47 protein-coding genes (1 of these 47 cut by a window edge) are annotated in these 47,311 nt (G+C 64.5%); 32 read left to right on the top strand and 15 right to left on the bottom strand.

The annotated features are described in order from the left end of the window. The 4 genes from ACFC2Y_RS07435 to ACFC2Y_RS07420 all read right to left on the bottom strand — a co-directional run. Positions 1 to 1,336, bottom strand: partial view of an FMN-binding glutamate synthase family protein gene (locus ACFC2Y_RS07435; protein ID WP_375174413.1) — the 5' portion only. Its footprint begins 170 nt before the window's first position; 1,336 of the gene's 1,506 nt are visible here — the first part of the coding sequence; it begins with the start codon at positions 1,334 to 1,336; the stop codon falls past the left edge of the window. A gap of 420 nt (positions 1,337 to 1,756) precedes the next feature. Continuing rightward, positions 1,757 to 2,578 (bottom strand): 3-deoxy-8-phosphooctulonate synthase, encoded by an 822-nt coding sequence (kdsA, locus tag ACFC2Y_RS07430; RefSeq protein WP_375173886.1) that lies wholly within the window; start codon positions 2,576 to 2,578, stop codon positions 1,757 to 1,759. Further along, positions 2,575 to 3,366, bottom strand: coding sequence for a 3-deoxy-manno-octulosonate cytidylyltransferase (locus ACFC2Y_RS07425; RefSeq protein ID WP_375173887.1), 792 nt, complete (start codon positions 3,364 to 3,366; stop codon positions 2,575 to 2,577). Before ACFC2Y_RS07425 ends, kdsA begins: the two co-directional genes overlap by 4 nt. Then, complete coding sequence (locus ACFC2Y_RS07420) at positions 3,363 to 4,313, bottom strand: SIS domain-containing protein (protein WP_375173888.1); 951 nt, start codon at positions 4,311 to 4,313, stop codon at positions 3,363 to 3,365. Before ACFC2Y_RS07420 ends, ACFC2Y_RS07425 begins: the two co-directional genes overlap by 4 nt. Positions 4,314 to 4,524: 211 nt before the next feature. Here ACFC2Y_RS07420 and ACFC2Y_RS07415 point away from each other — a divergent pair, with 211 nt between their 5' ends. Together ACFC2Y_RS07415 and ACFC2Y_RS07410 are read left to right on the top strand one after the other, a co-directional pair. Beyond that, positions 4,525 to 5,268: a VPLPA-CTERM sorting domain-containing protein gene (locus tag ACFC2Y_RS07415; protein WP_375173889.1), complete on the top strand. Its 744-nt coding sequence runs from the start codon at positions 4,525 to 4,527 to the stop codon at positions 5,266 to 5,268. Positions 5,269 to 5,528: 260 nt separating this feature from the next. Next, positions 5,529 to 6,017, top strand: a complete 489-nt coding sequence (locus tag ACFC2Y_RS07410) for a fasciclin domain-containing protein (protein WP_375173890.1) — start codon at positions 5,529 to 5,531, stop codon at positions 6,015 to 6,017. Between the two features lie 280 nt (positions 6,018 to 6,297). Here ACFC2Y_RS07410 and clpB read toward each other — a convergent pair whose 3' ends face one another. Then, positions 6,298 to 8,916 carry an ATP-dependent chaperone ClpB gene (gene clpB / locus ACFC2Y_RS07405; RefSeq protein WP_375173891.1) on the bottom strand — a complete coding sequence of 873 codons (2,619 nt, stop codon included), beginning with the start codon at positions 8,914 to 8,916 and terminating at the stop codon, positions 6,298 to 6,300. A gap of 201 nt (positions 8,917 to 9,117) precedes the next feature. Here clpB and ACFC2Y_RS07400 point away from each other — a divergent pair, with 201 nt between their 5' ends. The 19 genes from ACFC2Y_RS07400 to ACFC2Y_RS07310 all read left to right on the top strand — a co-directional run bounded on the left by ACFC2Y_RS07400 (position 9,118) and on the right by ACFC2Y_RS07310 (position 24,361). Continuing rightward, positions 9,118 to 9,420 (top strand): hypothetical protein, encoded by a 303-nt coding sequence (locus tag ACFC2Y_RS07400; protein WP_375173892.1) that lies wholly within the window; start codon positions 9,118 to 9,120, stop codon positions 9,418 to 9,420. A 215-nt stretch (positions 9,421 to 9,635) separates the two neighbouring features. Continuing rightward, positions 9,636 to 10,361 (top strand): orotidine-5'-phosphate decarboxylase, encoded by a 726-nt coding sequence (gene pyrF / locus ACFC2Y_RS07395; protein WP_375173893.1) that lies wholly within the window; start codon positions 9,636 to 9,638, stop codon positions 10,359 to 10,361. Between the two features lie 306 nt (positions 10,362 to 10,667). Beyond that, on the top strand, positions 10,668 to 12,185 hold the full coding sequence (gene ffh, locus ACFC2Y_RS07390) for a signal recognition particle protein (protein WP_375173894.1): 1,518 nt from the start codon (positions 10,668 to 10,670) through the stop codon (positions 12,183 to 12,185). Continuing rightward, positions 12,182 to 12,736 carry a GNAT family N-acetyltransferase gene (locus tag ACFC2Y_RS07385; RefSeq protein WP_375173895.1) on the top strand — a complete coding sequence of 185 codons (555 nt, stop codon included), beginning with the start codon at positions 12,182 to 12,184 and terminating at the stop codon, positions 12,734 to 12,736. Before ffh ends, ACFC2Y_RS07385 begins: the two co-directional genes overlap by 4 nt. Then, positions 12,733 to 13,275: a GNAT family N-acetyltransferase gene (locus ACFC2Y_RS07380; RefSeq protein ID WP_375173896.1), complete on the top strand. Its 543-nt coding sequence runs from the start codon at positions 12,733 to 12,735 to the stop codon at positions 13,273 to 13,275. The genes ACFC2Y_RS07385 and ACFC2Y_RS07380 overlap by 4 nt, the downstream gene beginning before the upstream one ends. Then, positions 13,272 to 13,832 carry a GNAT family N-acetyltransferase gene (locus ACFC2Y_RS07375; RefSeq protein ID WP_375173897.1) on the top strand — a complete coding sequence of 187 codons (561 nt, stop codon included), beginning with the start codon at positions 13,272 to 13,274 and terminating at the stop codon, positions 13,830 to 13,832. Before ACFC2Y_RS07380 ends, ACFC2Y_RS07375 begins: the two co-directional genes overlap by 4 nt. Before the next feature lie 126 nt (positions 13,833 to 13,958). Next, on the top strand, positions 13,959 to 14,483 hold the full coding sequence (locus ACFC2Y_RS07370) for a GNAT family N-acetyltransferase (protein ID WP_375173898.1): 525 nt from the start codon (positions 13,959 to 13,961) through the stop codon (positions 14,481 to 14,483). A gap of 1 nt (position 14,484) precedes the next feature. Beyond that, on the top strand, positions 14,485 to 15,090 hold the full coding sequence (locus ACFC2Y_RS07365; protein WP_375173899.1) for a GNAT family N-acetyltransferase: 606 nt from the start codon (positions 14,485 to 14,487) through the stop codon (positions 15,088 to 15,090). Between the two features lie 83 nt (positions 15,091 to 15,173). After that, the gene (locus ACFC2Y_RS07360; protein WP_375173900.1) at positions 15,174 to 15,473 is read left to right on the top strand and encodes a chorismate mutase; all 300 of its coding nucleotides are present in this window, start codon (positions 15,174 to 15,176) and stop codon (positions 15,471 to 15,473) included. Positions 15,474 to 15,527: 54 nt separating this feature from the next. Then, positions 15,528 to 15,917, top strand: a complete 390-nt coding sequence (gene rpsP, locus ACFC2Y_RS07355) for a 30S ribosomal protein S16 (protein ID WP_375173901.1) — start codon at positions 15,528 to 15,530, stop codon at positions 15,915 to 15,917. 47 nt (positions 15,918 to 15,964) lie between these two features. Continuing rightward, positions 15,965 to 16,099 (top strand): hypothetical protein, encoded by a 135-nt coding sequence (locus tag ACFC2Y_RS07350; RefSeq protein WP_375173902.1) that lies wholly within the window; start codon positions 15,965 to 15,967, stop codon positions 16,097 to 16,099. Positions 16,100 to 16,107: 8 nt separating this feature from the next. Further along, the gene (gene rimM / locus ACFC2Y_RS07345; RefSeq protein ID WP_375173903.1) at positions 16,108 to 16,608 is read left to right on the top strand and encodes a ribosome maturation factor RimM; all 501 of its coding nucleotides are present in this window, start codon (positions 16,108 to 16,110) and stop codon (positions 16,606 to 16,608) included. Between the two features lie 4 nt (positions 16,609 to 16,612). Then, entirely contained in the window at positions 16,613 to 17,401 is a 789-nt protein-coding gene (gene trmD / locus ACFC2Y_RS07340) for a tRNA (guanosine(37)-N1)-methyltransferase TrmD (RefSeq protein WP_375173904.1), read from the top strand. 272 nt (positions 17,402 to 17,673) lie between these two features. Further along, positions 17,674 to 18,057 carry a 50S ribosomal protein L19 gene (rplS, locus tag ACFC2Y_RS07335; RefSeq protein ID WP_375173905.1) on the top strand — a complete coding sequence of 128 codons (384 nt, stop codon included), beginning with the start codon at positions 17,674 to 17,676 and terminating at the stop codon, positions 18,055 to 18,057. 11 nt (positions 18,058 to 18,068) lie between these two features. Then, a complete protein-coding gene (rpmE, locus tag ACFC2Y_RS07330; RefSeq protein ID WP_375173906.1) occupies positions 18,069 to 18,290 on the top strand; it encodes a 50S ribosomal protein L31 in 222 nt (73 codons plus the stop codon). A 190-nt stretch (positions 18,291 to 18,480) separates the two neighbouring features. Next, positions 18,481 to 20,601: a GumC family protein gene (locus tag ACFC2Y_RS07325; RefSeq protein WP_375173907.1), complete on the top strand. Its 2,121-nt coding sequence runs from the start codon at positions 18,481 to 18,483 to the stop codon at positions 20,599 to 20,601. 102 nt (positions 20,602 to 20,703) lie between these two features. Then, on the top strand, positions 20,704 to 22,455 hold the full coding sequence (locus tag ACFC2Y_RS07320; protein ID WP_375173908.1) for a DUF2793 domain-containing protein: 1,752 nt from the start codon (positions 20,704 to 20,706) through the stop codon (positions 22,453 to 22,455). A 167-nt stretch (positions 22,456 to 22,622) separates the two neighbouring features. Beyond that, positions 22,623 to 22,817, top strand: coding sequence for a hypothetical protein (locus ACFC2Y_RS07315; protein WP_375173909.1), 195 nt, complete (start codon positions 22,623 to 22,625; stop codon positions 22,815 to 22,817). A gap of 197 nt (positions 22,818 to 23,014) precedes the next feature. Next, on the top strand, positions 23,015 to 24,361 hold the full coding sequence (locus tag ACFC2Y_RS07310; protein ID WP_375174414.1) for a polysaccharide biosynthesis/export family protein: 1,347 nt from the start codon (positions 23,015 to 23,017) through the stop codon (positions 24,359 to 24,361). A gap of 12 nt (positions 24,362 to 24,373) precedes the next feature. On the opposite strand, the gene ACFC2Y_RS07305 is transcribed toward ACFC2Y_RS07310, so the two are convergent. From ACFC2Y_RS07305 to ACFC2Y_RS07295, 3 genes are all read right to left on the bottom strand, one after another. Then, the gene (locus ACFC2Y_RS07305; RefSeq protein ID WP_375173910.1) at positions 24,374 to 25,372 is read right to left on the bottom strand and encodes a hypothetical protein; all 999 of its coding nucleotides are present in this window, start codon (positions 25,370 to 25,372) and stop codon (positions 24,374 to 24,376) included. Beyond that, a complete protein-coding gene (locus ACFC2Y_RS07300; RefSeq protein WP_375173911.1) occupies positions 25,365 to 27,614 on the bottom strand; it encodes a glycoside hydrolase family 99-like domain-containing protein in 2,250 nt (749 codons plus the stop codon). The genes ACFC2Y_RS07305 and ACFC2Y_RS07300 overlap by 8 nt, the downstream gene beginning before the upstream one ends. A gap of 76 nt (positions 27,615 to 27,690) precedes the next feature. Continuing rightward, a complete protein-coding gene (locus tag ACFC2Y_RS07295) occupies positions 27,691 to 28,458 on the bottom strand; it encodes an ABC transporter permease (protein ID WP_375173912.1) in 768 nt (255 codons plus the stop codon). A 228-nt stretch (positions 28,459 to 28,686) separates the two neighbouring features. Between ACFC2Y_RS07295 and ACFC2Y_RS07290 the strand changes: the two genes are divergently transcribed. The 5 genes from ACFC2Y_RS07290 to ACFC2Y_RS07270 all read left to right on the top strand — a co-directional run bounded on the left by ACFC2Y_RS07290 (position 28,687) and on the right by ACFC2Y_RS07270 (position 34,389). Then, the gene (locus ACFC2Y_RS07290; protein ID WP_375173913.1) at positions 28,687 to 29,796 is read left to right on the top strand and encodes a sugar transporter; all 1,110 of its coding nucleotides are present in this window, start codon (positions 28,687 to 28,689) and stop codon (positions 29,794 to 29,796) included. Further along, positions 29,796 to 30,473 (top strand): ABC transporter ATP-binding protein, encoded by a 678-nt coding sequence (locus ACFC2Y_RS07285; RefSeq protein WP_375173914.1) that lies wholly within the window; start codon positions 29,796 to 29,798, stop codon positions 30,471 to 30,473. The genes ACFC2Y_RS07290 and ACFC2Y_RS07285 overlap by 1 nt, the downstream gene beginning before the upstream one ends. A 3-nt stretch (positions 30,474 to 30,476) precedes the next feature. Continuing rightward, complete coding sequence (locus ACFC2Y_RS07280; protein ID WP_375173915.1) at positions 30,477 to 31,367, top strand: glycosyltransferase; 891 nt, start codon at positions 30,477 to 30,479, stop codon at positions 31,365 to 31,367. Between the two features lie 90 nt (positions 31,368 to 31,457). Then, on the top strand, positions 31,458 to 32,942 hold the full coding sequence (locus ACFC2Y_RS07275) for a calcium-binding protein (RefSeq protein ID WP_375173916.1): 1,485 nt from the start codon (positions 31,458 to 31,460) through the stop codon (positions 32,940 to 32,942). A gap of 70 nt (positions 32,943 to 33,012) precedes the next feature. Beyond that, positions 33,013 to 34,389, top strand: coding sequence for a nidogen-like domain-containing protein (locus tag ACFC2Y_RS07270; protein WP_375173917.1), 1,377 nt, complete (start codon positions 33,013 to 33,015; stop codon positions 34,387 to 34,389). A gap of 6 nt (positions 34,390 to 34,395) precedes the next feature. On the opposite strand, the gene ACFC2Y_RS07265 is transcribed toward ACFC2Y_RS07270, so the two are convergent. Further along, complete coding sequence (locus ACFC2Y_RS07265) at positions 34,396 to 35,181, bottom strand: metallophosphoesterase (RefSeq protein ID WP_375173918.1); 786 nt, start codon at positions 35,179 to 35,181, stop codon at positions 34,396 to 34,398. 18 nt (positions 35,182 to 35,199) lie between these two features. After that, on the bottom strand, positions 35,200 to 36,540 hold the full coding sequence (glmM, locus tag ACFC2Y_RS07260) for a phosphoglucosamine mutase (protein ID WP_375173919.1): 1,341 nt from the start codon (positions 36,538 to 36,540) through the stop codon (positions 35,200 to 35,202). Between the two features lie 247 nt (positions 36,541 to 36,787). Between glmM and ACFC2Y_RS07255 the strand changes: the two genes are divergently transcribed. Then, positions 36,788 to 38,911 (top strand): YjbH domain-containing protein, encoded by a 2,124-nt coding sequence (locus ACFC2Y_RS07255; RefSeq protein WP_375173920.1) that lies wholly within the window; start codon positions 36,788 to 36,790, stop codon positions 38,909 to 38,911. After that, complete coding sequence (locus tag ACFC2Y_RS07250; protein WP_375173921.1) at positions 38,908 to 39,573, top strand: YjbF family lipoprotein; 666 nt, start codon at positions 38,908 to 38,910, stop codon at positions 39,571 to 39,573. The genes ACFC2Y_RS07255 and ACFC2Y_RS07250 overlap by 4 nt, the downstream gene beginning before the upstream one ends. A 16-nt stretch (positions 39,574 to 39,589) precedes the next feature. On the opposite strand, the gene ACFC2Y_RS07245 is transcribed toward ACFC2Y_RS07250, so the two are convergent. Beyond that, on the bottom strand, positions 39,590 to 40,045 hold the full coding sequence (locus ACFC2Y_RS07245; RefSeq protein WP_375173922.1) for a Fur family transcriptional regulator: 456 nt from the start codon (positions 40,043 to 40,045) through the stop codon (positions 39,590 to 39,592). A gap of 120 nt (positions 40,046 to 40,165) precedes the next feature. Here ACFC2Y_RS07245 and ACFC2Y_RS07240 point away from each other — a divergent pair, with 120 nt between their 5' ends. Genes ACFC2Y_RS07240 through ACFC2Y_RS07225 form a run of 4 tightly spaced genes read left to right on the top strand, consistent with a single transcriptional unit; the run spans position 40,166 to position 43,597 of the window. Beyond that, on the top strand, positions 40,166 to 41,062 hold the full coding sequence (locus tag ACFC2Y_RS07240; protein ID WP_375173923.1) for a metal ABC transporter substrate-binding protein: 897 nt from the start codon (positions 40,166 to 40,168) through the stop codon (positions 41,060 to 41,062). Next, complete coding sequence (locus ACFC2Y_RS07235; protein ID WP_375173924.1) at positions 41,059 to 41,916, top strand: manganese/iron ABC transporter ATP-binding protein; 858 nt, start codon at positions 41,059 to 41,061, stop codon at positions 41,914 to 41,916. The genes ACFC2Y_RS07240 and ACFC2Y_RS07235 overlap by 4 nt, the downstream gene beginning before the upstream one ends. Next, complete coding sequence (locus ACFC2Y_RS07230) at positions 41,913 to 42,767, top strand: metal ABC transporter permease (protein ID WP_375173925.1); 855 nt, start codon at positions 41,913 to 41,915, stop codon at positions 42,765 to 42,767. The genes ACFC2Y_RS07235 and ACFC2Y_RS07230 overlap by 4 nt, the downstream gene beginning before the upstream one ends. Next, complete coding sequence (locus ACFC2Y_RS07225) at positions 42,767 to 43,597, top strand: metal ABC transporter permease (protein ID WP_375173926.1); 831 nt, start codon at positions 42,767 to 42,769, stop codon at positions 43,595 to 43,597. Before ACFC2Y_RS07230 ends, ACFC2Y_RS07225 begins: the two co-directional genes overlap by 1 nt. A gap of 120 nt (positions 43,598 to 43,717) precedes the next feature. Here ACFC2Y_RS07225 and msrB read toward each other — a convergent pair whose 3' ends face one another. The 4 genes from msrB to ACFC2Y_RS07205 all read right to left on the bottom strand — a co-directional run bounded on the left by msrB (position 43,718) and on the right by ACFC2Y_RS07205 (position 46,908). After that, positions 43,718 to 44,182 (bottom strand): peptide-methionine (R)-S-oxide reductase MsrB, encoded by a 465-nt coding sequence (gene msrB, locus ACFC2Y_RS07220; RefSeq protein ID WP_375173927.1) that lies wholly within the window; start codon positions 44,180 to 44,182, stop codon positions 43,718 to 43,720. A 66-nt stretch (positions 44,183 to 44,248) separates the two neighbouring features. Further along, complete coding sequence (locus tag ACFC2Y_RS07215) at positions 44,249 to 44,800, bottom strand: fasciclin domain-containing protein (protein ID WP_375173928.1); 552 nt, start codon at positions 44,798 to 44,800, stop codon at positions 44,249 to 44,251. A gap of 541 nt (positions 44,801 to 45,341) precedes the next feature. Next, positions 45,342 to 45,761, bottom strand: coding sequence for a hypothetical protein (locus tag ACFC2Y_RS07210; RefSeq protein WP_375173929.1), 420 nt, complete (start codon positions 45,759 to 45,761; stop codon positions 45,342 to 45,344). Continuing rightward, positions 45,748 to 46,908, bottom strand: coding sequence for a hypothetical protein (locus tag ACFC2Y_RS07205; RefSeq protein WP_375186419.1), 1,161 nt, complete (start codon positions 46,906 to 46,908; stop codon positions 45,748 to 45,750). The genes ACFC2Y_RS07210 and ACFC2Y_RS07205 overlap by 14 nt, the downstream gene beginning before the upstream one ends. Between the last annotated feature and the right edge of the window lie 403 nt (positions 46,909 to 47,311).

The following is a 47,311-nucleotide window of genomic DNA, read 5'->3' as shown; positions in this document are numbered from 1 at the left end:
GGGCGTAATTGGCGACGCGCTTGTACTTCTGTTCCACCACAAGGCCGCGCTGCAGATGTTTCTGATGCGTGGTGATCCCGGTCGGGCAGGTGTTCTTGTTGCACTTGAGCGCCTGGATACAACCCAACGAGAACATGAAGCCCCGGGCCGAGGTGACGAAATCCGCCCCCGCGCAGATCGCCCAGGCCACGTCCGACGGGTTGACCAGCTTGCCGCTGGCGATAATGCGGATGCGGTCATGCAGGCCGAACCGGTCGCGCATGTCCACCATCCGCAGCAGCGCCTCGCGCAGGGGCATGCCGACAAGGTCGATCAGGGGCATCGGCGCGGCCCCCGTGCCGCCCTCGCCGCCGTCGACGGTGATGAAGTCCGGCGCATGGATCGCGCCGCGCTCCAGGATCTGGCGGAACAGACCCTCGTAGGCGTCGGAGGAGCCCATCACCGTCTTGAAGCCGACCGGCTTGCCGGTGACACGGCGGATGTGCGCGATCTGGTCCAGCAGCTCGCCAAAGTTTCGGATATCGGGGTGGCGATTGGGCGAGATCGAATCCTGCCCCACGGCAATGCCCCGGATCGCCGCGATCTCCGCATTCACCTTTTCGCCGGGCAGGATGCCGCCCTTGCCGGGCTTCGCCCCCTGCGCCATCTTCAGTTCGAACATCTTGACCTCGGGCCGGGCCGCCATCTCGCGCAGCTTGTCATCGCTGAGGTTGCCGTGTTCGTCGCGCAGCCCGTATTTCGCGGTGCCGATCTGAAAGACGATGTCGCAGCCCCCGGTCAGGTGATAGGGCGACAGCCCCCCTTCCCCGGTGTTCAGCCAGATATTCGCCTCTTTCGCGCCGCGGCTCAGCGCCTCGACTGCGGGACGGGAAATCGCGCCGTAGGACATGCCGGAGATATTGTAGATCGACGGCGCGTCATAGGGCTGCTTGCAATACGGACCGATGGTCAGCGGCTTCGTCGCCGCAGCCTGATCATCCAGCGGCGGGAAGGAGGCGTTGACGAAGATCGACGTGCCCGGGATCGACAGGTTGCGGGTGGAGCCGAACGCGACAGTGTTCCCCTGCCCGGCGGAGGAATGATAGATCCAGTCCCGCTGCGCGCGGTTGAAGGGCATCTCCTCGCGGTCCATTGCGAAGAAGTACTGGCGGAAGAACTCGCCCAGTGTGCTGAACAGATACCGGAACCGGCCGATGACCGGATAATTCCGCCGGATCGCATCCTGGGTCTGCATCCGGTCCAGAACGAACATCACGATCGCCGTCGCCGCGACCACCCCGATGACCAGCAGGAAAAGCAGCGCCAAATATTCCAGAGCCGAGCCGACAAATCCCATTACATGTTCCTTTGGCGTGATGTGTTGCATGCCGTGCTGGGCGCAGATTGGCGCTAACGCATCAACGCGGCAAGCCACCGCGCGAAGGAAGAGAGAAGATGTGATGAAAGAGATTCAGGCGGGCGAGTCGTGCCCGTCGGCTCGTCGGGTTCTGGCCGCTGACGGCCACGGGGCAGAGATTTTGATACGCGGTGGTCAGGCGCACCCGCCCCGGTCTTCTTCCGGTCGAAAATACTTTTGGAGAGCCGCATCCATTGACCGGGGCAACGAACCCAACTGCCGCGCCGAACATCCGATCAGTTCACCCGCCCGGCGGCACCGCCGGGCAGCGGTCGTCTACCCGCGGACGCCCCCTGCCCTAATGCAATGACCTCAACCAGAGGGCCCAGGAAGGAAACGAAAGGCCGGGCTCCGCCCCCCTCACAACCCCTTGGTCAGATCGTCGATCGCCGCCAGCCCCTTCAGCAGCCGCGCCAGATCCTCGACCGGCACCATGTTCGGCCCGTCGGAGGGGGCGTTGTCCGGGTCCTCATGCGTCTCGATAAACACCGCCGCCGTGCCCACGGCCATGGCCGCGCGGGCCAGCGGTTCGACAAACTCGCGCTGCCCGCCCGAGGATCCGCCCATACCACCCGGCAGTTGCACGGAATGGGTGGCGTCGAAGACGACCGGATAGCCGGTCTGCGCCATGATCGGCAGCGACCGCAAATCCGACACCAGCATGTTGTAGCCGAAGGACGCCCCACGCTCGCAGAGCATGATGTTCTCATTTCCGGTGGAGGCGACCTTGGCCGCGACATTCTCCATATCCCAGGGGGCGAGGAACTGACCCTTCTTGATATTGATCGCCTTGCCGGTCTCTCCGGCGGCGAGCAGCAGGTCGGTCTGGCGCGACAGGAAGGCGGGGATCTGCAGGATATCCACGACCTCCGCCGCCGGAGCGCAGTGGCCGGGCTCATGCACGTCGGTCAGCACCGGGCAGCCGAACTCGCGGGCAATATCCCCCAGGATCTGCAGCCCCTTTTCCATCCCCAGCCCGCGCTTGCCGGAAAGCGACGAGCGGTTGGCCTTGTCATACGACGCCTTGAAGACCCAGGGCCGGTTCGCGGCCTCGGCGGCGGCGGCGATCTTCTCGGCCAGCATGCGGGCGTGATCCCGGCTCTCCATCTGGCAGGGGCCCGCGATCAGCATGTAGGGATTGGCGTTGGAGACCTCGATCCCCCCGATCTTGACCGTCTTCATGCGATGCCCTCCTTCTTCAGGACAGATTCAATCCGTGCCACGTCCACGGGGTTGTTCAGTTCCCAGAACACGCGCCCCCGGCCCTCGACCGCGACGCAGTCCACCGGCCAGCCGTTTTCCAGGAACCGCAACTGCTCCAACCCCTCGGCCTTTTCCAGCGGCCCCTCGGGCCAGGCGGCATAGGCGCTCAGCGCCGAAGGGCGGTAGGCGTAACAGCCGACGTGATGCCAGACCTGCGGCGGCGCCTCCAGCGACCCGACATAAGGCAGCACTTCCTTGGAGAAGTAGATCGCCGTGCCATCCGCCCGCATCACCGCCGTGGTGCCGCCGACGCGGCCCTCTTTCCGGTCGGTGACGAAATTCTCTAGCGTCTCCGCATCGGTCAGCAGGACGGGGGTCGCCATCTGCGCCGCGGGCTTCGCTTTCATATGCGCCACGAGGTCCGATACGAACCAGGCCGGGGTCAGCGGCGCGTCGCCCTGCAGGTTGACCACGATCTCCGGCACCTCCGGCAACTGCGCCACGCCCTCGGCGCAGCGCTCCGTCCCGTTGCTCGCGTCGGAGGAGGTCATGATGACCTCCGCCCCAAAGGCCTCCGACGCCGCGCGGATGCGGCCATCGTCGGTCAGCACATAGACCGCGTCGATGCCCTCGACGGCCCGGGCGGCCTCCCAGCTGCGCTGGATCAGGCTCTTCTTTTCTCCGGTCGCGCCGGTCAGTTCGACCAGCGGCTTGCCGGGATAGCGGGTGGAGGCATAGCGGGCGGGAATGAAGACGACGGTTTTCATGCGGCCCCCAGGCGCAGAGCGTCATGGATGTGGACCAGCCCTTCCAGCTGCCCCTCCCCGTCCACCGCGAAGAGCGCGGAAATCCGGTTGTCGTTCATGATGCCCAGCGCATCGACCAGCAGGATATCGGCGGAGATGCTGCGCGGGCTGCCCGTCGCCACCTCTCCGGCCTTGCGCTCCAGCAGGCCCTTGAGGTTCCGCCGCAGGTCGCCATCGGTGATGACCCCGGTCAGCCTGCCCGCCTCGGCCACGGCCACGACGCCGAACCCCTTGGCCGACATCTCCAACAGGGTGTCGCCCATCTCGGTCTCCGGCGCGACCACCGGCAGAGCTTCGCCCCGATGCATCACCGCCCGCACCGTCAGAAGCTGCGCGCCCAGGGTGCCGCCGGGATGGAAGGTCTGGAAATCGGCCTGTTTGAACCCCCGCTCCTCCATCAGCGCCACGGCCAGGGCATCCCCCAGCGCCATGGTCATCGTGGTGGAGGTCGTGGGCGCCATGCCGATCGAACAGGCCTCCGGCGCATTGGAGAGCAGCAGCAAGTGATCGGCCTGTTTCGCCAGGGTGCTGTCCGGTTTCTTGGTGATCCCGATCAGCGGAATGTCAAAGCGGCGGGTGTGGGCGATGATATCGGCCAGCTCCTTCGTCTCGCCGGAGTTGGAGATCAGGATGCAGGCGTCAGCGCGGGTGATCATGCCCAGATCGCCATGGCTCGCCTCGCCCGGGTGGACGAACTGCGCCGGCGTGCCGGTGGAGGCAAAGGTGGCGGCGATCTTGGCCGCGACATGGCCCGACTTGCCCATGCCGGAAACGACAACCCGGCCCGGCACCTGCAGAAGGGCGGCCACCACCGCCTCGAACTCCTGCGTCAGTTCGGAGGCCAGCTGTGCAAGCGCGGCGCTCTCCGAGGTCAGAACCGCGCGGGCGGTGTCTAGCGCTGATGTCATGGGCGGGCCTTTGCGAAACTGCTCTTGCCCGGGTGATAGCGCCGTTGCCGGGCACTGTCCAACGCTGTGCACAGGTCGCGGACGTCTCTGATTTGGCCTCTATTCAGCAAAAATATCAAGAATTGCGCCTGAACCCGAAACAATTGAACCGGCTCTTACGTGTCTTGATGACAGGCGCACATCGCCTGTCCTTGAAACAGGGAGTATTGTTATGACTTTTAGAAACCCAATCACGGCACGCATTGCGGCCGCCAGCGTTCTGGCCCTCGCCGCCGGGGCCGCCCATGCGGGGCACCTGACCTACTACGAGGTCACGCTGAACCAATTGAACAGTTCTGGCGTCACCGGGTCGGGTAGTTTTACCTATGACGACACGGCCAAGACCCTCTCCGTGCAGCTGAACGCGACCGGGCTTTATGAATTCGGGCCGCATCCGCAGCACATCCACGGCATTCCCGGCGGCGATTCCGTGTCGCCTCCGGTCGAAGATGCCGATGGCGACGGCTTCGCCGACATCGACGAAGACAAGGACCAGTTCATCGAACTGGCCGAGGCGGCCGAATTCTACGGGCCGGTCATGGTGTCGCTGACCAACGAGGACGGATCCCTGGTGGAAACGCCGGACGGCGTCCTCAACTATTCGCGCGTCTTCGATCTGACGGATCCAAACATCTATGCCAACGGGTTCGATATCGACGACCTCGGGCCCGACATGCTCGAAAACCGGGAAATCGTGCTGCATGGCGGCTATGTCTGGGGCATGGCCCAGGGCGTCTTCGGCGAGGGCACAGAGGGCGAGGTCGACGGGACCATTGGTTACAAAGCGGTGCTGCCCGTCGCGACGGGCGAGATTGTCCGCAGCCAGATGCCAGCCGTTCCCCTCCCCGCCTCTCTGCCGCTGCTTGTGGCAGGTTTCGGGGCGCTCGGCTTCGCGGCGCGGCGGCGCCGCGGCTGACGGCCGTGCTCTGACCGCGACACGATCACGGATCGGCCCCCGCGCGGGGCCGATCCGACCGCAAAACCGCGCCGGATGACGACACTTCATCGTCCTCCGTTCACGAATGTCTGATTGGATTTTCAGGCAAGGCGTGGCTTGTGCCGAAAACCCCTCCGGTCAAGGGCATCACAAGCATTTGTGACGGTGATCCGGACGACCGGGACCCTCCGTATGAGGATCAATGCCAACGACGGCATTGCTCAATCGGAGGATTTTTGATGCTACGCAGAACGCTTCTCACCCTGTCCACCGCCGCCCTCATCGCCGGTCCCGCATTTGCCGACTCGCACTCGATGAAAAAGGACATCGTCGATACAGCGGCCGAGGCGGGATCCTTCTCGACCCTTCTGGCCGCAGCCGAGGCAGCGGGCCTCGTCGACACGCTTAAAGGCGAGGGTCCGCTGACCGTCTTCGCCCCGACCGACGACGCCTTTGCCGCGCTGCCCGAAGGCACGGTCGAGTCGCTGCTCGAGCCGGAGAACAAGGACAAGCTGACCGCGATCCTGACCTATCACGTCGTCTCCGGCGCGGTGATGTCCGGTGACCTGAGCGACGGCATGTCCGCCGCCACGGTCGAGGGCAGCGAAATCACCGTCTCGCTCGGCGATGCGGTGAAGATCAACGACGCCACCGTGGTGACGCCGGACATCGAAGCCTCGAACGGTGTGATCCACGTGATCGACAGCGTCCTGATGCCGCCGATGTAAGGCCCGCCACTCACGGACCGGAACGGCCCGCCGGAGCGATCTTGCGGGCCGTTTTGTGTGTGGGTGGGGGACCGTGGGCGGCACCATGAGCAGGAGGCCCTCGGATCAAGTCCGAGGGTGACGATCATAGCTCTTTCAGGCGCACCACCAAAAAACCGTCATCCTCCGGCTCGACCGGAAGATCTCCCCCCACCAGACGCCCCCCCCAGCCACACCACCCGCGCAAAAGAAAACCGCCCCCGAGGTCTGACCCCGGGGGCGGTTCTCAGTTCAGCCCGGCTCAATGTACCACGGCATCATCCGGCTTGCCCCGGTCGGTCGTCCCGACCCGGTCCCCGATGATCAGACCGTCGGCCCCGGCACTCACCGGCACGGTGTCGCCGTCCTTGACGTCTCCGCCCAGCAGCGCCTCGGCCAGCGGGTCCTGCACCGCCTTCTGGATCACCCGCTTCAGCGGACGCGCCCCGAAGACCGGATCATAACCCTCATCGGCCAGCCACTGCTTCGCCGCGTCGTCCAGCTCCAGCCGGATGTTGCGCCCCGCCAACCGCTTGAGCAGCCGCTGCAGCTGGATCTCGACAATGCCACCCATGTCGCCGCGTCCCAGCCGGTCGAAGACGATGATCTCGTCCAGACGGTTCAGGAACTCCGGCCGGAAGTGCGCCTTCACCGCGTCCATCACGTCGCGCTTGGCCTCCGCCGCATCCGCGCCGTCGGGCAGTTGGCTCAGCGCCTGCGCGCCGAGGTTCGACGTCAGGATGATCAGCGTCTGCTTGAAATCCACGGTGCGGCCCTGACCATCGGTCAGCACGCCGTCATCAAGGACCTGCAACAGCACGTTGAAGACATCCGGATGCGCCTTTTCCACCTCGTCGAATAGCACGACCTGATAAGGCCTGCGCCGCACGGCTTCGGTCAGCACACCGCCTTCGTCATACCCGACATATCCCGGAGGGGCGCCGATCAGACGGGCGACGGAGTGTTTCTCCATGAACTCCGACATATCAATCCGCACCATCGCAGAGTCGTCGTCAAAGAGGAACTCCGCCACGGCCTTGGTCAGCTCCGTCTTGCCCACGCCGGTCGGCCCGAGGAAGAGGAACGAGCCAAGCGGCCGGTTCTCGTCGTTCAGCCCGGCCCGCGCCCGGCGCACGGCGTTGGCAACGGCACGGACAGCCGCGTTCTGGCCGATGACCCGCTTGTGCAGCCCGTCTTCCATGCGCAGCAGCTTCTCGCGTTCGCCTTCCAGCATCTTGGTCGTCGGGATGCCGGTCCAGCGTTCGACCACCTGGGCGATCTGCTCCGGACGGACGGCCTCTTCGACCATGACGCCCTCGGCTTCCTGCTGTTCGGCCTCGCCCAGCTGTTTCTCAAGCTGCGGGATGATCCCATAAGATAGCTCGCCCGCGCGCGCGAGGTCGCCGTTCCGCTTGGCAATCTCCAGATCGGCCCGCGCCCGGTCCAGCTTCTCCTTCAGGTCCCGCGCCTCGCCCAGCTTATCACGCTCGGCCTGCCACTTGGCGGTCATCTCGGCGGATTTCTCCTGCAGGTCGGCCAGCGCCAGCTCCTGCCGCTCCAGCCGCGCCTTGGAGGCCTCGTCATCCTCCAGCTTCAGCGCCTCGACCTCGATCTGCATTTGCAGAATCTGCCGGTCCAGCTGGTCCAGCTCCTCGGGTTTGCTGTCCACCTCCATCCGGAGACGGCTCGCCGCCTCGTCCACAAGGTCAATCGCCTTGTCGGGCAGGAAGCGGTCAGTGATATAGCGGTTCGACAGGGTCGCCGCCGCCACCAGGGCCGAGTCGCTGATCCGCACACCATGGTGCAGTTCGTACTTCTCCTTGATGCCCCGCAGGATGGAGATCGTGTCCTCCACCGTCGGCTCCTCGACCATCACGGGCTGGAACCGGCGGGCAAGCGCAGCGTCCTTCTCCACATACTTGCGGTATTCATCCAGCGTTGTCGCGCCGATACAGTGCAGCTCCCCCCGCGCCAGCGCCGGCTTGATCAGGTTCGCCGCATCCATCGCGCCGTCCGTCTTCCCGGCACCGACCAGCGTGTGCATCTCGTCGATGAAGAGGATGATCTCGCCGGCAGCCGACTCGATCTCCTTCAGGACGGATTTCAACCGCTCCTCGAACTCACCGCGATATTTCGCACCGGCGATCAGCGCGCCCATGTCCAGCGCCAGAAGCTTCTTGTTCTTCAGGCTCTCGGGCACATCGCCGTTGATGATGCGCAAGGCCATGCCCTCGGCAATCGCCGTTTTACCGACGCCCGGTTCCCCGATCAGCACGGGGTTGTTCTTGGTCCGGCGGCTCAGCACCTGCATCGAGCGGCGGATCTCGTCATCCCGCCCGATGATCGGGTCGATCTTGCCTTCCTCGGCGGCCTTGGTCAGGTCGCGGGCGTATTTCTCCAGCGCCTCGAAGGTCTCCTCGGCATTGGCGCTGTCCGCCGTCCGCCCCTTGCGCACGTCGTTGATCGCCTCGTTCAGCTTCTGGGCAGTGACGCCCCCGGCCTCTAGCGCCTCGCGGGCGCTCGACTTGACCAGCGCAAGCGCGGTCAGCAGGCGTTCCACCGGGACAAAGCTGTCCTTCGCCTTCTCCGCCACCTTCTCGGCCTCGGAAATCACGCGGACAGTACTGTTGTCCATATAGACCTGATCGCCCCCGCCGGTGACGACAGGGATCTTGGCCAGCGCCGTATCGACGGCGGTCTTCACGGCCTTCGCATCCCCGCCCGCCTTGGCGATGAGGTTGGAGGCCAGTCCTTCGGGATCATCCAGAAGCGCCTTGAGGATGTGCTCGGGCACGAGGCGCTGGTGGTTTTCGCGGATCGCGATGGTCTGGGCGGCCTGAATGAAACCGCGCGACCGTTCCGTGAACTTGCTCAAGTCCATGGTCATCTCCTTTTTGAAGCGTTCCCTCCGGCCGCACCCTTACTAGGCATGCCGCCACAGAACCTTGATCTGAATGTGGGGCAGGCGAAGGGCCCGTTCAAGGCGATGTGAAGCGATTTCAGGGAACTTTTGCCGATCATCTCGGGTTTTTACGTCAATCAGACCCCATATGAGGGATATCGCAGCAGGAAGGAGGGTCCGATGATGACCACCCAGATCCACACTGTCACTTATAACGCAGCCATGCGCGCCTTCGAGGCCCGCGTGTCCATTGCCGAGGGCGGCGAGGTCTTCACCTACCCCTGCTCTCTCCGCGCCCCGATGGACATGGACAGCACGCTGGCGGCGCGGCAACTGGTCGAAATCGCCAAACGGCGTCACGGCCGCGCCAACCGCCCGACCGTGTCCCGCCGCGCCGATCCCGGTTTCGCCGCCCATGTCCCGTCGGAGATCGCGACCGCCACCGACGCGCTCTGGCTCCGCATGCTGGGCCACGCGGCCTGAGGTCCCTCCCCCGCTGCCACGGGGAAGGCACCCGATGTCCCCGTCGGGTGTTTGGCCGGATGCGGCCCCGCCCCGTCCCTCAGGGATGGTGGCCGCATCCGGTTCTTCTTTGTCCAGTCCGCGTACCCCCGTCCCCGCTTTCCCCGCTTTCCACGCTTGACGCGACCTCCCTCCGCAGGGACAAGGCCCCAGATTTCCAGGCAGAGGGGCCGCCCATGACCGACGTTTCCGACAAACTGATCGTTGCACTAGATGTGCCGGACGCCCTGTCCGGATTGAAACTGGCGGGCGAGATCGGCGAGGCCGTCAGTTTCTACAAGATCGGTCTCGGCATGCTCACCGGCGGCGGGCTCGCCCTGGCGAACGAGCTGAAGCAGGATCACGGCAAGCGCATCTTCCTCGACATGAAACTCTTCGACATCGGCGCGACGGTCGAGGCGGCGGTGCGCGGCCTCACGCAGTTCGACATCGACTTTCTCACCGTGCACGGCGATCCGCACGTCGTGCGCGCGGCCAAGGAAGGCGCGGCGGGCTCCAACACGAAAATCCTCGGCGTCACGATCCTCACCTCGCTGGACCGGAGCGATCTGGACGACAGCCTGCTGATCGAGGGCACGCCGCGCGATCTGGTGATCGAACGCGCCGCCCGCGCCTTCGAGGCCGGGGCCGACGGCATCATCTGCTCCCCGCAGGAGGCCGCCGCGGTCCGCGCCCTCGACAATGCCGAGGGGCGGTTGATCGTGACGCCGGGCGTGCGCCCCCATGGCGCGGACCTCGGCGATCAGAAACGCGTCTCGACCCCCGCCGTGGCGATCAACGACGGCGCGGATCACATCGTGGTGGGCCGCCCGGTCTGGAAAGCTGCCGATCCGCGCGCGGCGGCCGAGGCGATCCAGACCGAAATTGCCCGCGCGCATACCACCAACGTGACGTTTCGCTGATCGGGTCGCTGATCGGGGACGTTCGACCGCAACCGGCCCCGTCTTTCTTTTTGCCGCAAATATCCTCGCCGGCAGGCGAAACCCGCAGCTGTCGCACGACGCTGACCGCCCGGCGCGCCTTGACAGCAAGGGGCCCAGCCCCTAAACGCCCCCTCAATACCCGGAGTCTATCTTGATTCCGGTCCTCGCCTGCGTTGCGGGGATCGCCACCAGTCAGCGCGTCGCGCCCACTGGTGCGCTTGTCGTTTGAGCCGTCCCCACCCACATCGGGGGCATTGTCTGCAAGAGGTCTAGGAGGGCCGGGGCATGTTTGAAAATCTATCCGAACGCCTCTCTGGTGTCTTCGACCGGCTGACCAAACAGGGCGCGCTGAGCGACGAGGACGTCAAGACGGCGCTGCGCGAGGTGCGGGTCGCCCTGCTGGAGGCCGACGTCTCGCTGCCCGTCGCGCGCGAGTTCGTGAAAGCGGTGCAGGAGAAGGCCACGGGCCAGGCGGTGACGAAATCCATCACCCCCGGTCAGCAGGTGGTCAAGATCGTCCATGACGAGCTGGTCGCGGTTCTGGCCGGCGATCCCGATGCCGATCCCGGCGCGCTCAAGATCGACAACCCGCCCGCGCCGATCCTGATGGTCGGGCTGCAGGGCTCGGGCAAGACGACGACCACGGCCAAGCTGGCCAAGCGTCTGAAGGAGAAAGAGGGCAAGAAGGTCCTCATGGCCTCGCTCGACGTGAACCGTCCGGCGGCGATGGAACAGTTGCAGATCCTCGGCACTCAGATCGGCGTGGATACCCTGCCGATCGTGAAGGGCGAGGATCCGGTGACCATCGCGAAGCGGGCCAAGACCCAGGCCTCGCTCGGCGGTTACGATGTCTACATGCTCGATACCGCGGGTCGTCTGCACATCGACCAGGAGTTGATCGCCCAGGCCGCAGCGGTCCGCGATGTGGCGAAGCCGCGCGAGACGCTGCTGGTGGTCGACGGTCTGACCGGCCAGGACGCGGTGAATGTCGCGACCGAATTTGACGACAAGATCGGCGTCTCGGGCGTTGTCCTCACCCGGATGGACGGCGACGGTCGCGGTGGCGCGGCGCTCTCGATGCGGGCGGTGACCGGCAAGCCGATCAAGTTCGTCGGCCTCGGCGAAAAGATGGACGCGATCGAGACCTTCGAGCCGGACCGGATCGCGGGCCGTATCCTCGGCATGGGCGACATCGTCAGCCTTGTCGAAAAGGCCCAGGCGACCATTGAGGCCGAACAGGCCGAGAAGATGATGAAGCGGTTCCAGAAGGGCCGGTTCAACATGAACGACCTGCGCATGCAGCTCGAACAGATGCTCAAGATGGGCGGCATGGAGGGCATCATGGGAATGATGCCGGGCATGGGCAAACTGGCCGCGCAGGCCAAGGAATCGGGCTTCGAGGACAAGGTCATCAAGCAGCAAATCGCGATGATCCAGTCGATGACCAAACTCGAGCGCGCGAACCCGCAACTCCTTCAGGCGAGCCGGAAAAAACGGATCGCGGCGGGCTCCGGGATGGACGTGTCGGATCTGAACAAGCTGCTCAAGATGCATCGGCAGATGTCGGACATGATGAAGAAGATGGGCAAGGGCGGCATGCTGAAACAGGCCATGAAGGGCATGTTCGGCAAGGGCGGCGACGTGCCCGAGGGCTTCGATCCCTCGAAGATGGACAGCCGCGCCATCGAACAGGCCGCCAAGCAGATGAGCCAGGGCGGCGCCATGGGCAAGATGCCCGGCCTGCCCGGTCTGGGCGGCGGCGGCCTGCCCCCCGGCCTCAGCGGATTCGGCAAGAAGAAATGATCGTCGCGGCGCCCCCCTTCCCGGTCATCGAGACCGAGCGTCTGAAACTCGTGTCCCCTGCGGGACCCGAGTTTGACGCGCAGGAAGCTTTCCTTATGCCGGGCGCGCCGAAATTCCTGGATCATCACCCCGATGACGAGGCGACCTGGTGGTCCGTGGCCACCATCATCGGCCATTGGCACCTGCGGGGTTACGGGCTCTTCGCCGTGCTCAACCGCGTGACGGGCGAACCCTACGGCCTGGTCGGGCCGTGGTTCCCCAAGGGCTGGCCCGAACGCGAACTGTCCTGGAACCTCGTCGAGGGAGCCGAGGGCCGCGGCATCGCCGAGGAGGCCGCGCGGGCGGTGCTCGACTGGCTCTTCACCGATCAGAACTGGCCCTCCATCATCTCTCTGGTGGATCCGTCGAACGACAGCTCTGTGCGGCTTGTGGAAAAGCTGGGCGCGCGGGCCGAGGGCACCTTTGCCCATGAGATGGCAGGCGAATTCCGCATCTGGCGGCATGTGCCGCGCACCGCGGCGGGCAAGCGACTGCTGGAGGGTCTGGCATGACGACCATTCCGACCCTGACCACCGAAAGGCTGATCCTGCGCGCCCCGGAACAGCGCGATTTCGACGTCTTCGCGGCCTTCTATGCCTCGGACCGGTCACGGTTCATCGGCGGCCCGCTGGATCGGGACCGCGCTTGGCGGCAGCTGGCGACAGAGGCCGGGCACTGGCTTCTTCTGGGCTATGGCCGCTGGATCGTCGCGGATCGTGACACGGATCAGGCGGTCGGCATGGTCGGCATCTGGAACCCCGAGGGCTGGCCGGAGCCGGAGATCGGCTGGGATCTGTTCGACGGGGCCGAGGGCAAGGGCTATGCGACCGAGGCGGCCGAGGCCGCGCGCAGCTATGCTTATGATGTCCTGGGCTGGGACACCGTGATTTCGCTGGTCGCGCCGCAGAATACCGCCTCCGCCGCCGTCGCCGCCCGTCTGGGCGCCGCGAAGGAGACGGAGTTCGATCATCCGCGCCTGGGTCACCTGCATGTCTACCGCCACCCGGGTCCGCAGGATCTGGTGAACGGCGGGGCGGAGGCCTACGCATGAGCCTGCCCCGCGATCTTCCCGTGCATGCCATCCCCGTCCCCGTGATCGAGACGGAGCGCCTGGTGCTGCGCGCGCCGGAGGGGCGTGATTTCCCCGCCGTTGTCGCGTTCCAGATGGATGCGGAGCGGACAAAGTACATCGGCGGCCCCGCCCAATCCGAATTCGAGGTCTGGGGCGGCTTCTGCCGCGCGATCGGGCATTGGATCTGGAACGGTTATGGCTTCTGGACGTTGGAAGAGAAATCGACCGGGCAGGCCGTGGGCCGTGTCGGACTTCTCAATCATCTCGGCTGGCCCGAACCCGAAATCGGCTGGCACATGTTTGCCGCCGGCGAAGGGCGCGGACTGGCCCATGAGGCGGCGCTGGCCCTGCGCGAACACGCGGCGCAAACGCTCGGACTGGACCGGGTCATAAGCCTGATCCACCCTGAAAACATACGCTCCCGGGCCCTGGCGGAACGCCTTGGCGCGACCGTCGAAAAAGAGACCGAACTCCTGGGAGACCCCTGTCTGATCTACCGCCATCCCTCTGTAGGGGAGATGCTCAAATGTCACTAGTTTCAACTTATCCGGGTGCACGCTGCGATAAACTGCTTTGTTCCCGCAATAGCGCTGGAAAAGCACGTTTCGGACCTGTTCTGATATCGCGCATGTCTTCAAATGAACTCTGGACGAGGTAAACCTATGAAAAAAAGTGACCTGTTCCCTACTGTCGAGACCGAACGCCTGCGTATGCACGTGGCAACGATCGCGGATCTTGACGAACTTGACGAGTATTTCTCCAGTGAAGAGTCCCGTTTCGTTGGCGGCCCCCGCCCGCGTCTCGAATCCTGGGATGCGCTGTGCTCCGGCGTGGGGCACTGGATCATCCGCGGGTTCGGCCTGTGGATCGTCACCAGCCGCGATGACGGCACCCAGGTCGGCATCGTCGGCCTGTCGCAACCGGATGGCTGGCCCGAACCCGAACTGATCTGGGTGATCTACGACCAGTTCTCCGGCCAGGGCATCGCAACCGAAGCCGTCCTCGGCGCCCGCAAGGCCGCGGCAAAGCATTTCGGGATCAAGACCCCGGTCAGCTTGCTGCGCCCGGAACACAAACCCCTGATCCGCATGGTCGAACGGATGGGCGCGGAGCGGGTTCAGGATGTGGAACTGCCCGATATCGGGCCGATCCCCGCCTGGCGTTTCCCGGATCCGGAAGCGGGGTAGAATGACAGCCACGTCGATCCCGGTTATCGAAACGGAACGTCTGGTCCTTCGCGGGCCGGAGCCGTCGGATTATCCGAATTTCAAGCATACGTTCAGCTCATACCGGTCCCGGTTCATGGGCGGGCCGCTGAATGCCTATGAAACCTGGATGCTCTATGCCGCCGAGATCGGGCATTGGCAGATCCGGGGCTACGGCATGTGGATGATCCATGACCGCACGACCGACGCAACGCTTGGCATGGCGGGCGGCTGGCAGCCCGCCCAGTGGCCCGAGGCGGAAATCGCCTGGATCATCTGGCCTGAAACCGCGGGGCAAGGCTATGCGCTTGAAGCGACCCATGCCGCCCGCAATTACTTCTACTCCTCACTTGGATGGCAGGGGGCGGTCAGCTATCTCGACCCCAAGAACCTGAATTCCATTCGGCTGGCCGAACGGCTTGGCGCGAAAAAGGATGCCGAGGCACCGACGGTGGACGGCCATGACGTCTGCTACAGGCATCCCTCGCCCGCGCAGCTGAAGAACAGCCAGGTTTCCGACGGGATCGAGCTGGAAATCCGCTCCTACACCGACCCGCTTTTCACGCCGAAAGGATACGCCCTTGATTAACGTTTCCTTTCCCCTCCGTGCGGCGCGCACCGACGTGATACCGACGCAATACCGACGTGATACCGACGTCAGAAAGGGCCCCCATGTCTGATGATGTCGTCGCCCGCGCGGCGGAGCTTCTGAAAGGGCATCGTGCCAGCATCGACCGGCTGGACGCGATCCTTGTCTATACGCTCGGAGAGCGGTTCAAACACACGCAGGCCGTGGGCAAGCTGAAGGCCGAACATGACCTTCCGCCCTCCGACCCCTCGCGTGAGGCTGCGCAGATCGCGCGGCTTGAAAATCTTGCGATCGAGGCCGATCTCGACCCCGATTTTGCCAAGAAATTCCTGAACTTCATCATTCAGGAGGTGATCCGGCATCACCGGCAACACCAAACCTAAGGTGGGTGCCTGCACCCATCACCCAAGCCATTCAATTCAATAGGAGAAACTCAAATGGCCATGAAAATCCGTCTCGCCCGTGGCGGCTCCAAGAAGCGCCCGTTCTATCGCATCGTCGCGGCTGACAGCCGTATGCCCCGCGACGGCCGCTTCATCGAAAAGCTCGGCACCTACAACCCGCTGCTCCCGAAGGATTCCGAAGACCGCGTGAAAATGGATATCGAAAAGATCCAGGCCTGGCTCGACAAGGGCGCACAGCCGACCGACCGCGTCTCCCGCTTCCTCGAAGCCGCTGGCGTGATTGAGAAAAAAGAGCGTTCGAACCCCAAGAAGGGCACCCCGGGCAAGGCCGCGCAGGACCGTGCCGAAGCCAAGGCCGCCAAGGCAGCTGAAGCCGCCGAAGCCCCGGCCGAGGACGCCCCCGCGGAAGAAAACGCAGAGTGATCTGCTTCGGCCCCGGCCTTGTCCGGGTCAGGGCCGGGTGATGCGTGATGCTGTTCCGCCCGATCCGGACCCTGCTGCTGCTCTCCGTCGCCTTTGGGGCGGGCATGCTCTATGAACGAGAGCGGCAGGCCGAGGCCTGTCAGGAGCAGAGCGGGATTCTGCGGGATATCATCTGCGAATAGGAGAGGTGATGAGCGACCAGGTCTGTGTCGGCGCGATTGCCGGCTCCTACGGGGTCCGGGGCGAGGTGCGGCTGAAAAGCTACTGCGCCGAACCTACGGCCATTGCCGATTACGCCCCCCTCGTGGATGAAACGGGGCGAAGCTATTCCATCACGCTCACCCGTCCGATCAAAAACGGTTTCGCCGCCCGCCTGGGCGGCGTCACGACCAAGGAAGAGGCCGACGCGCTGAGGGGGGTCGAGCTCTTCACCCCGCGTGACCGCCTGCCCGCGCCGGAAGAAGATGAATATTATCATGCAGATCTGATCGGCTTGCGGGTGCTCGACACCGGCGGGACAGAGATCGGCACCGTACGCTCCGTCATGGATCACGGGGCGGGCGATCTGCTGGAAATCCAGGGGCCGGGCCTGCCCAATACGGTGCTCCTGCCCTTCACCCGCGCCTGCGTGCCGACCGTCGATATTGCCGGGGGCCGGATCATCGCGGACCCGCCCGAAGGGCTGCTCTAGGGCGATGACCACCCCCAAATCCCACGGCCGCAAGAGCATCCGCCCGACGCTGGTCCCCCGCGACCTGATGAGCGAGGACCCGGTGCTGGCAGGCGCCTGGACGGCACGGATCATCACCCTGTTCCCGCAGGCCTTTCCCGGCGTGTTGGGAGAATCCCTGACCGGCAAGGCCCTGGCGGAAGGGAAATGGCAACTCGATACCATCGACCTGCGGACCTATGGTGAGGGCAAGCATCGCAATGTCGATGACACCCCTGCGGGCGGCGGTGCCGGGATGGTCCTGCGCCCCGATGTCATGGGCCGCGCCATCGAGGATGCCATGGCCGGGGCGTCCGGCGCCTGGCCTCTGGTCTACCTTTCCCCACGCGGGCCGCGCTTTGATCAGCGGATGGCGGAACGTCTGGCCCGGGCGCAGGGCATCACCATGATCTGCGGCCGGTTCGAGGGGCTGGATGAGCGGGTGATCCAGCATTACGGCATCCAGGAAATCTCGCTTGGCGATTTTGTCATGACCGGCGGAGAACTGGCGGCGCAGGCGATAATCGACGCCACCGTGCGCCTGCTGCCCGGCGTGCTGGGCAATGCCCAATCGACGGAGCATGAAAGCTTTTCCGAGGGGCTGCTGGAACATCCGCAATACACCCGCCCTGCCGAATGGAACGGGCACCAGATCCCTGATGTGCTGATGTCCGGTCACCATGGCGAAATCGCCAAATGGCGGCGGCAGATGTCGGAAGAGATGACGCGGGCCCGGCGGCCGGACCTCTGGGCCGCGTACAAGGACAAGAGCTGAGGCATAGACCGGACCCCCGATCCCGGCCAGCCCCTTTCCCCCTTGATCCAAACCCGAATCCCGCTTATACGCCGCCCGTCCGGGGCGTGAGCCATCCGGACCCTTCGTCTGTTCCCCTGTCCCGGTTTCTTCACCGGATCGCAGGCCGGGCGAAAGACCAAAGAAGAGAGTGACCTGACCTCTGGCGGGCTGCATGTGCGGGACCCGGTGCGAAGACCAGAGCTATCCGGTGGCGTCAATCGCGGGAAAACCGCGGAAAAAGGAGAGTTGCGATGGACCTGATCGCACAGCTGGAAGCGGAACAGATCGCCGCACTGGGGAAAAACATCCCCGATTTCAAAGCGGGTGACACCATCCGCGTCGGTTACAAGGTGACCGAAGGCACGCGGACCCGTGTGCAGAACTACGAAGGCGTGTGCATTTCGCGCAAGAACGGCGAAGGCATTGCCGGCTCGTTCACCGTGCGGAAGATCTCCTTCGGTGAAGGCGTGGAACGTGTGTTTCCCCTCTACTCCACGAATATCGAGAGCATCGAGGTCGTCCGCCGTGGCCGCGTCCGCCGTGCGAAGCTCTACTACCTGCGTTCGCGTCGCGGCAAATCCGCCCGTATCGCAGAGGTTTCCAACTACAAGCCGAAATCCGGCGCCGAAGCATAAGGACGAGCCAGATGAAAAAGGATATCCATCCCGAATACCACATCATCGACGTCAAGATGACCGATGGCACCGTGGTTCAGATGCGCTCCACCTGGGGCTCCGAAGGCGAAACCCTGTCGCTCGACATCGACCCCTCGGTGCACCCGGCCTGGACCGGTGGCTCCTCGCGCCTGCTGGATGCCGGCGGCCGCGTGTCGAAGTTCAAGAACAAATACGCAGGCCTCGGCTTCTGATCGCCGCCTGATTGTGTTGCGAAACGCCGTCCCCCGGGGCGGCGTTTTCGATTCCGGGCACTGGGTCTCGCAACTGCCCAGATCCGGCACACCATGTCGCCCTATTGGTAAAGTGACATCGTAAAGATTGCGTTTCAGGCCCGCCTGTGGGAATCAACCCAAAGATCAGTGCGTGGGCAGTTTAATGGAAATGACGAAACCTCTTGCACCCAATCCGCAATCGCAGATTGAGGACAAGGACGAAATCGACCTGAGAGAGGTGTTCGGCACGCTCTGGCGTGGCAAGTTGCTGATCATCCTGTGTGCCGTGATCGGCATTCTGTTGTCCGGCTATTATGCCTTCGTCGCTGCAACGCCGGTCTATACCGCGACCTCCTCGGTCGCGCTGGAAAGCCGCCAGGAACAGATCGTAGACTTCGAAAGCGTGATGGGCGGGCTGGGCGGCGACCAGCAGACCGTCAACACCGAGGTCGAGGTCTTCAAATCGCGCCAGCTGATCGGCCGCCTTGTGGACGACCTGAACCTGGTCAACGACCCCGAATTCAACCCCGAACTGCGGCCGGAGCCCAACTTCAGCCTGGGCAAGGCAATCGGATGGGTCCTCGACCTTGTCCGCGGCCCGCGGGAAGACCTGCCTCCCCCGACCGAAACCCAGATCCGCGACGAAGCGGTCACCAGGGTGCTGGAGCGCGTATCCATTTCGAACATCCGCCAGTCCTACGTGTTTCAGGTCACCGCGACGACCCAACAGCCCGAGAAATCCAGCCTGATGGCCAACCATCTGGCAGAGCTGTACATCCAGAACCAGGTCGAGGTGAAATTCGAACGGACCGAGCGCGCGACCGTATGGCTGACCGAACGGGTCAGCGAATTGCGGATCGAGCTCGAAGAGGCCGAGACCGCCCTGAAAGCCTTCAGCAGCAGCACGGACCTCATCAGCCCCGAGGGTCTCTTCGCGCTCAATCGTCAGGTCAAGGAGCTGCGTGATCGGCGGGACGAACTGGCCAAGACCGTGGGCGAGGCGGAGGCAGAGGTGGCGAGCCTGCAGGCCAATGCCAGCGCCAGCCGAGAGCAGCGCGCCGCGCTGACCGCAGACCCCGTGCTGACGGCCCTGATGACCCGGATCACCGAGGGCGACGCCGCTGCAGAGGCGGAATTCGACGCGCGCTATCAGCAGCTGGTCATGCGGGCCCAACAGAACGAGGCCAGGACGCAGCAACAGTTCACAGCGCTCGACAGTTCGATCAAGGACCTGACCGGGCGAATAGAACGGCAATCGGCCGAACTTGTCAGCTTGCAGCAGTACCAGCGGGAGGCCGAAGCCAGCCGCCTGATCTATGAACACTTCCTCGGACGGTTGAAGGAAACAAGCGTTCAGCAGGGCATCCAGCAGGCCGACAGTCGCCTTCTGTCCCATGCGGTTGTGCCCGAGAACCCCTCCGCGCCGCGCAAGGGCCGGATCCTGGCCCTGGGGATGATCATGGGGCTGATCGTCGGTGCCGGGACCGTCCTGGCACGGGAGGCGGCGCAGAACACCTTCCGCATCTCCGAGGATCTGGAAAAGATCGCCGGTCTGCCCGTCATCGGCCAGATTCCGACCATCCCGGCGCGACGCCGCAAGAACGTCCTGAAATACCTGTCCGATAAACCCGCCTCCGCCGCGGCAGAGGCGGTGCGAAACTTGCGGACCTCTGTCTTGCTGGCCAACCTCGACAATCCGCCCAAGGTCATCATGTCGACCTCCTCTATCCCCGGCGAAGGCAAGACGACGCAGAGCCTGGCCATGGCGCAGAACCTGGCCGGGCTGGGCAAGCGGGTACTGCTGATCGAGGGCGATATCCGCAAGCGCGTCTTCAGCGAGTATTTCGAGATCGACTCGGAGAAGGGTCTGCTGGCCGTGCTCTCTGGCGAGGCCACGCTGGAGGAGGCGGCTGTCTACAACGAGCAGCTGAAGGCAGATGTGCTGATCGGCGAGAAGAGCAAGATCAACGCGGCCGATGTGTTTTCGTCCGAAACCTTCGTCCGGTTCCTCAACGCCGCGCGGGCGGCCTATGATTACGTCATCATCGACACGCCCCCCGTTCTGGCGGTCCCGGATGCGCGGGTCATCGGCGGGTCGGTGGATGCGATCATCTATGCGGTCAAATGGGACAGCACCACGCGGCGCCAGGTGGCCGAGGGTCTGCGCTCCTTCGCGAATGTGAACGTCCGGGTGTCCGGCCTGGTGCTGACCCAGATCGATAAGCGCGGCATGAAACGCTATGGCTACGGCGACAGCTACGGGTCCTATTCCAACTATTATCACGAGTAATCGGGACGGTGCGAGCGGTCACCCCGACCACCGCACGGTGCCTTAAGACTTCGCTAAGGTTAACAGGACACCCTTCCGGGCAACCAGTTCCGGGAGACCCTGATGACCGACCGTTCCGCCAATCTTTCGCTGCCCTATATCCTGCCCTCGCAGGCCCAGAAACACGTCACCCATAACGAGGCCCTGGTGATGCTGGACGCGCTCGTCCAGCTGACCGTTGAAAGTGCGCAGCAAACCGCCCCGCCCGCCGCGCCTGACGCCGGGGTCCGCTTCATCGTCCCCGACGGCGCGACAGGGGACTGGAGCGGGCGGGCCCCCGCCATCGCCCTGCGCGACAGTTCCGGCTGGATATTCCTCGATCCCGCCGAAGGGTGGCTTGCCTGGGTGGTCGATGTCGGGGGGCAGATGCGGTTTGACGGCACCGGCTGGGTCGGCCCGGGGGACGGCTTGCAGAATGTCGAGAGCCTGGGGGTAAACACCACCGCCGATCTCACCAACCGCCTGGCCGTGGCCAGCCCGGCCAGCCTGCTGTCCCATGACGGCGCGGGCCATCAGGTGAAGGTCAACAAGGCGGCGGCGGGCGATACGGCGAGCCTTCTGCTGCAATCCGGCTGGTCCGGACGGGCGGAGATCGGACTGGTCGGCAATGACGACCTGGTCTTCAAGGTCAGCGATGACGGCGCCACCTTCCGCACCGCCTTCTCCGCCGCCGCGACCAGCGGTGTGGTCAGCTTCCCGCAGGGTGTGTCTGGACTGACCTCCCCCGATCTGGGTGCGCCCGACCTGGCAACGCAAGACTATGTCGCCGCGCGCCTAGGCGGGTTGGTCAGCAATGGCGGCGGTCACCTGCCCTCCGCCCTCAACTTTCCGGCCGGAGCGACGCGGGACACCGCCGAAACCCCCGATCTGCCCGCCGCCTTTTCCTTTGCCGGCCATTACCCCGGCCCCGCGCCCATGGCCGAGCGTCTCGCCGTCGATCCCCATGCCTGCTACGCCATGACCGGATATCTCCGTCAGGAAAGTGTCGCAGGCGACTGGTCGGCCCATGCGGAGGAGGAGCGGCACCAGCAGGGTATCGGCCTGATCTGTCTGGACAGCGACGGGCTGACCATTGAGCCGCGCCATCATCTGCGGTTTCGCGCGGGCGGGACAGACAGCCTGACCACGCTGGCCGCGCCACTGGCCCCAGGCGACACGGTGATCGCACTGACCGATGCCAGCGGATGGAACGACAGCGTGTCGGGGGCGGAGGACTGCGGCGTCATCCTCTTCGGCTATCGCACCTCGGGCGGGCGGGTGCATCAGGGCTACAGTCGGCTGGTGGCGCATGACCTCTTCGCCCCAGCCGGGGTCAACAAGACGACGCATGAGGTGACCCTGACCGGGGGGTTCCCCGCCGCACTCGGCAATCCGGATGATGGTGGGGGCGTCTGGCCTGTCGGCACGCCAATCGCCAATACGGCGACGGAAAACGGGCACAAGATGTGCCTTGTTCCACTCGGCGTGCCCGCCGCGACGGATCTCTGGTACCGGGCGCACGGGCATATCGGCGGCATCGACCTCTCCGGAACCGACGCGCCGCAGAATTTCGCGCCGGGCACGGCCTATGTCACGCCGGTCTTCCTGCCCAACCACTCCAACCGCAGCGGCGGCTGGTCCGGCTTTGCCGACACGGGCGCGACGCAACGGATCTGGTTCGCGGGCATCTCGCTGCGCCCCGATCCGCTGGCCGTCACCGTGCCGGTTATCTCTGGCGCGACCTCGGGGTCGCGCACCCTCTACGCCCCTCTGGCCGACACGGCCAACGGTGAGATCGACCTGGTCTCCGCCGCCCCGACCCTCGCCGCGCTCTGATCGGGAGGCCAGTGAGGCGCCGACTGGAGATCGACAGATTGTGCAAAAGGGACTCACTTCGAACATTAAATTGCCGAGCATCCGTTTTTTACAATTCGATTGTTGCCGGATAGCGGTCGCTGCTCTACCTTCGGGGGTGCATGCTTGTTAAGTTAAGGAGTTAACTCATGAAGCGCATCGCCGCACTTTCGCTGATCGCCGCCATGGCTGCTACCAGCGTTTCCGCAGATTCGGCCAAGACAGAACCGACCGTTTCGACCCAAGCCGGCCTTGCCGGTGCAGGTCTGACCGGGGGCATTGTCATCGGTATTGCTGCCCTTGCCGTTATCGTGGCAGCAGCAGACTCGTCCTCCGGCACCTGATCGGACGACCTTTCAAGGAAAAGCCCCGCCCACTCGGCGGGGCTTTTCTCGTTTCAGCCCCCCGAATGCCGGGTCAGGGGCGGTTCCGACAACAGGCGGCAAGGATCGGCAAAGGATTCGCCCTCCCCGCTCCCTCGGGACTTGAAACAGGGGGGTAAATGGCCGACACATGAGCGGCAGTGACCCTGGGATTCAAGATGAAGCACCTGATCGTATTGTTTGGCCTATTGGCGCTCTCCGGGTGCGGGGTCGCCTATGTTTCTCCGAAGGTGGTGGACAACGAGACGGTGACGATTGTCGAGATGACGCCGGACACCATTCGGGCCGCCAATGCGTCGGATTATCGCCCCAAGGACCTGCCCGCGGTGTTCTACAGTCAGGCCGGCGGCCCCTCCGCCGGGCGCGGTGTCGGGGCCCTGCCCCAGCCGTCGGTCGCACCGCAGCAACGGCCCGAGGCACTGGCTTTTCGCGAACCTCCCCAGGTTCCGATGCGGCCGTATGAGATCGGGGTCGGCGACGTCCTGCTTCTAGCCACGCGCGGAAACTCCACCACGGTCGAGGAGCTGAGCGGGCTTCTGGCAGCGCAGAACCGGCGGCAGGGCTATACCGTCCAGGACGACGGCGCCATCGCCATCCCGGAGGTTGGTCGCGTTATGGTTGCGGGCAAAACGCTGGAAGAGGCGGAAACAATGCTGTTCCAGCGTCTGGTCGAAAACCAGATCGACCCGGCCTTCAGCGTCGAAATCGCCGAATTCAATTCGCAGCGGGTCGCGATCGGCGGGGCAGTTGCCCAACCGACCATCGTCCCGATCACCCTGACCGAGCTGACGCTGGACCAGGCCCTGTCGGCCGCCGGTGGCATCGCGAGCAAGGATCTCGACTATGCCTCGATCCGGATCTATCGCGACGGTGCGCTCTACCAGATTCCGCTGACAACCTATCTCGCCCAACCCAAGCTGCAGAAGAAGCGGCTGGCTGCGGGGGACAGCGTCTTTGTCGATACGGAATACGAACTGGACCGCGCCCGGGCCTATTTCGAGGAACAGATCCAGCTGGCCCAGTATCGGCAGAGCGCGCGGACCCAGGCCCTGGCGGAATTGCAGGCCGAGATGGATATCCGGCGGCAGGCGCTGCAGGAGCAGCGTGACAATTTCAACAACCGGATCGAACTGGACGGGGTCGATCGCGACTATGTCTACCTGACCGGCGAAGTGACCACGCCGAGCCGCTATCCCATGCCCTTCGAGAGGCAGTCCTCTTTGGCTGATGCGCTCTATAGCTCCGGCGGGTTTTCCTCCAGCACGGCGAACCCGTCGCAGATCTATGTTTTGCGCGGGTCGGACGACCCTGCGGCGTTCGGCACGGTTACGGCCTATCGCCTGGATGCGCGCAACGCGGTCAACCTGACGCTGGCGACCCGGTTCGAGATGCGGCCCAATGACGTGGTCTTTGTCGCCGAGCAGCCGATCACCCGATGGAACCGCGTTGTGCAGCAGATCGTTCCGTCGTTGCTGACCTCCGGCGCGACCGCCGTCGCCAACTGATCCTCCTTTCGCTCAGGCTGCATCGAGGGTGCGGCACAGCGCCAGGCGCCGGGCCAGCCTGATCCAGTAGTCCGGCGCGATATCCTCGCGGTACAGCGTGGTTTCCGGCGGTGGCCGGGTGGGCAGATGCCAACCAGGTTGGACAGACCGGACCCTGTTGGCCAAGCGATCGTTGCGGTTGCGGAACCTGTCGTGTAGGGCCTGCACCTCCCGCCGGGTGAAGATGCAGCCGGGTCGGTCCGGGCCATATTCCAAATCATAGGCTTCCTGTGCCGCGCGGCGGATATCCCAGCCGGGGCTGGGTCCGCCCGCCACGACATGGGCCGCCCAGACCGGGATCGGCGGCGGAGAAGCGTTGGCGCGGGGGGCGTCCGGCGGCGGCGAGGGTGCGGTTGCGCGCGGGGCGGCGTGGTGCAGGAGCTGTGTCATCAGGCCGTCGGTTTGAGCGGTGGCGGCGGCGTAGTCGATCAGGCGGATCTCTTCCGGATCGAAGGTTTCGCGCAGACCGTCATAGAGGTTGAGGTAGTCACACCACAGCCCGTCGACCTGTCCGCATTCCAGAGCCCCGGACACCAGGGCGGAGGGGCGCGGCGGCGGGACCGTCTGCTGCAGTTCCAGGTAGACGGACTGGAGGAACTGCCATTGGCATCGCAACACACAGATCACACGCATCGCGTAGCCTTGGAACAGGGACCGCAACAGGGCGAAGTCGACCCTGCCGCCGGGCCCGCCCGCACGGGAGAATTCCTCGCTCGACAGAAGGAGGGTGGCATCGGTGTCGCGCCAGCGGTCGGCCAGGGCCCGCAGCCCCGAGATACCGCCACCCGGCGTCTGATAGGGCGGTGGCAGGGCGATCCAGTCGGTCAGAAGGCTGTGATGCCCGGTGTGGCGGCCGGCATCGGGATAGATCACCCCCTGCCCGGCGAGGTCAGCGCGGGCGGCGGCGAGCCGATTCTGGATCATCGTCGTGCCGGTCTTGTGCGTGCCGATATGCAGGACGAGCCTAGCCATGGCGCTGCACCGCCTCCGGACGGGCTGCGGCCTGCCCGGTCACTTCCGCCAGGACATCCAGGTTCATCCGGCCAAATCGTTCTGTCGGTTCCATGACGGCCTTTTCCGCCCATTCGTTCCAGGCATTGATGAAAAGCTCCCCACGGTAGGAGTCGCTCAGCGGGCCGTCGCAGAGCGCCGTGAGCCAGCGTCGGAAGGTCGCCGGGTTGGCGCCGCGGGCGATATGGGCCTTCGCCCCCCGTCGGGCCGAGTTGTCCCAGGAGGGCATGATCCCCGCGATGGTGCGGTCCGGCAGGCCTTTGCGATAGCCCGGCGCCAGTGCCCGTTCGGCGATCCTGCCGTAGTCGTAGATCAGCCCGGCAAAGCCCGGGTCCGGCGCGGTGCCGGGCAGCCCTTCCGCGGCCGGTCCACCGTGCAAATAGGCCGAAGGCTGGACCACCCCGTGGGGGGGCATTTCGATCCAGAAATCGACCAGATCACTCGCCACGTCAGAGCGATCCGCCACATGGAAGCACACAGCGCCCAGTTCAACCTCGCCAATCCCGGCCTCCGCCCAGGCACGGCGCATCCGGGCGATGTTCTGCTCCGGCGCGGGGAGGTCGCCGGGGCGGTAGAGGACAAAGCGCGGGCGGCGACCATCGGGTCGCTGGTACCGCGGGTCGCGCATGTAGGGCAGTGTCGACGCAACGAGCGCCCGTTCAAAACCCGGGGCGTAGTCCTGACCGATCAGGATCTCGCCACTCAGCCCGTCCCAGTTGCGGCGCCAGCTTTCATTGGCCCAGCACAGGTAGAAGGGGAATGGTATATCCGGTCGCGATAGGAGCCCGTCCAGGGGTTGCTCCAGCAGGCGTTGGCCACCGAACCAGTAGTGGTAGACGCAGAAGGCATCGACCCCGGCGGCCTGTGCCAGAGCGGCCTGATCGCCCATCACCTCTGTCGCGCGCAGATCGTAATACCCCAGATCGGCAGGGCGCATGGGTTGCAGGTGGCCGGGGAAGGCCGATACGGCATCGACAACGCCACGCCATTCGGTGAACCCCTTGCCCCACCAGGCGTCGTTCTGCGGGATCGGATGGAACTGCGGCAGGTAGAAGGTGGAGGTGTAGCGCGGCGCGCGGCGCGGCGGGTGATAGCTGCGCGTCAGGGCCGAGGTTTCCCTGACAGTCTGGCCGCCTGCATGGGCGAGCACGCCGATGCCCCGTTCGAAAGCGTGGGCCAGGGTGCCGTCGATCTGCCCCTGCTCCGTCTCGAACTGGTCCTCCGTCAGATTCAACCCGTGAATCATGCCGATCATCAACGGTTTGAGCCAGTAGATGGATCCCGCCGGGAAGCGCACCGGCCCCCTGGGCAGATCCAGTTCGACCCGGCGCAGCAGGGCCGCAGTCTTGTCCCGGTTGGAGCCCCACCAATCGGATAGATCGTAACTTTGCCCGTCGGCGACCCAGATCGCGGCTTCGGGATCGGCGAGGAAGGCCGACAGGCATTGTTGCTGACCGGCCCGCGGCAGGATGCCTTCGACTAGGTGTCGGCGCCACGACTCTCCATCCTCGCGATGCGGGGATTTCTTCGTGTGCAGTTTGCAAACCGCCTCGTACCCGTCGAAGGCCCCGGCATTGAGCAGACGGAGGAAGGGCAGAATATCGCGCCCCCTGTTGGCCATGGCATGGATGGAGGCATCCGGAAATTCGGCGAGAATCGACTGCTCCAGCGCCGCGGAGTCGGCACCGCGCCAGGTCAGGGTCACATAGAGATCCGCTGGGATATCGAGCTCACGCAGGCTGGCCGAAAACTCCGGCCAGAGATCTGGATAGTAAATGTGCAGGTGAACTGCCACCGGCGCCTTGGGGCGGTCTGGATCGAAGCGGAGAGGGCGCAGGGCGCAGTCCGGCAGACGCTCCACCGGGCGGGCGCGATGGGGGCGCCCCTCCTCCCGCCCGAGGGAGAGGTAGTGGTGCAGTGGCGCCATACCGGAGGCGGCCACGTCGGGATTGAGGGTGAGGTAGGCCGCGGGGGAAAACCCGCGGCAGGGCTGCAAGCCCGCGGCCTCGCCCCAGAGCACGTAGTGACGCATCGGCGCCCGTCGGTAGAGCCAGTTGAGGCCGGGATGCGCGCGACGGTAATAGTCCGGATCGAAGATCCCGCTGCGACGGATCAGGCGGAGGTAAACGAGGCTGGACAGGCCGGGGCAGATCAGCCGAAGCAGCTTGACGCTGCGCTGAAGTGCCAGGCGGAATCGCATCATCACATGGGTCCCTTTCTTTGACCAAAGCATAGGCCGAAAAGGCTTAAGCCTTTTTGAACACCCCGGAATTTCCACATCAGCCGCGCCAGATCAGATCCCGCCCGTCACGGCGCAGAAGCATCAGACCGAGGACCAGAGGCACCAAGGCAATGGCCAGGGGGTAGAGCGGCATCCACCCCTCCGGCCGGTAGCCGTCATAGAGCGCGACCCGCATCGTCGTTATCACATGGGTGAGCGGGTTCATCCACAGCCAGTCACGATAGGGCGGGGGAATCGCATCCGGCAGGAAGAGCACGCCGGAGACCAGAAAGGCAGGCCGGTTGAGGATGGACCACGCCCTTTCCCATAGGGGCCAACGTTCGAAAAGATAGGCGTTAAGCGTGCCGATCCCGAGGCCCAGAGACGCCGCAAGCGCCAGGGCGGTCAGGACCATCAACGGATCGGCAGGGCGCAGGCCCGCCCAGGCCAGCATCGTCGCCAGAACCAATGTGACGACCACCGTATGCGTCAGAAGATTGAGTGCAAACCGCGCCAGCAGCGCGTCGAGCCAGGAGACCGCCGGATAGGCCATGAGCGGACGGGAAAACCGCAGAGCCACGCCGATCTTCTGGGCCAGATCGGAAAACAGGGCAAAGGGCAGATAGCCGCTGGCATAAAAGAGCGCGAAGCCCTGACCGAGCGGCGGCACCTCGAAGGCCAGGGAGAAAAGCCCGGCAAGCAGCGCAACCGCGGCCAGAGGTTCGGCAATGGCCCAGAGATAACCCCCGGGCGTGCGGCCGAAGCTGGTCGCGACCTCGCGAATCATCAGCGCGGCGATGGCACGTGTGGCAGGAAAAGATCGCATTGTCGGGCCCTGTTAGCCGTTTCTTCAGAGAAGAGTCGTAGTGAAGGAAAGTGAAGAACAAATTAGCAACTCGACGATCTCCGCATGGCTCATCCTCTGCCGAAGAAAACGCCACACAGACCGGGCAAAACGCTGCCCGAGGGGTTTCCGGCCCTGGTGCCCGCGGCCGCGCCGCCGCCGCGGAAATCCATCGCCCGCCAAGCACATCTTCGCTTGCGGCACATCGCGATGACGCTTGTTTTCCTATGTCTCGTTCCCCTGCCCGTCGGCGGGGCGACCTGGTATCTGCTGGTGCGCGCGCAACCGCAATTTGCCTCCACCTTCGGCTTTGTCATCCATAGCGAAAGCGAGGGGGCTTCCAGCGTGCTGCTGTCTGCCCTGCCCGCGATCGGTGGGCTTGGCGGCAGTTCCTCCAAGGATACCGATGTCCTGGCGCGCTACCTGCACTCGCAGGCCCTGGTGGAGAAAGTGGGCCGACGGCTGGATCTGCGCGCGCTCTGGTCCGCGCCCCATGAGAGGGACCCGATCTTCACCTTTGACCCCAAGGGCACGATCGAGGATCTGACGCGATTCTGGCAGCGCATGGTGCGGGTCCATTACGATCATTCCGCCGGGGTCATGGAGGTCGAGGTGCGCAGTTTCGAGGCGCAGACGGCCCAGGCGATCGCGCAGGAGATCGAGGCCGCCTCTTCTACCCTGATCAACCGCCTCAGCGGGATCGCCCGGGAGGATCGGTTGCGCCACGCGCGTGAGGAGTTGCAGCGCGCCGAACGACGGTTGACCGACGCAAGGCAGGCGCTAACAAGCTTTCGCGCGAAACATCAGGTGATCGATCCGATGACCGACCTGGCCGGCGGGATGCAGGTGATCGCCGATCTGCAACAACAACTGACGGAGGAATTGGTCGCGACCGAGGAGCTGCGCCAGACGCTGGCGGCTGGGACGACGGGGGCGCGGCGCGAGAACAGCGGTGATTTCCGCATCCGGATGAGTGAACGCCGGATCGCCATTCTGCATGATCGGATCGCGGAGGAACGGGCCAAGATCGGCGGCGGTGGCGAAGGCTCCTACGCCAGGATGATGGGTGACTTCGAACGGCTGAGCGTCGGCGTGGAAATCGCCCAGCAGGCCTATGTCGCAGCCCTGGCCGCGTGGGAGGCCGCACGGGCGGAAGCGGACCGGCAGAGCCGATATGTCGCCACCTATGCGGCGGCGCAACGTCCCGAACGGGCGCTCTATCCCCGGACCTGGCAGATGCTGGCGCTTGTCGCCGCAGGGGCAATTCTCTGCTGGTCCGTGGTTATGCTGGTTATCTACGGCTTGCGGGACCGAACCTGATGATAGCGCTCGAGGACGTCACCAAGAGCTTTGCGACCGGACGGCAGCGCACCGTCGTTGCCCGGGACCTCACCTTCGCCTTTCCGGAAGGGCAGGCCATGGCGCTGCTGGGGCGGAATGGTGCGGGCAAGTCCAGTCTGCTGCAACTTCTGTCCGGGGCGATGCGTCCGGATCATGGGCGGGTGATCCGACGCGGCACAATTTCCTGGCCCGTAGGGTTTCAGGGGAGTTTTCACCCCGATCTGACGGGGGTGGAGAATACGCGATTCGTCGCCCGGCTCTACGGCCTGGACACCGACAGCCTGACCCGCTTCGTGGAGGGGTTTGCAGACCTCGGCCCACATTTCAGACAACCGGTGCGACATTATTCCGCCGGGATGAAGGCCCGGCTGGCCTTCGCGGTCTCGATCGGGTGTCCTTTCGATACCTATCTCATCGACGAGGTGACCTCGGTCGGGGATGGCGCCTTTCGGCAGAAGAGCGAAGACATTCTGCGTGATCGACTCGCGCTTTCGTCGGCCATCGTGGTGTCACACAGCATGGATCTTCTGGCGCGGCTCTGCAGCTCTGGCGCGGTGTTGGAGAACGGACGGCTCTTCTTCTACGCGCGGGTCGAACGGGCGATCGAGCATTACCGCTACTTGATGCAGGGCCGCATGCCCCCATGGATGGTGTGACCCATGGAGATCACCGTTCTCATGCCGGTCCTGAACGGCGGTGTCCATCTGGTCCCGCAGCTGGAAAGCCTTGCGGATCAGAGCCATCTGCCCACCCGGCTGATACTGTCCGACGACGGATCCTCGGACGGGACCCTGGCCAGGGCGCGCGCCTTTGCGCGGCGGGCACCCTTCGAGGTTCGGATATTGACGGGACCGCGCCAGGGATATGCGGCGAATGTTCTGTCACTGCTGCACGTCGCGCCGGGGGGGGCGGTGGCCTATTGCGATCAGGACGACATCTGGGCGAAGGACCGGATCGCGCGCGGATTGGCGGCGCTCCGTCGGATTGAGGATCCCGCGCTGCATGTTGTGGCACGGCGACCGTTCGGCGGGCGCCGCCTGGGCGACCGGCGCGGCGGCGCCCGGCCCTGCCCCTTTGCAACGGCGCTGGTTCAGAACCTGGCGCCTGCCAATGCAACGCTGCTGAACCCGGCAGCGGCGGCGGCGATGCGGCGGGGGGCCGGGCGGCTGGCGATCCCGCCCCCCTTTCCGGACTGGTGGGCCTATGGGTTGATCACCGGGATGGATGGGAGGGTGCTGTTCGATGCCGCGCCGGGGGTATTCTATCGCGACCATGGTGCGAATTTCCTGGGATCCGCACGTTCCTTCGCCGGTATACGGCGGCGGGTCGGGTATCTCTGCGATGGCAGTTTCGGCAGCTGGCTGCGGCAGAACACCCGAGCGTTGAATGCCGTTTCCGACATGCTCAGCCCTGCGGCGCGTGATCGCCTGTCGCGGTTCAGTGCGGCCCTTGCGGCGGGGCGCGGGGCGGGTTGGCTGGCGCTGGCTGACAGGGCCGACGTGGCGGAGTGGATGCTGCTGCGCGTGGCCGCATCCCTGCGGCTGGTTTGAGAGGGGCGCGCGGTCACCACATGGCCGACGTCGGCCGCGCGCGCTCCCCAGAGCGGCAAAACCCTCATGCCAATTCAGGTGGTTGGAGACATGTTTGAGCTGACACATCGCACGACACTGACCGGGGAAAATCCTGCCCTCTACGGGTTGGTCGAAACGCTGACGCCGCTCTCTGACGCGGCCCTCGCGCAACACTGGGTCTTTGCGGGCAGTGCGGCGACGGGGGCAATATCGCGCTATCGCCTCAACGATCTGGCTTCCTTTGGCTCTCCGGACGTCGGCGTGATCGCCTCGCCTTCGCCAGTTTTTCGTATTTCGGATCTTGTCCTTGTGGGCGACGACCCTGTGCTTTGGGCGGCGGGGATTGGCGAGGGCCAGATCACCGGTTTCTCCCTCGACAGCAGCGGAGGGCTGACAGCGCCGCAAAGCATCACGGCCCCCCTGCGCGCGCCCGTGTCGGAGATGGAGGTGATCCGCAGGGGCGGACGGGAGTTCCTCATCACCGGGTCGCGGGACGCGGGAGATCTTGAGATTTATGAGTGGGTTGGGTCTCATCACCTTGTCCACCGCCACACGGCTGAAGACCATGCCAAAGCCGCGTTCGGCAGCGGCGACGACATGACCCGGCTTACCGTGGGGGCGGAGACCTTCCTCGTGACGGCCTCGACCCGGGAGGGGGCGATCTCCACCTTGCGGATCGGGCCGGATGGTTCGCCGGAGCTGGTGGACACGCTGGGGCCAAAGGACGGGCTTTGGGTGTCGGGTCTGGATGCGATCGCGCCCGCAACGGCGCATGGTGCGGGCTATATTGTTGTTGCGGCTGTGAATTCTTCCAGTCTGTCGCTCGTCCGGGTGAATGATATTGGGGTAATGTTCGTCGAAGACCATCTGCTCGACGGGCTGGATACGCGGTTTGCGCGTGCGGATGCGGTGACCGCGTTTTCGGTTGGGGAGCGCGGATTTGTCGTAGCGGGCGGGGGGGATGACGGGCTGAGCCTGCTGGAGATTCTGCCGGATCGCAGCTTTCTGCCCCATGGGGTGCTGGTGAATGTCGAAGGCGGGGCGTTGCAGAACATCGCCGCGATAGCCGCCGTTGACACGGGGCAGGAGATCCAGGTGATCGCGGCGGGCCAACCTGGGCTGACCCTGGCGACGCTGGACCGTGCCGTGATCGGCGCCGCGCAGCAGGGCGGTGCGGCGGGTGACGTGCTGACCGGCGGACATTCAGGTGACCTGCTTTGGGGTGCGGCGGGCGACGATATCCTGCGGGGTAATGCGGGCGCGGATATTCTGGCAGGCGGGGCCGGGCAGGATACGTTGACCGGCGGGGCCGGGGCGGATGTCTTTGTTTTTGATGATAATCCGTCGCGGGACCTGGTGACGGATTTCGAGCTGGGCGAGGACCGGATCGACCTGAGCCGCTGGGGCCGGATCTATGACGCGAGCGCGCTGACGATCGACAGTCGCTGGGATGGCGCGGATATTCATTACGGCGACCTGTCGCTGCGCCTGGCCTCCGCCGACGGTCAGCGCCTGACAGAAGATGATCTGACCAATGATGTTTTTCTGTTTTGAGGCCAGCCTGTTCACCTGATCTCAACCCGGATCTGGCAGACTGAGAACGGGCGACAAACGAGGGTCACGCATGACGGGCAGTGTCACAGGCGGGCTTGGCGGACCCCTGGGATATGGAGAAACCGCCCTGCCCCGATCGGACGACGGGTCGTTCCGGATCGACGCGAGAACTATTTTCTCGGGCGGGCTGAATGTTTTTGGCCATGTCTACTCGGGCGACGAAATCTGGATCGGCATCAATGGGTTGATCAGTTTCGGGACAGGCTATGGCGCGGTGCCTTCGGCCACCGGACTGGACCCAATGGTGGATGTGATCGCGCCCTTCTGGGCCGATGTGGATACGCGGCTGGTCGGCGAGGGGCCGGAAAGCGGGGATATCTGGGTCGACATGGCGGGCAGCGTGCTGAGCGTGACCTGGCAGGATGTGGGCCGGTTCCGGCGGGACAATGACGGAACCAACCTGTTCCAGATCCAGATGATCGACCGGGGATCCGGCGATTTCGACATTCGGTTCTCCTATGAGCGGATAGATTGGGTCACCTCCACGCATGAGGAGGAGCATGGGGCGCAGATGGTGCTGTCCTCCGCCCGGTTGCCTACGCCCTGGGTCGAGGGGGGGGCAACCGCGGATCTGGCGATGAGGCCAGGCAACACCGGGGCGGAGGGCAGCTGGCTGTTCGAGATGCGCGGCGGCGCCCTGCCCGGGCTGGACCTGATCAATGGCGTGGTGGCAGGCGGCACGGCCGGCAATGACACGCTGACCGGCGGGGCGGCCGACGACATTCTGCGCGGCGGGGATGGGGCAGATATCCTACGCGGCGAGGCCGGGGCGGACTGGCTTTTTGGCGGTGACGGTCAGGATACGTTGAATGCGGCCAGCGGCGATGACCATGTCATGGGGGGGGAAGGGCCCGGGGATCTGCGCGATGTGGTCTATGGCGGGACCGGGCATGACGATGTGGATGCAGGTTACGGCAACGATCTGGTCTATGGCGGGGCGGGCAACGACACGCTTGAAGGGGGCTTTGGCGTTGATGAGCTGATCGGTCAGTCGGGCGACGATCAGATTTCCGGCGGGGCCTGGTCTGATCTGATCTTCGGCGGGGACGGTATGGATTTCCTGAACGGCGGCTTCGGTTATGACCGTCTGAATGGCGGCAGCGGGGCAGATCGGTTCTTTCACCTGGGCATCCCCGATCACGGGTCGGATTGGATTCAGGATTACGACGCGGCGGAGGGGGATGTTCTGGTCTGGGGCCAGGCGGTGACGAGCCCGGCGAATTTCCAGATCAACTGGGCTGATACGCCCACGGCGGGGGCGAACGGCGTGGCGGAGGCTTTTGTGATCTATGTGCCGACCGGGCAGATCCTCTGGGCGCTGGTGGACGGGGCGGCGCAGACAGAGATCAACCTGATGATGTCAGGCATGGTGCATGATCTGATGTAGCGGGCGTCAGGTGATGAAACGGCAGCTGTCGGGCGCCACATGGGCGGCGGTCAGTCGGCCGGTGGAATAGGCGCCAGTGTCGATGGAGATCCGGGTATCCCCGACGGTCGCTTCGGCCATGATCGTGTGGCCATGCAGCACGGTCTGATCGTCGAGGCGCGGCACCTCCAGAAAGGCGGGGTGGCCGTTGATCATCACGCGGCTGCTTTGCTCCGTTACCGGGCTCTCCGGGTCCATAGCCGCGTGGACACAGTGGATATTGCCGCTGGACCAGAGCGGCGGCAGGGTGCGCAGCCAGGTCAGGATGCCTGCGGGCATGGCCTCTTCCAGCGCCTCGGCCAGTTCGACCGCGTCCTCCAGATCCGGGCTGGACCGGGGCGGCGTCAGGCCGAAGCTTTGCAGGGTTTCCGCCCCGCCGAAGCTGAGCCACCGCAACCCGCGCCCGGCGGGATCGTCGATGAAGTCGAGCATCATCTGCTCATGGTTGCCCATGATGCAGATGTTCGCCTCCGGCTGATCGCGGCAGAGGTCATGGATATAGCGGAGCGTTCCGGCGCTGTCCGGGCCGCGATCGACAATGTCGCCGATGAAGATCACCGGGATATCGGCGCCGAACTCGGCCCGGAGTTTGGCGTGGAGCGGTTTCAGGAGATCGAGGCGGCCGTGAATGTCGCCGATCGCGCAGAACGGCTGATCGGGGGCGAGGCGGGTTTCCACAGTCGGCCTGGCCGCGACGCGCGCCCGCGGCGCCCGGGGCTTGCCGGAGAGGGCGTTTTTCAGTCGTCCCAGCATCTTGGCCCCCTCCCCCGCCTAGCGCGCCTGCTCCACCGCGGTGCGGATATTGTCGAGCACCTTCATCAGGATCACTTGGTCCTCCGCCTCGCCCATCACGCGGATCAGCGGCTCTGTCCCGGATTTGCGCACCAGCAGGCGGCCACTGGCGCCCAGCTCCCGCTCGCCATCGGCGATGGCCTGCTGAACCTGGTCCGAGGACAGCGGTTCGGCGTTCGCGTCGAACCGCACATTGTGCAGGACCTGCGGGATGGGGGTGAACACGCTGAGCAGATCGCTCGCCTTGCGCTCGGTCTCGACCATGGCGGCGAGGACCTGCAGCGCGGCGATCAGCCCGTCGCCAGTGGTGGCATAGTCGGTCATGACGATATGGCCGGACTGTTCGCCGCCCAGGTTGAACTGGCCTTCGCGCATCCGTTCGACGACATAGCGGTCGCCAACCTTGGTGCGTTCCAGGCCGATCCCCTGACGATCCAGATGCCGTTCCAGCCCGAGGTTGGACATGACGGTGGCGACCAGCGCCTGGCCGTCCAGCCGCCCGTCCTGGGCCCATCTGGTGGCGATCAGGCCCATGATCTGGTCGCCGTCGACCTTGTTGCCCTGTTCGTCGATCACGATCAGGCGGTCCGCGTCACCGTCGAGGCACAGGCCGATGTCGGCGCGCGTTTCGCGCACCTTGGCCGCCGCCATCTCGGGGTGGGTGGAGCCGCATTCCTCGTTGATATTCAGGCCATTGGGGGCGGTGCCCACGGGGATCACATCGGCGCCCATCTCCCACAGGATGGCGGGGGCGACCCTGTAGGCCGCACCGTTGGCGCAGTCCACTACGATGCGCAGCCCGTCGAGGCGGAATTGCCGGGGGAAGGTCGTCTTGACGTATTCGACATAGCGCGAGCCGGAATCGTCGATCCGTTTCGCCCGGCCGATGTTCTGGGGCTGGGAGAGCGTGATGTCGCCGTCCATGATCCGCTCGATCTCGGCCTCGGCCTCGTCGGAGAGCTTGAACCCGTCGGGGCCGAAAAACTTGATCCCGTTGTCTTCGGCGGGATTGTGGGAGGCGGAGATCATGACACCCACATCGGCGCGCATCGACCGGGTCAGGAAGCCGACACCGGGCGTCGGCACCGGCCCCAGGAGGAAGACGTTCATCCCGGTCGAGGTGAAGCCGGCGGTGAGCGCGTTTTCGATCATGTAGCCGGAGAGGCGCGTGTCCTTGCCGATGACGACGCGGTGTTCCTGCTGGTCACGGCGGAAGTACCGGCCGGCCGCCGCGGCCAGACGCATGGCGACCTCGGCCGTCATCGGATAGCTGTTGGTGCGTCCGCGAACCCCGTCGGTTCCGAATAGTGAGCGGGTCATTTGGCCTCCTGCCTGTCGGCACATCTGGGGGATGGTGTTACGCCGGAGCAGGGGCCAAGTCCAGATCAGGCTGGATCGGTCCAACGGCGCAGGGTGGCGGGGTTTTGCCAAACCCGGGCGGCGGAGCGTATGGACTGGCCAAAGGCGGGGACAATCTGAAAACCTGTACTTACAGCGACTTCGAACGTTGCCCATGACGACGTCAGGCGATAGGTTCGCTACACCTGTCCTCGGGAGGCGAGCAGCAGTGCCGACGACCAAATCATTCTTCGGGATCGCCGTTGCCGCACTGGCAGCGGTGCAGCCTACGGTCCCATCCGCGCAGCAGACCTACAGCTACAACAGCTATGGCACACCGGGGCTGATCGACATGCCGACGGCGGACAGCGCCGCGGATGCCGAACTGGCCTCCACCTTCAGCTATTCGTCTGTAGCGGCCCGGGCGACGATGACCTTTCAGATCACGCCACGGCTGAGCGGAAGCTTCCGCTACGGACGCATCGACAGATACACCCTGGCAACTGGTGCGCCGACATTCGATCGCTCCTTCGACCTGCGTTACCGTATCGTGGACGAAGGGCGGTATCGCCCGGCGGTGGCGATCGGCCTGCGGGATTTCATCGGGACGGGGCTCTATTCCTCGGAGTATGTCGTCGCCACCAAGCACATCACCCCGCGCCTTTCCGTGACCGGCGGGATCGGCTGGGGCCGACTGGCCTCGCACGGCGGGTTCAAGAACCCGTTGAGCGTGCTGGGCTCCGGCTTTGAGACCCGGCCTGGCGGGTTTACCGGAACCGGCGGGCAGGTCGAGCTTGGGCGCTGGTTCCGGGGGCAGGCGGCGTTGTTCGGCGGGCTCAGCTACCGGGCGACGGACAAGCTGACGCTCAAGGCGGAATATTCGTCGGACGGATACCGCCTGGAATCGGCGGCGGGGCGGAACCTGATTTCGCCCAAAACGCCTGTGAATATCGGGCTGGATTACAAGATTGCACCCGGCGCGAACCTGCAACTGGCGTTCCTGCAAGGCGATACGATCGCTGCCGGATTGACCTTTTCGACCAACCCGCGGCTGGCCTCGGTGCCGGGCGGGGCGGGATCGGCGCCGGTGCCGGTCAAACCCCGCGACATGAAATCGGCGGAGGCCCTGGGCTGGACCACGAACGAGCCGGTGAAGACGCAGCTGAAATCGGGGATGCAGACGCTGCTGGCGGCAGACGGTATCTATGTGGAGGCTGCTCGGCTCGAAGGGCGGGTCGCCACGGTCTATATCCGCAACGAGAAATACATCGCCAAGGCCGAAGCGATCGGTCGCACGGCGCGCGTGATGAGCGTCGCCTCGCCCAGTTCGGTCGAAACCTTCCGCATCGTGCCGATGGTCAACGGGCTGCCAGCCTCGGCTGTCGTCATCAATAGGGATGATCTGGCGCGGTTCGAACATGACCCCGACGGGGCGCGGAAGATGTTCGACCGCGCGCAGGTGGTCAGCAACCCCGGCAAGCCGTCCGCAGACGACGTGATTGAGGGACAGTACCCGCGCCTGACCTGGTCGGTCGGGCCCTATCTGAAAGCCAGCTATTTCGACCCGGACAACCCGGTCCGCGCGGATGTCGGGCTGCGCCTCTCCGCCCGCTATGACTTCGCGCCGGGGCTGGTTCTGTCCGGCGAGGTGGACCAGAGGCTGATCGGCAATCGTGACGGCTCCACCCGGTTCGATCCTTCGGCCCTGCCGCGCGTCCGGACGGATGCGGGACGGTATGCCAAGGCCGATACTGCGCTCACCCGCCTGACGCTGAGCAGCTATTTCCGCCCGGGTCCGGATCTTTATGGTCGCCTGACCGCGGGGTATCTGGAACCCATGTATGCCGGGGTCAGCGGCGAGTTGCTGTGGAAACCGGTCGACAGCCGCCTCGCCCTCGGGGTCGAGATGAACTATGTGCAGCAACGCGATTTCGATCAGGGGTTCGGTCTGCGAAGCTACCGCGTCGCGACCGGCCATGTCTCGGCCTATTACGATTTCGGTAACGGGTTCCACGGTCAGATTGATGCCGGCCGCTACCTGGCGGGCGATTGGGGCAGCACGCTGACGCTGGATCGCGAGTTCGCCAATGGCTGGAAAGTCGGGGCCTACGCGACCTTTACCGATGTGCCCTTCTCGCAGTTCGGCGAAGGGTCCTTCGACAAGGGCATCCGCTTCGAAGTGCCGCTCGACCACTTCCTGGGCAGGCCGGTCGGCAAGACCTACAAGGCCACGTTGCAGCCATTGTCGCGGGACGGCGGGGCGCGGCTGAAGGTGGATGATCGCCTTTACGAACAGGTACGGGGCTATCACGAACCGGACCTTGCCAAGAGCTGGGAGAGGTTCTGGCGATGAGCATCTGGCGCGCCTTGGGCTTCGGGACGCTGGTCCTTGCGCTGGCCGCCTGCGGCAATGACCCCGACAAGCCGAAGGTCGGGCTGACCGCCCTCAAGGGTGTGCTTGCCAAGGTGGGCGGTGGCGACGAGGCCCCCGCGTCGCCGACCGCAGATCAGCTGCGCGCCGCCGTCACGCCGGAGTACCGTGCGCAATCAGGCAACCAGCCCATTCTGCTGGCCAGCTCTCTGCGCGTGCCCGTGTCGTCGCTGATGGTGATGGCCGGGGAAAATGGCGATGTCCGCACCTATTTCTCGCCGGACCAGATCAGTTTCAGCCTGCGCAACGGCGTGGTTGTTGCCTCGCGGGGGCTGGGCGAAGATTTGTTGCGGGCGGATGTTTCGCAGGTGCAGGCGCGCATTCAGGAGGGCGCGGGCCAGGCCGTTCGCATCCACCATTACCTGGATGGCGAGAACCAGAATGTCACCCGGCGGTACAACTGTCTTTACGAGACGGTCGGCGGCGAAGTGGTGGAGACATGCACCGGACAGGACGCCAGATTCACCAACCGCTATGCGCTGAACAGTGACGGGAAGATCGTGGTGTCTGTTCAGTGGGTCAGCCCGAAACTCGGCTCCTACCGGTTGGAAGACCTAGGGGTCGGCGAGCTGTCGGAAGGGTAGTTTAACGTTAAACTATCTATTCTGCATCTCGGCGAGTGGCCGAGGCACGCCTCTTCTTGCGCACGTAAAGCTCCAGCCTGTGATGGACGATTTCATAGCCCATGGCCTCCGCGATCTCGGCCTGCAGCCGTTCGATCCGGTCGTTGGAAAATTCGATCACGTCGCCCGAGTCGACATCAATCATGTGATCGTGATGGTCGGTCTCGGTATGTTCGAAGCGGGCCGGGGTGCCCTCGAACTGATGGCGCATGATGACGCCCTGGGCCTCCAGCTCCGTCAGGGTCCGGTAGACGGTGGATAGCGAGATGCCGGGCACATCCGCCTCCGCCCGGCGCTGAAGCTCCACCGCTTCGGGATGATCGTCCGCCGCAGCGATAACCGACAGCAGGGCCGCACGCTGGCGCGTGATCCGGACCCCGGCGCGGCGCAGCGCGTCGGTCAGTTCCTCTGTGCGTCGGTCAATCTTTGTCATGGCCCGGTTTTGGTCGAAGTGGCGGTGTCGATCAAGTGTTAGTTGCAAATCATTCCCAACTGACTTGACAGTTGCAAATCGTTCCTAGATGCAGATAGTAGCGATGAACAGGAGAGTGACATGCTCAGACGACGACAGCTGCTTGGGCTGGTGACGGGCCTGGCCCTTGGGGGCCTTCCCGGGATTTCGCTGGCAGAGGACCGGTTGAAGGTGGTGACGACCTTTACCGTGATCGCCGACATGGCACAGAACGTGGCGGGGGATGCGGCGGATGTCGTTTCCGTCACCAAGCCGGGGGCGGAAATCCATGGATATGCGCCGACGCCGCGCGATCTGGTGCGGGCGCAGGATGCCGATCTGATCCTGTGGAACGGGCTGAACCTGGAGCTTTGGTTCGAACAGTTCCTGTCCAACCTCAGGGACATTCCCTCCGCCACCGTCACCGACGGGATCGAGCCGATTTCGATCTCCGGCGGGGAATATGATGGCAAGCCGAACCCGCATGCCTGGATGGCGCTGGATTCGGCGCTGATCTACATCGACAATATCCGCGACGCGCTGAGCGCAGCGGACCCCGACAACGCCGCGACCTATGCCGCGAACGCCGAGGCCTACAAGGCGGAGGTGGCGGAGGTGATCGGCCCGTTGCGTGACGCGGTGCGCGCCCTGCCCGAGGGGCGTCGGTGGCTGGTGACCTCGGAAGGGGCATTTTCCTATCTGGCGCGGGATTTCGGTCTGACGGAACGTTATCTCTGGCCAATGAATTCGGATGCGCAGGGGACGCCGCAACAGGTCCGCGCCGTGATCGACGCGGTGCGGGAGCATGATATTCCGGCGGTCTTTTCGGAAAGCACCGTGTCGGACAGGCCGGCGAAACAGGTGGCGCGGGAAACCGGCGCCAAATACGGCGGTGTGCTGTATGTGGACAGCCTGTCCGAACCGGGCGGCCCGGTGCCCAGCTATCTGGATCTACTGCGGGTGACCTCGGAAACCATCGTGAACGGGTTGCGGGAATGACATCGGGCGACGGCATACGCGCCGCAGGGCTGACGGTGACCTATCGCAACGGTCACACCGCCCTGCGTGATGCGAGCTTTGCGATCCCGCGCGGCACGATCACCGCGCTTGTCGGGGTCAACGGCGCGGGGAAATCGACCCTGTTCAAGGCGTTGATGGGATTTCTGCCCGCTGCCTCCGGCCAGATCGAGATCCTGGGCCAGCCGGTGGGACGGGTCATGAAGGATCAGGCCGTCGCCTATGTGCCCCAGGCGGAGGAGGTCGACTGGACCTTCCCCGTGCTGGTCGAAGACGTCGTGATGATGGGCCGCTATGGCCACATGGGGTTCCTGCGGCGTCCGCGTGCTTCGGATCATGAGGCGGTGACCTCCGCCCTGGCCCGGGTGAACATGTCGGAGTTCCGGCACCGCCAGATCGGCGAGCTGTCGGGCGGGCAGAAGAAACGGGTCTTTCTGGCGCGGGCGCTGGCGCAGGACGCGCAGGTGATCCTGCTGGACGAACCCTTTACCGGCGTCGACGTGAAGACCGAAGAACAGATCATCGCCCTGCTGCGCGAGCTGCGCGGCGAGGGGCGGGTGATGCTGGTGGCGACGCATAACCTGGGCTCCGTGCCGGAATTCTGCGACCGGGTCGTTCTGGTAAAGGGCACGGTGCTGGCCCATGGCCCGACGGCAGAAGTCTTTACCCCCGACAACCTGCGCGAGGCCTTTGGCGGGGTGCTGCGCCACTTCCTGCTGGAGGGGCAGCGGCTGCATGACGACGAAGACCCGCGGCGGCTGGAGGTCTTTACCGATGACGAGCGTCCGCTGGTGATCTACGACGAACGGCACCGCACGGTGAAGGGCAAGTCATGATCCTGCTGGAGCCCTTCCAATACGGCTACATGACCAATGCGATCTGGGTCTCGGCTTTGGTTGGCGGGGTCTGTGCGTTTCTGTCGGCCTATCTGATGCTCAAGGGCTGGTCGCTGATCGGCGATGCGCTGTCCCATTCGGTCGTGCCGGGGGTTGCGGGCGCCTATATGCTGGGGCTGCCCTTCGCCATCGGGGCGTTCCTGTCGGGTGGGCTGGCGGCGCTCTCGATGCTGTTTCTGCGGCAGAGGTCGGGGTTGAAGGAGGATGTGGTGATCGGGCTGATCTTTACCGCGTTCTTCGGGTTGGGGCTGTTCATGGTCTCGCTCAACCCGATGGCCGTGTCGATCCAGACCATAATCATGGGAAACATTCTGGCGATCACGCCACAGGATACGCTGCAACTGGCGCTGATCGGGGGGGTGTCGCTGGCGGTGCTGCTGGCGAAATGGCGCGATCTGCTGGTGGTCTTCTTTGACGAAACCCATGCCCGGTCGATCGGGTTGAATGTGAGCGTCCTGCAGATCCTCTTTTTCACCCTGCTGTCGGCCTGCACCGTGGCGGCGATGCAGACAGTGGGGGCCTTTCTGGTCATCGCGCTGGTGGTGACGCCGGGGGCCACCGCCTATCTGTTGACCGACCGCTTCCCTCGGCTGCTGGTGCTCTCGGTGAGCATCGGCTCGGTCACCTCGGCTCTTGGCGCCTATGTCAGCTATTTCCTGGACGGGGCGACGGGGGGCGTGATCGTCTGCCTGCAGACGCTGCTGTTCCTGCTGGCGCTGACCTTTGCGCCGACCCATGGCATGCTCGCGGCGCGGCGACGGGCGCGCGCAGCCTTGCAAGAGGCGGCGTGATGGAGAGCCTGCTTCTACCGCTGCAATTCCCCTTTATGCAGAATGCTCTGCTGATCTTGCTGCTGATCGGCCCGGCGGCGGCGATGCTGTCGTGTTACCTGGTGCTGAAGGGCTGGTCGCTGATGGGCGATGCCACGGCCCATGCGGTGCTGCCGGGGGTTGTCCTGGCCTATTTCGCCGGTATTCCACTGATCATCGGGGCTTTTCTGGCCGGTCTGATCTGCGCGCTGAGCACCGGGTTCATCAAGGATCATTCCCGGATCAAGCAGGACACGGTGATGGGCGTGGTGTTTTCCGGCATGTTCGGCCTGGGGGTGGTGCTGTATACGCAGATCTCGGCATCGGTTCACCTCGATCACATCCTCTTCGGCAATATGCTGGGGGTCTCGGGCGAGGATCTCTGGACCGCCGGGCTGATCTCGGCGGTGGTGGTGTTGATCCTGGGGGTGAAGTGGCGCGATTTCCTGGCGCATGGCTTCGATCCGGTTCAGGCGAAGATGATCGGGCTGCCTGTGGGATGGCTGCATTACGGGCTGCTGGCGATCCTGTCGGCGACCATCGTGGCGATGCTGTCCTCGGTCGGGATCATCCTGTCGGTGGCCTACCTCATCGCGCCGGGGGCGATCGCCTTTCTGCTGACGCGGCGGTTTCTGGCAATGCTTTGGGCATCGATCCTGGTGGCGCTGCTCGCGGGGCTGGCCGGGACCTACCTGTCGTTCTGGCTGGACAGCGCGCCGGCACCGACCATCGTTCTGCTCATGACAGGGATGTTCCTGGTGGCGCTGGCCTGGCGAAACATCCGTCAGGGGCGGATTGCGGCATCGGGGTGATGCGCGCACAGTCGAGCCTTGTGGGTCTTTGCCAGTCCAGCAGGGTGAGAGAGCCGCTACTCCCGCTGCCGAGAACGGCCTTTTGGCCGGGCGGGTTTCGGCCCTCCCGCACCTGCAGGTTCAGGACACATCGGCACGGAACACCAGGCTGACACCGTTGAGGCAATGTCGTTTGCCCGTCGGTTGCGGCCCATCGTCGAAGATGTGACCGAGGTGCGATCCGCATCGGCGACAATGCACCTCTGTTCGGGTGGCAAAAAGGCTGTTGTCCGGCTTGGTTCCAACCGCGTTTGGCAGGCTTTGCCAGAAACTCGGCCAGCCAGTGCCGCTGTCGTACTTATGCTCGGAGCTGTAGAGCGGGAGGTTGCAGCCCTTGCAGTGATAGGTGCCGTCGCGGGTCTCCTGGTCCAGCGGGCTGGAATAGGCTTTTTCCGTGGCCTCCTCCCGCATGACTTTATATTCGGTATCCGTGAGCATCGCGCGCCATTCGGCGTCGCTCCTCGTGACCTCGAAGGGGCCTTCGGCGGCCCGCAACGGAAATGCAGTGCAGGCAAGCAGTCCGGCCATCATCGTTCGGCGTTTCATGGGACCTCCTGTAGCTTGAATGTGGCTCTCCCCGCCTTGGCGGAAAGAGCGTGAGTTTGCGTAAACTTACTTCGGCACGAGAACCGAGTTGACCACGTGGATCACGCCGTTCGATTGATCGACATCGGCCACGGTCACCTGTGCGGCGTTTCCGCTTTCGTCGAAGATATAGACATTGCCATTCACGACCTTGGCCGACAGGGCATCACCCGAAACGGCGTTGAAGTGGTAAAAGCCGTCGGGGCTGTTTTTCGTGGCAGCAACGATATCGGCCGCAGACCAATCACCTGCAACAACGTGGGCAGTCAGGACCTTCTGAAGCATCGCCTTGTTTTCGGGCTTCAGCAGGGTGTCCACCGTGCCGGCCGGCAGGGCCGCAAAGGCATCGTCAACAGGCGCAAACACAGTGAATGGACCTGCGCCCTGAAGTGTGTCCACAAGTTCTGCCGCCTTCACCGCCGCAACCAGCGTGGTGTGGATGGGCGAGTTTACGGCGTTTTCGATAATGTTGCGCTCTTCCAACATCGGCGCACCGCCGACGGTCGGGTTCGACGCGAAAGCCGCCGTAGCCAGTGCGATCGCAGTGGTCGACGCGGCGAAAAGTGTCTTGAGGGTCATGGTCCGTCTCCTGTGTGAAGCAAGACACATCGGCCTTGCGATACAGGAGATACGGCGCAACCCGGGGACAAAGTTTCAAAATGGGCGGATAAAAGTGAAAGCAAAACGGGCCCGAGCGCGGAAAAAACCACGGAAGCTTTTGACCGCCTGCGTCGATGCGCGCGCCTACACCGCCTGTAGGACTGCGCATAACCCTGCGCGTCCCTCACTGATCGCAAACAAGAAAATCGACACTATTCGCTCACAGGTTTGCGCGGCGTTCGCGCATAATCTTGCGCGTTTCGCTCATAACCTTGCGTGGTCAGCCGTCCGGATTCGGACGAACCTAAGTTACTGGAATTTATAGCAACTCGACGGCCGTTCTGCAAGCTATGGCAGGGCGGGCCCGAGTCCTCGATCTCCGCATGGGACTACGCCTTTATCATCGGAGTTCGGTCATTTTCTGGGATGTAGGGAAAGACGCGGTCGATGCAAAACCGCGCGCAACTAAACCGGAAGCTAATGCCCCCGGCGCACATTTTCGCTCTTGGATGAAACCGGGCTAATCGTTGCCCGGGGATCGCTCAAGGCCGCTCGCAGCCAGAGCCAATCGGACACGCCGAGCCTCCGATAGCCGCTTGTGCGCGGTAATGGAATCCAGAGAAGCAAAGAAGTTGTAGACATCCTTCCCCTCCGGAAGCATGCGCCAGCCCAGCGCGATCAGCGCTTTCTCCAGATCACGGCGGGCCTCCCTCCGGAACTCTCGGGACTCGCAGGAGGGCTCTACATGCGCGATGTCGAAATCGTCGCACGAATAATGCCGCTGGATCTCGACCCACCGCACTCTGCCAGTGTGCTCAACATCATACCAGCTGAGCACAGCCACGACATCTACCCGAAGCTGGGCGGCCGCCTGCGTCGTCCGCGCCATTTGCTCTTCAATCGACAGTTCGGAGCCCGACTGATTGCTATCCTGCGGCATGTTCCAGCCTTTCGCTTAGCTGCATAAGATGCGCAACATGCGTGACATGGAGAAGATGACCTCGCGTCGTTCTGCCGACTGCCTGCGCGCCGACAGTTGAAATGCCTTGTCTGGCAAGCCGCGAGATGAGAGCCCGGGAAGTCGTTTGACCCTGTTCAGCAACATCCGCGAGCACCAAGTATTCCCTCTGAAACTGTGCGAGGTCGGCTGGAGCGATCAGCCAAGCATTAGCGCCGCCCACGCGACCATGCGTGGAGACAATAAGGCCTTCCGCGCACCAATGCGTAACACATTCCGGCCTCCAGCCTGTTATCTGCGCGACTTCTCCCGCAGTCATTCCGCTCGGTGCGCCTTGTGCAGCCAGCAGCTCCGAGATCTCCTTTTCGGAGAACAGCGCATCCCCAAGACGCTGTTCGCTGTCGAAGCAGCGCGCTTGGATAGTCCCTGACTTGATCGCCCGGAACACCGTCAGAAGTGCCTTCTTGTCAGTGGTCTTTCGTAGCGAAAGGTCGCGAAAGGCAAGCATGGGTTCTTCAATGGCACCGGCCAGAGCGAGATTCTTTCGGATCACGGTAACCGTCCGGGTCAGGTCGTCCCGATCGAAGCTGCCGTCGACGCATGGATGACGAACATCGACATCGACCGGTGCCACGACATGCGCCTCGAGCAAAAGCTCAAACTGCGACCGACCTACACCCAATAACTCGCGCGCCCGTTTCTTATCGAGCATAAGCGACCGCAGGACGCGCGTGGTCTCAATATCTGAGCGCGAGACAATGGTGTGTTGGTGCCCGGCACCGGACCTTGCCAGCCGCCCGTTCATCACGCCGGTCCTGACGGCATCGACAATCCTTTCCGCCCGGATGCCCAACATCCTTGCTCCTTCGGCCGCACTTACCCACGCGGCTTTGTCAGCATGGCCCGCCAACCCATACGCATCCCCGCAGATGGTCGCCGCTATATGGAGGCACCGCTTCTGAAGCGCATCTGCGACCAGTCCGGTTTGTTTCATCAGACCTTGATACCAGGATCCCAGACGCGCCGCGGCCGTTTGCCCGTCCGCCTCGGGAGCGTTCCAGAGATCTTGCACATAGCGATCGAAAGCCGTCGGCCATTCGAAAAGGTGCGGTTCGACCGTCCTGATCATCTCGCGGGCTTCCGCCAAGGTTTTTGGAATGCCGTCTTTTCCCGGCTTCCCGGTTCGCGTGGACCGCATCGCCGAAGCAAGGAACCACACCGTCCGTGCGACAGATCGGTCAGAGCCGCCCTCGAGGTCGAAACCGACGATATTTGCGGGGAGACCTGCGATAGCACGAGAAATCTGGACTGCGCCGTCAGTCGCGGGGATCTGTCGAGCGTCAGCGTAGTGCGCTCCGCAAATGCAGCTCGCATGTCCGTCGTTCGCCAACCTCAGCGGGGACTCGCAGCCGGGGCAGGTCTCGAGCAGTTCTGTGCCGTGCACAGCGCAGGCTGAAACAAGCGCGTGCCTCCATTCCTTGCGACGCGGGAGACCCGCGGCGAGACATGCCGGACAGACCGGGTCCGCGTGC

The organism is Pseudooceanicola sp., assembly GCF_041987405.1.
Taxonomy (GTDB): domain Bacteria; phylum Pseudomonadota; class Alphaproteobacteria; order Rhodobacterales; family Rhodobacteraceae; genus Pseudooceanicola.
The sequence above is the reverse complement of the archived record's forward strand: the minus strand, read 5'-3'. Positions and strand labels throughout refer to the sequence as shown.

What these genes read in the sequence shown, in the direction of transcription:
- ACFC2Y_RS07250 (WP_375173921.1), top strand. Translation starts at nt 38,908, where the DNA reads ATGAGCATCTGGCGCGCCTTGGGCTTCGGGACGCTGGTCCTTGCGCTG.
- ACFC2Y_RS07230 (WP_375173925.1), top strand. Translation starts at nt 41,913, where the DNA reads ATGATCCTGCTGGAGCCCTTCCAATACGGCTACATGACCAATGCGATC.
- ACFC2Y_RS07400 (WP_375173892.1), top strand. Translation starts at nt 9,118, where the DNA reads ATGATGACCACCCAGATCCACACTGTCACTTATAACGCAGCCATGCGC.
- msrB (WP_375173927.1), bottom strand. Translation starts at nt 44,182, where the DNA reads ATGAAACGCCGAACGATGATGGCCGGACTGCTTGCCTGCACTGCATTT.
- ACFC2Y_RS07350 (WP_375173902.1), top strand. Translation starts at nt 15,965, where the DNA reads ATGCTGTTCCGCCCGATCCGGACCCTGCTGCTGCTCTCCGTCGCCTTT.
- rpsP (WP_375173901.1), top strand. Translation starts at nt 15,528, where the DNA reads ATGGCCATGAAAATCCGTCTCGCCCGTGGCGGCTCCAAGAAGCGCCCG.
- ACFC2Y_RS07380 (WP_375173896.1), top strand. Translation starts at nt 12,733, where the DNA reads ATGACGACCATTCCGACCCTGACCACCGAAAGGCTGATCCTGCGCGCC.
- ACFC2Y_RS07285 (WP_375173914.1), top strand. Translation starts at nt 29,796, where the DNA reads ATGATAGCGCTCGAGGACGTCACCAAGAGCTTTGCGACCGGACGGCAG.
- ACFC2Y_RS07235 (WP_375173924.1), top strand. Translation starts at nt 41,059, where the DNA reads ATGACATCGGGCGACGGCATACGCGCCGCAGGGCTGACGGTGACCTAT.
- ACFC2Y_RS07225 (WP_375173926.1), top strand. Translation starts at nt 42,767, where the DNA reads ATGGAGAGCCTGCTTCTACCGCTGCAATTCCCCTTTATGCAGAATGCT.
- ACFC2Y_RS07245 (WP_375173922.1), bottom strand. Translation starts at nt 40,045, where the DNA reads ATGACAAAGATTGACCGACGCACAGAGGAACTGACCGACGCGCTGCGC.
- ffh (WP_375173894.1), top strand. Translation starts at nt 10,668, where the DNA reads ATGTTTGAAAATCTATCCGAACGCCTCTCTGGTGTCTTCGACCGGCTG.
- ACFC2Y_RS07240 (WP_375173923.1), top strand. Translation starts at nt 40,166, where the DNA reads ATGCTCAGACGACGACAGCTGCTTGGGCTGGTGACGGGCCTGGCCCTT.
- rimM (WP_375173903.1), top strand. Translation starts at nt 16,108, where the DNA reads ATGAGCGACCAGGTCTGTGTCGGCGCGATTGCCGGCTCCTACGGGGTC.
- ACFC2Y_RS07265 (WP_375173918.1), bottom strand. Translation starts at nt 35,181, where the DNA reads ATGCTGGGACGACTGAAAAACGCCCTCTCCGGCAAGCCCCGGGCGCCG.
- ACFC2Y_RS07305 (WP_375173910.1), bottom strand. Translation starts at nt 25,372, where the DNA reads ATGGCTAGGCTCGTCCTGCATATCGGCACGCACAAGACCGGCACGACG.
- glmM (WP_375173919.1), bottom strand. Translation starts at nt 36,540, where the DNA reads ATGACCCGCTCACTATTCGGAACCGACGGGGTTCGCGGACGCACCAAC.
- rpmE (WP_375173906.1), top strand. Translation starts at nt 18,069, where the DNA reads ATGAAAAAGGATATCCATCCCGAATACCACATCATCGACGTCAAGATG.
- ACFC2Y_RS07275 (WP_375173916.1), top strand. Translation starts at nt 31,458, where the DNA reads ATGTTTGAGCTGACACATCGCACGACACTGACCGGGGAAAATCCTGCC.
- ACFC2Y_RS07310 (WP_375174414.1), top strand. Translation starts at nt 23,015, where the DNA reads ATGAAGCACCTGATCGTATTGTTTGGCCTATTGGCGCTCTCCGGGTGC.
- ACFC2Y_RS07210 (WP_375173929.1), bottom strand. Translation starts at nt 45,761, where the DNA reads ATGCCGCAGGATAGCAATCAGTCGGGCTCCGAACTGTCGATTGAAGAG.
- kdsA (WP_375173886.1), bottom strand. Translation starts at nt 2,578, where the DNA reads ATGAAGACGGTCAAGATCGGGGGGATCGAGGTCTCCAACGCCAATCCC.
- ACFC2Y_RS07320 (WP_375173908.1), top strand. Translation starts at nt 20,704, where the DNA reads ATGACCGACCGTTCCGCCAATCTTTCGCTGCCCTATATCCTGCCCTCG.
- ACFC2Y_RS07375 (WP_375173897.1), top strand. Translation starts at nt 13,272, where the DNA reads ATGAGCCTGCCCCGCGATCTTCCCGTGCATGCCATCCCCGTCCCCGTG.
- rplS (WP_375173905.1), top strand. Translation starts at nt 17,674, where the DNA reads ATGGACCTGATCGCACAGCTGGAAGCGGAACAGATCGCCGCACTGGGG.
- ACFC2Y_RS07300 (WP_375173911.1), bottom strand. Translation starts at nt 27,614, where the DNA reads ATGATGCGATTCCGCCTGGCACTTCAGCGCAGCGTCAAGCTGCTTCGG.
- clpB (WP_375173891.1), bottom strand. Translation starts at nt 8,916, where the DNA reads ATGGACTTGAGCAAGTTCACGGAACGGTCGCGCGGTTTCATTCAGGCC.
- ACFC2Y_RS07420 (WP_375173888.1), bottom strand. Translation starts at nt 4,313, where the DNA reads ATGACATCAGCGCTAGACACCGCCCGCGCGGTTCTGACCTCGGAGAGC.
- ACFC2Y_RS07370 (WP_375173898.1), top strand. Translation starts at nt 13,959, where the DNA reads ATGAAAAAAAGTGACCTGTTCCCTACTGTCGAGACCGAACGCCTGCGT.
- ACFC2Y_RS07280 (WP_375173915.1), top strand. Translation starts at nt 30,477, where the DNA reads ATGGAGATCACCGTTCTCATGCCGGTCCTGAACGGCGGTGTCCATCTG.
- ACFC2Y_RS07415 (WP_375173889.1), top strand. Translation starts at nt 4,525, where the DNA reads ATGACTTTTAGAAACCCAATCACGGCACGCATTGCGGCCGCCAGCGTT.
- ACFC2Y_RS07290 (WP_375173913.1), top strand. Translation starts at nt 28,687, where the DNA reads ATGACGCTTGTTTTCCTATGTCTCGTTCCCCTGCCCGTCGGCGGGGCG.
- ACFC2Y_RS07315 (WP_375173909.1), top strand. Translation starts at nt 22,623, where the DNA reads ATGAAGCGCATCGCCGCACTTTCGCTGATCGCCGCCATGGCTGCTACC.
- ACFC2Y_RS07205 (WP_375186419.1), bottom strand. Translation starts at nt 46,908, where the DNA reads ATGATCAGGACGGTCGAACCGCACCTTTTCGAATGGCCGACGGCTTTC.
- ACFC2Y_RS07215 (WP_375173928.1), bottom strand. Translation starts at nt 44,800, where the DNA reads ATGACCCTCAAGACACTTTTCGCCGCGTCGACCACTGCGATCGCACTG.
- ACFC2Y_RS07295 (WP_375173912.1), bottom strand. Translation starts at nt 28,458, where the DNA reads ATGCGATCTTTTCCTGCCACACGTGCCATCGCCGCGCTGATGATTCGC.
- ACFC2Y_RS07365 (WP_375173899.1), top strand. Translation starts at nt 14,485, where the DNA reads ATGACAGCCACGTCGATCCCGGTTATCGAAACGGAACGTCTGGTCCTT.
- trmD (WP_375173904.1), top strand. Translation starts at nt 16,613, where the DNA reads ATGACCACCCCCAAATCCCACGGCCGCAAGAGCATCCGCCCGACGCTG.
- ACFC2Y_RS07270 (WP_375173917.1), top strand. Translation starts at nt 33,013, where the DNA reads ATGACGGGCAGTGTCACAGGCGGGCTTGGCGGACCCCTGGGATATGGA.
- ACFC2Y_RS07325 (WP_375173907.1), top strand. Translation starts at nt 18,481, where the DNA reads ATGACGAAACCTCTTGCACCCAATCCGCAATCGCAGATTGAGGACAAG.
- pyrF (WP_375173893.1), top strand. Translation starts at nt 9,636, where the DNA reads ATGACCGACGTTTCCGACAAACTGATCGTTGCACTAGATGTGCCGGAC.
- ACFC2Y_RS07360 (WP_375173900.1), top strand. Translation starts at nt 15,174, where the DNA reads ATGTCTGATGATGTCGTCGCCCGCGCGGCGGAGCTTCTGAAAGGGCAT.
- ACFC2Y_RS07425 (WP_375173887.1), bottom strand. Translation starts at nt 3,366, where the DNA reads ATGAAAACCGTCGTCTTCATTCCCGCCCGCTATGCCTCCACCCGCTAT.
- ACFC2Y_RS07410 (WP_375173890.1), top strand. Translation starts at nt 5,529, where the DNA reads ATGCTACGCAGAACGCTTCTCACCCTGTCCACCGCCGCCCTCATCGCC.
- ACFC2Y_RS07385 (WP_375173895.1), top strand. Translation starts at nt 12,182, where the DNA reads ATGATCGTCGCGGCGCCCCCCTTCCCGGTCATCGAGACCGAGCGTCTG.